Annotated in this window: 49 protein-coding genes and 1 tRNA gene (1 of these 50 only partly in view); 17 read left to right on the top strand and 33 right to left on the bottom strand. The window is 66.4% G+C overall.

All coding sequences use genetic code 11. The features are described 5' to 3' along the window. Positions 1-447 carry the 5' portion of a MarR family winged helix-turn-helix transcriptional regulator gene (locus AC1DX5_RS05940; protein ID WP_465170987.1) on the bottom strand. Its footprint begins 78 nt before the window's first position, so 447 of the gene's 525 nt are visible here — the first part of the coding sequence; its start codon is at positions 445-447; the stop codon falls past the left edge of the window. Between the two features lie 265 nt (positions 448-712). On the opposite strand from AC1DX5_RS05940, the gene AC1DX5_RS05935 reads away from it, so the two are divergent. From AC1DX5_RS05935 to AC1DX5_RS05925, 3 genes are read left to right on the top strand one after another with little or no spacing between them, the layout of a single operon-like run. Continuing rightward, positions 713-2,068, top strand: coding sequence for an MFS transporter (locus AC1DX5_RS05935; RefSeq protein WP_465175128.1), 1,356 nt, complete (start codon positions 713-715; stop codon positions 2,066-2,068). Next, entirely contained in the window at positions 2,061-2,891 is an 831-nt protein-coding gene (locus AC1DX5_RS05930; RefSeq protein WP_478014542.1) for an amidohydrolase family protein, read from the top strand. The genes AC1DX5_RS05935 and AC1DX5_RS05930 overlap by 8 nt, the downstream gene beginning before the upstream one ends. After that, complete coding sequence (locus AC1DX5_RS05925; RefSeq protein ID WP_465170984.1) at positions 2,888-3,334, top strand: nuclear transport factor 2 family protein; 447 nt, start codon at positions 2,888-2,890, stop codon at positions 3,332-3,334. The genes AC1DX5_RS05930 and AC1DX5_RS05925 overlap by 4 nt, the downstream gene beginning before the upstream one ends. A 72-nt stretch (positions 3,335-3,406) precedes the next feature. On the opposite strand, the gene AC1DX5_RS05920 is transcribed toward AC1DX5_RS05925, so the two are convergent. Together AC1DX5_RS05920 and AC1DX5_RS05915 are read right to left on the bottom strand one after the other, a co-directional pair. After that, positions 3,407-6,280, bottom strand: coding sequence for a TonB-dependent receptor plug domain-containing protein (locus AC1DX5_RS05920; RefSeq protein WP_478014541.1), 2,874 nt, complete (start codon positions 6,278-6,280; stop codon positions 3,407-3,409). Positions 6,281-6,512: 232 nt separating this feature from the next. Next, entirely contained in the window at positions 6,513-7,469 is a 957-nt protein-coding gene (locus tag AC1DX5_RS05915) for an ABC transporter substrate-binding protein (RefSeq protein WP_478014540.1), read from the bottom strand. Between the two features lie 117 nt (positions 7,470-7,586). Here AC1DX5_RS05915 and AC1DX5_RS05910 point away from each other — a divergent pair, with 117 nt between their 5' ends. Further along, a complete protein-coding gene (locus AC1DX5_RS05910; RefSeq protein ID WP_478014539.1) occupies positions 7,587-8,651 on the top strand; it encodes a hypothetical protein in 1,065 nt (354 codons plus the stop codon). 27 nt (positions 8,652-8,678) lie between these two features. Here AC1DX5_RS05910 and AC1DX5_RS05905 read toward each other — a convergent pair whose 3' ends face one another. After that, complete coding sequence (locus AC1DX5_RS05905) at positions 8,679-9,707, bottom strand: 5-methyltetrahydropteroyltriglutamate--homocysteine methyltransferase (protein WP_465170980.1); 1,029 nt, start codon at positions 9,705-9,707, stop codon at positions 8,679-8,681. 234 nt (positions 9,708-9,941) lie between these two features. On the opposite strand from AC1DX5_RS05905, the gene AC1DX5_RS05900 reads away from it, so the two are divergent. Beyond that, positions 9,942-12,881, top strand: coding sequence for a TonB-dependent receptor domain-containing protein (locus AC1DX5_RS05900; RefSeq protein ID WP_478014538.1), 2,940 nt, complete (start codon positions 9,942-9,944; stop codon positions 12,879-12,881). A 95-nt stretch (positions 12,882-12,976) separates the two neighbouring features. Here AC1DX5_RS05900 and AC1DX5_RS05895 read toward each other — a convergent pair whose 3' ends face one another. Genes AC1DX5_RS05895 through AC1DX5_RS05885 form a run of 3 tightly spaced genes read right to left on the bottom strand, consistent with a single transcriptional unit; the run spans position 12,977 to position 16,097 of the window. Further along, positions 12,977-13,612 carry a 2-dehydro-3-deoxy-6-phosphogalactonate aldolase gene (locus tag AC1DX5_RS05895; protein ID WP_478014537.1) on the bottom strand — a complete coding sequence of 212 codons (636 nt, stop codon included), beginning with the start codon at positions 13,610-13,612 and terminating at the stop codon, positions 12,977-12,979. Then, complete coding sequence (locus tag AC1DX5_RS05890; RefSeq protein ID WP_478014621.1) at positions 13,609-14,478, bottom strand: 2-dehydro-3-deoxygalactonokinase; 870 nt, start codon at positions 14,476-14,478, stop codon at positions 13,609-13,611. Before AC1DX5_RS05890 ends, AC1DX5_RS05895 begins: the two co-directional genes overlap by 4 nt. After that, the gene (locus AC1DX5_RS05885; protein ID WP_478014536.1) at positions 14,469-16,097 is read right to left on the bottom strand and encodes a sodium/sugar symporter; all 1,629 of its coding nucleotides are present in this window, start codon (positions 16,095-16,097) and stop codon (positions 14,469-14,471) included. Before AC1DX5_RS05885 ends, AC1DX5_RS05890 begins: the two co-directional genes overlap by 10 nt. 279 nt (positions 16,098-16,376) lie before the next feature. On the opposite strand from AC1DX5_RS05885, the gene AC1DX5_RS05880 reads away from it, so the two are divergent. Both AC1DX5_RS05880 and AC1DX5_RS05875 read left to right on the top strand, forming a co-directional pair. Further along, positions 16,377-16,811 (top strand): YciI family protein, encoded by a 435-nt coding sequence (locus tag AC1DX5_RS05880; protein ID WP_465175121.1) that lies wholly within the window; start codon positions 16,377-16,379, stop codon positions 16,809-16,811. A 66-nt stretch (positions 16,812-16,877) separates the two neighbouring features. Next, positions 16,878-18,155: an RNA polymerase sigma factor gene (locus AC1DX5_RS05875; protein ID WP_478014535.1), complete on the top strand. Its 1,278-nt coding sequence runs from the start codon at positions 16,878-16,880 to the stop codon at positions 18,153-18,155. Between the two features lie 54 nt (positions 18,156-18,209). Here the strand turns inward: AC1DX5_RS05875 and AC1DX5_RS05870 are convergent, their stop codons facing one another. From AC1DX5_RS05870 to AC1DX5_RS05845, 6 genes are all read right to left on the bottom strand, one after another. Continuing rightward, positions 18,210-19,331 (bottom strand): AI-2E family transporter, encoded by a 1,122-nt coding sequence (locus AC1DX5_RS05870; RefSeq protein WP_478014534.1) that lies wholly within the window; start codon positions 19,329-19,331, stop codon positions 18,210-18,212. After that, positions 19,328-21,892 carry a cation-translocating P-type ATPase gene (locus tag AC1DX5_RS05865; protein WP_478014533.1) on the bottom strand — a complete coding sequence of 855 codons (2,565 nt, stop codon included), beginning with the start codon at positions 21,890-21,892 and terminating at the stop codon, positions 19,328-19,330. Before AC1DX5_RS05865 ends, AC1DX5_RS05870 begins: the two co-directional genes overlap by 4 nt. A gap of 103 nt (positions 21,893-21,995) precedes the next feature. After that, positions 21,996-22,331 carry a TraR/DksA family transcriptional regulator gene (locus tag AC1DX5_RS05860; protein WP_478014532.1) on the bottom strand — a complete coding sequence of 112 codons (336 nt, stop codon included), beginning with the start codon at positions 22,329-22,331 and terminating at the stop codon, positions 21,996-21,998. Then, entirely contained in the window at positions 22,331-22,576 is a 246-nt protein-coding gene (locus AC1DX5_RS05855) for a hypothetical protein (RefSeq protein WP_478014531.1), read from the bottom strand. Before AC1DX5_RS05855 ends, AC1DX5_RS05860 begins: the two co-directional genes overlap by 1 nt. Positions 22,577-22,683: 107 nt before the next feature. After that, positions 22,684-24,231: an MBL fold metallo-hydrolase gene (locus AC1DX5_RS05850; RefSeq protein WP_478014530.1), complete on the bottom strand. Its 1,548-nt coding sequence runs from the start codon at positions 24,229-24,231 to the stop codon at positions 22,684-22,686. 225 nt (positions 24,232-24,456) lie between these two features. Next, positions 24,457-24,547: transfer RNA gene (locus tag AC1DX5_RS05845), tRNA-Ser, on the bottom strand. Between the two features lie 97 nt (positions 24,548-24,644). Between AC1DX5_RS05845 and AC1DX5_RS05840 the strand changes: the two genes are divergently transcribed. After that, positions 24,645-25,508, top strand: coding sequence for a peptidylprolyl isomerase (locus AC1DX5_RS05840; protein ID WP_478014529.1), 864 nt, complete (start codon positions 24,645-24,647; stop codon positions 25,506-25,508). A 130-nt stretch (positions 25,509-25,638) separates the two neighbouring features. Here AC1DX5_RS05840 and AC1DX5_RS05835 read toward each other — a convergent pair whose 3' ends face one another. Genes AC1DX5_RS05835 through AC1DX5_RS05820 form a run of 4 tightly spaced genes read right to left on the bottom strand, consistent with a single transcriptional unit; the run spans position 25,639 to position 29,157 of the window. Continuing rightward, on the bottom strand, positions 25,639-26,229 hold the full coding sequence (locus AC1DX5_RS05835) for an ABC-type transport auxiliary lipoprotein family protein (RefSeq protein WP_478014528.1): 591 nt from the start codon (positions 26,227-26,229) through the stop codon (positions 25,639-25,641). Beyond that, the gene (locus tag AC1DX5_RS05830) at positions 26,226-27,197 is read right to left on the bottom strand and encodes an MlaD family protein (protein WP_465170967.1); all 972 of its coding nucleotides are present in this window, start codon (positions 27,195-27,197) and stop codon (positions 26,226-26,228) included. The genes AC1DX5_RS05835 and AC1DX5_RS05830 overlap by 4 nt, the downstream gene beginning before the upstream one ends. After that, positions 27,197-28,054 carry an ABC transporter ATP-binding protein gene (locus AC1DX5_RS05825; RefSeq protein WP_465170966.1) on the bottom strand — a complete coding sequence of 286 codons (858 nt, stop codon included), beginning with the start codon at positions 28,052-28,054 and terminating at the stop codon, positions 27,197-27,199. The genes AC1DX5_RS05830 and AC1DX5_RS05825 overlap by 1 nt, the downstream gene beginning before the upstream one ends. Continuing rightward, positions 28,051-29,157 (bottom strand): ABC transporter permease, encoded by a 1,107-nt coding sequence (locus tag AC1DX5_RS05820; protein WP_465170965.1) that lies wholly within the window; start codon positions 29,155-29,157, stop codon positions 28,051-28,053. Before AC1DX5_RS05820 ends, AC1DX5_RS05825 begins: the two co-directional genes overlap by 4 nt. Before the next feature lie 62 nt (positions 29,158-29,219). Here AC1DX5_RS05820 and AC1DX5_RS05815 point away from each other — a divergent pair, with 62 nt between their 5' ends. Further along, complete coding sequence (locus tag AC1DX5_RS05815) at positions 29,220-29,906, top strand: HAD family hydrolase (protein ID WP_478014527.1); 687 nt, start codon at positions 29,220-29,222, stop codon at positions 29,904-29,906. Between the two features lie 4 nt (positions 29,907-29,910). Here the strand turns inward: AC1DX5_RS05815 and AC1DX5_RS05810 are convergent, their stop codons facing one another. From AC1DX5_RS05810 to AC1DX5_RS05800, 3 genes are all read right to left on the bottom strand, one after another. Further along, positions 29,911-31,176 (bottom strand): DUF445 domain-containing protein, encoded by a 1,266-nt coding sequence (locus AC1DX5_RS05810; protein ID WP_465170963.1) that lies wholly within the window; start codon positions 31,174-31,176, stop codon positions 29,911-29,913. Between the two features lie 90 nt (positions 31,177-31,266). Next, positions 31,267-34,437 carry an efflux RND transporter permease subunit gene (locus AC1DX5_RS05805; RefSeq protein WP_478014526.1) on the bottom strand — a complete coding sequence of 1,057 codons (3,171 nt, stop codon included), beginning with the start codon at positions 34,435-34,437 and terminating at the stop codon, positions 31,267-31,269. A 12-nt stretch (positions 34,438-34,449) separates the two neighbouring features. Next, a complete protein-coding gene (locus tag AC1DX5_RS05800; RefSeq protein ID WP_478014620.1) occupies positions 34,450-35,637 on the bottom strand; it encodes an efflux RND transporter periplasmic adaptor subunit in 1,188 nt (395 codons plus the stop codon). Positions 35,638-35,913: 276 nt separating this feature from the next. Here AC1DX5_RS05800 and AC1DX5_RS05795 point away from each other — a divergent pair, with 276 nt between their 5' ends. Beyond that, the gene (locus tag AC1DX5_RS05795; RefSeq protein WP_478014525.1) at positions 35,914-36,636 is read left to right on the top strand and encodes an SIMPL domain-containing protein; all 723 of its coding nucleotides are present in this window, start codon (positions 35,914-35,916) and stop codon (positions 36,634-36,636) included. Positions 36,637-36,690: 54 nt separating this feature from the next. Here the strand turns inward: AC1DX5_RS05795 and AC1DX5_RS05790 are convergent, their stop codons facing one another. From AC1DX5_RS05790 to AC1DX5_RS05780, 3 genes are all read right to left on the bottom strand, one after another. Further along, positions 36,691-36,942 carry a GlsB/YeaQ/YmgE family stress response membrane protein gene (locus AC1DX5_RS05790; RefSeq protein WP_478014619.1) on the bottom strand — a complete coding sequence of 84 codons (252 nt, stop codon included), beginning with the start codon at positions 36,940-36,942 and terminating at the stop codon, positions 36,691-36,693. A gap of 114 nt (positions 36,943-37,056) precedes the next feature. Then, the gene (sciP, locus tag AC1DX5_RS05785; RefSeq protein ID WP_465170960.1) at positions 37,057-37,356 is read right to left on the bottom strand and encodes a CtrA inhibitor SciP; all 300 of its coding nucleotides are present in this window, start codon (positions 37,354-37,356) and stop codon (positions 37,057-37,059) included. Positions 37,357-37,427: 71 nt separating this feature from the next. Then, entirely contained in the window at positions 37,428-37,682 is a 255-nt protein-coding gene (locus AC1DX5_RS05780; protein WP_465170959.1) for a hypothetical protein, read from the bottom strand. Positions 37,683-37,820: 138 nt separating this feature from the next. Between AC1DX5_RS05780 and mnmA the strand changes: the two genes are divergently transcribed. Beyond that, a complete protein-coding gene (gene mnmA, locus AC1DX5_RS05775) occupies positions 37,821-38,933 on the top strand; it encodes a tRNA 2-thiouridine(34) synthase MnmA (protein ID WP_478014618.1) in 1,113 nt (370 codons plus the stop codon). 27 nt (positions 38,934-38,960) lie between these two features. On the opposite strand, the gene AC1DX5_RS05770 is transcribed toward mnmA, so the two are convergent. Next, the gene (locus AC1DX5_RS05770; RefSeq protein WP_478014524.1) at positions 38,961-39,281 is read right to left on the bottom strand and encodes a hypothetical protein; all 321 of its coding nucleotides are present in this window, start codon (positions 39,279-39,281) and stop codon (positions 38,961-38,963) included. Between AC1DX5_RS05770 and AC1DX5_RS05765 the strand changes: the two genes are divergently transcribed. Both AC1DX5_RS05765 and AC1DX5_RS05760 read left to right on the top strand, forming a co-directional pair. Beyond that, on the top strand, positions 39,280-40,443 hold the full coding sequence (locus tag AC1DX5_RS05765) for a serine hydrolase domain-containing protein (RefSeq protein WP_478014523.1): 1,164 nt from the start codon (positions 39,280-39,282) through the stop codon (positions 40,441-40,443). The two genes, AC1DX5_RS05770 and AC1DX5_RS05765, sit on opposite strands and share 2 nt — an antisense overlap. Beyond that, positions 40,440-40,892, top strand: coding sequence for a hypothetical protein (locus tag AC1DX5_RS05760; protein ID WP_478014522.1), 453 nt, complete (start codon positions 40,440-40,442; stop codon positions 40,890-40,892). Before AC1DX5_RS05765 ends, AC1DX5_RS05760 begins: the two co-directional genes overlap by 4 nt. Positions 40,893-40,967: 75 nt before the next feature. Here the strand turns inward: AC1DX5_RS05760 and AC1DX5_RS05755 are convergent, their stop codons facing one another. Next, the gene (locus AC1DX5_RS05755) at positions 40,968-42,656 is read right to left on the bottom strand and encodes a GMC oxidoreductase (RefSeq protein ID WP_478014521.1); all 1,689 of its coding nucleotides are present in this window, start codon (positions 42,654-42,656) and stop codon (positions 40,968-40,970) included. A 33-nt stretch (positions 42,657-42,689) separates the two neighbouring features. Then, a complete protein-coding gene (locus AC1DX5_RS05750; protein ID WP_465170954.1) occupies positions 42,690-43,253 on the bottom strand; it encodes a gluconate 2-dehydrogenase subunit 3 family protein in 564 nt (187 codons plus the stop codon). A 131-nt stretch (positions 43,254-43,384) separates the two neighbouring features. Here AC1DX5_RS05750 and AC1DX5_RS05745 point away from each other — a divergent pair, with 131 nt between their 5' ends. Together AC1DX5_RS05745 and AC1DX5_RS05740 are read left to right on the top strand one after the other, a co-directional pair. Beyond that, on the top strand, positions 43,385-44,140 hold the full coding sequence (locus tag AC1DX5_RS05745) for a ThuA domain-containing protein (RefSeq protein WP_478014520.1): 756 nt from the start codon (positions 43,385-43,387) through the stop codon (positions 44,138-44,140). Positions 44,141-44,219: 79 nt separating this feature from the next. Continuing rightward, on the top strand, positions 44,220-44,627 hold the full coding sequence (locus AC1DX5_RS05740) for an endonuclease domain-containing protein (RefSeq protein WP_478014519.1): 408 nt from the start codon (positions 44,220-44,222) through the stop codon (positions 44,625-44,627). Positions 44,628-44,747: 120 nt separating this feature from the next. Here AC1DX5_RS05740 and AC1DX5_RS05735 read toward each other — a convergent pair whose 3' ends face one another. The 6 genes from AC1DX5_RS05735 to AC1DX5_RS05710 all read right to left on the bottom strand — a co-directional run bounded on the left by AC1DX5_RS05735 (position 44,748) and on the right by AC1DX5_RS05710 (position 54,185). Continuing rightward, positions 44,748-45,800: a sugar phosphate isomerase/epimerase family protein gene (locus AC1DX5_RS05735; RefSeq protein WP_478014518.1), complete on the bottom strand. Its 1,053-nt coding sequence runs from the start codon at positions 45,798-45,800 to the stop codon at positions 44,748-44,750. Next, on the bottom strand, positions 45,797-46,960 hold the full coding sequence (locus AC1DX5_RS05730; RefSeq protein WP_478014517.1) for a Gfo/Idh/MocA family protein: 1,164 nt from the start codon (positions 46,958-46,960) through the stop codon (positions 45,797-45,799). Before AC1DX5_RS05730 ends, AC1DX5_RS05735 begins: the two co-directional genes overlap by 4 nt. Continuing rightward, positions 46,957-47,862: a sugar phosphate isomerase/epimerase family protein gene (locus tag AC1DX5_RS05725; protein ID WP_478014516.1), complete on the bottom strand. Its 906-nt coding sequence runs from the start codon at positions 47,860-47,862 to the stop codon at positions 46,957-46,959. The genes AC1DX5_RS05730 and AC1DX5_RS05725 overlap by 4 nt, the downstream gene beginning before the upstream one ends. Before the next feature lie 300 nt (positions 47,863-48,162). Next, the gene (locus AC1DX5_RS05720; RefSeq protein ID WP_478014515.1) at positions 48,163-48,765 is read right to left on the bottom strand and encodes an outer membrane protein; all 603 of its coding nucleotides are present in this window, start codon (positions 48,763-48,765) and stop codon (positions 48,163-48,165) included. A 636-nt stretch (positions 48,766-49,401) separates the two neighbouring features. Continuing rightward, on the bottom strand, positions 49,402-50,193 hold the full coding sequence (locus AC1DX5_RS05715) for a response regulator (protein ID WP_465170947.1): 792 nt from the start codon (positions 50,191-50,193) through the stop codon (positions 49,402-49,404). Continuing rightward, positions 50,190-54,185 (bottom strand): GAF domain-containing protein, encoded by a 3,996-nt coding sequence (locus AC1DX5_RS05710; protein ID WP_478014514.1) that lies wholly within the window; start codon positions 54,183-54,185, stop codon positions 50,190-50,192. Before AC1DX5_RS05710 ends, AC1DX5_RS05715 begins: the two co-directional genes overlap by 4 nt. 161 nt (positions 54,186-54,346) lie before the next feature. Here AC1DX5_RS05710 and AC1DX5_RS05705 point away from each other — a divergent pair, with 161 nt between their 5' ends. Further along, entirely contained in the window at positions 54,347-55,027 is a 681-nt protein-coding gene (locus AC1DX5_RS05705) for a LysR family substrate-binding domain-containing protein (RefSeq protein ID WP_465170945.1), read from the top strand. 223 nt (positions 55,028-55,250) lie between these two features. After that, positions 55,251-55,538, top strand: a complete 288-nt coding sequence (locus tag AC1DX5_RS05700) for a hypothetical protein (RefSeq protein WP_478014513.1) — start codon at positions 55,251-55,253, stop codon at positions 55,536-55,538. On the opposite strand, the gene AC1DX5_RS05695 is transcribed toward AC1DX5_RS05700, so the two are convergent. Then, a complete protein-coding gene (locus AC1DX5_RS05695) occupies positions 55,535-55,909 on the bottom strand; it encodes a hypothetical protein (protein ID WP_478014512.1) in 375 nt (124 codons plus the stop codon). The genes AC1DX5_RS05700 and AC1DX5_RS05695 overlap by 4 nt on opposite strands. Position 55,910: the final 1 nt, after the last annotated feature.

Raw genomic sequence — 55,910 nt, 5'->3', positions numbered from 1 at the left:
GGAACTGAGCGAGTCGAGCAGGATGAGGAGATGGCCGCGCAACGCGGCCTGCTGGTCGGCGCTGAGTGGTTTCAGCAGCTCGCGCTCGAGATCGCGCGTGTCCTTCTGGAGCTGCTTGAGCGCGGACGCACCGGTCTCCGTCAGGCTCAGCTCGAGCAGGCGCTTGTTGGCGTCACTGACCCGCCGGTCGATCAGGCCCTTGGTTTCGAGCAGGGCGATCTGCTTGATCATCGTCTGAGGCTTGACGTCGTACAGCCGGGCCAGCTCGGCCGAGGACATGTTGGGCCGCGTCGACAGGGTGGTCAGGATCCGGAACTGGACCGCGGTGACCCCGAGCGGGTTCAGGACCGATTCGAGTTGCACATAGGCCTTGTACTGAACCTGCTTGACCAGATGCAGGATCGAGTGCGTGCTTCGATCGGCGTTTGCGCGAGCGGCTTTCCCCATCCGCCCTTAGTGTCCGATCCTTGCCGGGCTGTCCAGCGACCCCGGGAAGCGGACTGCCATGGCCGCGCCCCGCCGCGCATTTCGACATGACAATTTTTTTATCCGAAACCGATCTGGACGGCTTCACATTACTAAGCCAAGCTGACATTCACCATCGGGCTTTCGTTTGTATATATCGAATGCCGTATGATATGATGATCGACAATCCGATGCCGATTCAATCGGCCGGACCATGACTGCGACAGTCAGGGGAGGGAAACAGGCTATGGTGACCGAGGCGCGGGCAATCGACGTTGACAGCTTTCTCGATGGGCTGAAATTCAGCCGCTTCCATCTCATCATCCTCATTCTGTGCACGTTCCTGGCCGCGATCGACGGTTATGAGATCTATGTCGTCGGCTGGGTCCTGCCGGACCTGGCCAGGGATTTCGGCGTGCCGACCACCGCCATCACGTCGGCGATGATCGCACAGCAAGTGGGCATGCTCGCTGGCGCCTTCCTCATCCCGCCGCTCGCCGACCGCGTCGGGCGGCCGCGGCTGCTGCTGTTCTGCTATACCGGCATGATGCTGAGCGCGCTCGCGATCCTGTTTACCACATCGCTGACACCTTTCACCATCTGCCGTTTCGTCGCCGGCTTTTGCGGCACCGCGATGATACCGATCCTCGTCACCCTGGCGTCCGAGACGGCGCCGAAGCGGCTGCGCGCGACGATGAGCGCGATCACGGTCAGCGGCACGATGATCGGGGCGCTGCTCGGCGCGCTGATGCAGGGCTTTGTGCTCGAGCCGTTCGGCTGGCGCGGCGCCTTCTGGATCGCGGTCGCATTGCCGGCGATCATGCTGCCCTTCATCTATTTCTTCCTGCCCGAATCGCTGCGCTCGCTCGCCGCGCGCAACCCGGACGATCCGGCGATCCAGACGCTCGCGCACCGGATGCAGCCGGCGCTCGAGGCGCCGGTGACGCTGGTCGCCGCGCCCCGGCCGGAACGGCCCGCGCTCGCCATCCTGTTCACTGATATCCTCGGACCCGGCCAGCGGCTGAAGACGTTCCTGATGTGGGCGATCACCATTTCCAGCTTCGTGTTCATCACCGCCGGCGTGTGGAAGACGACGATCTTCAAGGATGTGATCGGCCTGCCCTGGCAGCAGGTGGCGCTGATCAACGGGACCAACACGGTCGCCGGGTTCATCGGCATGCTCAGCATCGGCTTTTTCATCGACCGGTTCGGCTTCAAGCTGGTGATGACCTCTACCTTTCTGCTCGCTGCTCTGGGCGCGGTGATGGTCGGCCTGCTTGCGCCCGGTTTCGGCATGTTCGTCGCGGTCGCGCTGATGGCGGTGTTCCAGCATGGCGGCCAGGCGAGCATCGCCGCGCTCGCCGCCTCGCTCTATCCGCCGAGCAGCCGCGCGACCGGTGTGGGCTGGGCCTATGGCGCGGGGCGTGTCGCGTCGATCTTCGCGCCGCTGTTCGGTACCTTCGTGCTGACCGAAGGCTTCGGCCCGATCGGTATCTTCGCCATGCTCGGCGTTCCGCTGGCCTGCGGTGGCATCTTCACCTTCTGGCTGATGAGCCTGAAGGGCGCGCCGCAACCGGTGCGCACGGGGCATGGCCATGGGTGACGAGCGGGCGTCGCCCGTACCGCCGCCGGCGGTCGACGCTCACGCCCATATCTTCACGCGCGCGATGCCGTTCGCCCCGGACGCACATTCGCGTCCCGACTATGACTATTCCGTCGAAACCTATCTCGCCGATCTCGACCGTCACGGTATCGCCAGGGGCGTGATCGCGGCGGCGAGCCTGTTCGAGGACGGCAACGCCTACACGCTCGCGGCACTCACGGCGTATCCGAGGTTGCGCGCGACCGTCCTTCTGCCGCCGGACACGGGCCTTGCGACGCTGCGCGACCTGGCGGCGCGCGGCGTGGTGGGGGTCAGGTTGCAGTGGCGCCGGCTGGCGGATCTGCCCGATCTCGCGGTCGAGCCATGGCGCGGCTTCCTGCACCGGCTGGCCGAATGCGGAATGCATGTCGAACTGCTTGCCGGCGGCGCAGTGCTTCCGGCGCTGCTGCCGCGCTTCGACGCGAGCGGCGTGTCACTGGTGATCGATCATTTCGGGGTTCCCCCGCGCGAGCCGGCGGAGCGGCGCGCGGGCACTGAGGCGCTGCTCCGGGCGATCGATACCGGCCGCGCCTGGGTCAAGATCTCGGCCGGATTCCGCATGCCGTTCGAGATCGCCGCCGAGGTTGCCGCGCGCCTGCTCGACGCAGCCGGGCCCGGGCGGCTGCTCTGGGGCAGCGACGCGCCCTTCGTGAACCATGAGGCAAAGACCAGCTTTGCCGACTCGCTCGACCTGTATCGCCACCTCGTCCCCGATGCGGTGACGCGGGCGGCGATCGACCGGACGGCGCTGGCATTGTTTTTCAATCAGGAGAGCCACGCATGAATCGCACGGAACGCGCCATGGCCACCGCCGAGCTCGAAATGGGGCTCGCCGATTTCTGGCACGACGTCGACACCAATTGGGGCCGCAGCGCCGGCGACTATTATGCGCCCGACGCGGTCTATAGTTCGGGCCGGCTTCACCTCGAAGGGCGCGAGGCGATCCAGAATTTCTACAGCTGGCGCGAGGCGCGGGGCGCGCGCGTCGCGGTCCATGCGTTCAGCAACTTCCGCGCCGATTTCGACGGGGCGGGCGGCGCCACGGCGCATTGGTACATGCTGCTATGGGCGGCCGATGGCGAAGCGCCCCAGGAAAGCACGTCGCCCGCCCGGATCAGCCGGGCGACCGAAAGCTTTCGCTGGGACGAGACGGCGCAACGCTGGCTCTGCACCCGGCGCGAACTGGTCAACCTGTTCCGCGGTGGGGCGCAGCTCAATTTCACCTGAACGGGCCTGTCGGCCGGAGACAAAAAAGGGCGCCCGTGACGGGGCGCCCTTTGTTGTTGAAGGTACGGCGGATCAGAAGCGCACGCGCGCGCCGAGCGTGAAATTGCGTCCGACCTTGTCGTAATATTGCCCGTTCACCGGTCCGTTCAGAATGATGTAGGGCGTCGCTGGCGGATCCTTGTCGAGCAGGTTGTTGACCGCCCAGAACAGTTCGAACCGCTTGTTGTCGCCGACGAACACCTTGCCGAACAGGTTGAAATAAACGACCGCCGGTACGTGATTGTCGTTGATCGTGTTGGTCGGCAACGTGTTGTAGGTGTTATCCTGCGTGCCTTTGCTGATGAAGATCGTCTGCAGGGTGAGTTCCCAGGCATTGTTGCCGATCGTGTTCGACAGGTTGCCGCGGAAGCGCGGGATGGACCCGAGGTTCGCCCAGCCATTCTCCCCCGCGCGATCGACCGGTGCCGCGCCCGTGCCCGAATCCACAAAGGCGTGGAGGATATAGGTGCCGCTGGCGGCCGTGCTGAACCGGCCGCCGTCGCCGAGGAAGCCGGCCGAGGTGGCGTAGTTGAGCGTCATGTCGATGCCCTCCTGCTCGAAGGCGCCCACATTGAGCGATCCCGCGACCAGGCCGGTCTGGATGCGATCGTTCGGCGCGGGCGTGCTGGTGTCCGGCCCATAGGAGAACAGGCCGCAGAAATATTGTTCGCCCGCGCTGCACAGGCCGGCGATGTTGGCGGTCGACAGGTTGGTGATCGCGTCCTTGATCGTGATATGGTAATAATCGACGGACAGGCCGAGGCCGCGTAGCCCGCCCTGTCCGCGATACGCGAACCCTGCGGTTAAGGTGTTCGCGAATTCAGGTCCGACGTCCGGATTGCCCAGGCTGGTATTCTGCGGGATCACCGCGTTCTTGGTCACGCCATCGACCACCAGGGTGACGTTGTTGCTCACGTTGCTGCCGGGGCTGTACAGCTCGTTGATCGCCGGCGCGCGGATGTCGCGCGACCGCGCGACGCGGATGTTGAATCCCTGAACCGGCTCCCAGACTCCGCCGACCTTCCACGCATTCTGCCCGCCGACGGTGTTGTAATTGGCGTAACGAAAGGCGCCGTTGAGGCTCAGGCTGTGCAGGAACGGCGTGTCCCGTGCCAGTGGCACGGTGGTCTCGACATAGGCTTCCTTGACGTCGAACGCGCCGCCATAAGGCACCGCATTGCCCGCTGTCAGAAAGCCGTTCGAGGCGCCGACCGCGTCGGCGGTCAGCTTTTCCGTCTCGCGGCGATACTCGCCGCCGATCGCGACCGAGACGGGACCAGCCCAGGTCGAGAAGGGTTCGCCGACCAGGTTCGCGGCGAAGGTCAGCTGGTCGTACTTCACCTTGGCCAGGCCTTCGCCCCAGATATAGTCGCGGGCGGCCGCGGTGGAGTTGCCTTCGCCGAACAGGTTGAGCGGCTGGCATCCGGCAGCGGCCGGATTGTTCTGCAGCACGCCGCGGCACACGATGTTGCCGGTCGCCGGATCGCGCACGGCGTCGATCGCGAAGTTGAGGTTGGCCGTCACCGGGTTGTTGGTCGTCGCCGAGGCATAATTATTCACGCCGTAGGACGCGTGGGCATCCCATTTCCAGGACCCGCCGAGCTTGCCCTCGAGGCCGACCACGCCGTGCGGCGTCTCGTTGATGATGTCATAATGGTTGATGCCGATATCGTTGCCGATCCGGCTGATGTTGAAGCTCTGGGTCGCAGCCGGCAGCAGCGCGAGCACCGCGGCCGGGATAAAGGGGTTGTCGCGGCGGATCGTCTGGCTCGCCAGGCGGATCGCGACGCCGTCGAGAAAGCCACGCGAGCGCGAATAGCCGCCCTCGACATAGCCCGTCACCGAATCCGAGAAATCATAATAGATGCTGCCATAGGCAGTGAAGCGTTCGACGTCGGGAACCAGCGCGGTGCCGGTGATGATCGACCCGCCTTCGCCGCCGATCATCGTCGAACCACCGAAGATCGCGCCCTTCTGGAACGGTCGGATGGAGCCGTTCGGATTGAAGGTCATGTTGGTCAGGCCGGGGATCGTGCTGATGATGACGCTGCCGGCACCGAGAGAATTGTGGACGTTATCGGCCAGAATGAACGCCGGCAGGCCGTTGGCGGCCCGCTGTCCGTTGCTGACGATCATTTGCTCCTTGCGGCCCCAATCGCGCGTATAGATGTCGCCGACGCCGTTATTGGTCGAGTAATCGGCGCTGAGCACGACATTGCCCCGGTCGTCGCCAAAGCTGGTGCCCGCGATGAAGCCCACGCGCTGGGTACTATAGTCGCCCAGCTGGGAAATGCCGCCCTGGCCGGTGATCTCGATTCCGTGATATTTCTTCTTCATGATGATGTTGACGACGCCCGACACGGCGTCGGAGCCGTAAAGCGCGGAGGCGCCGCCGGTGACGACATCGACGCGCTCGATCATGAGTGTCGGGAAGAGATTGAGGTCGGTGGTGGTCGGCACGCCGAGGTTGCTGGCGGGCGCGAAGGGTACCACGCGGGACTGGTTGACCAGCACCAGGGTCCGCTGGCCGCCCAGCGCGCGCAGGTCGGCGGTCGCCTGGGCCGGGCTGGACGTGTTGGTGGCGTTGGCGCCCGGCGAGCGCGTCGCCTTGAAGGCGGGGTTCTGGTTGAGCACTTCCATGACGGTGGTCACCGCCTGCTTCTGGATCACGTCGGCCCCGATGACCTGAGTCGGGGTCGGCGCCTGAAGCCCGTTCTGCGCGGTGCGCGACGCGGTGACGATGATGTCCTGCGCCGCCGTTTCCTGCGGCTCCGCGGCGGGCGCCGGCTGGGCGGGCACATCCTGTGCGAAGGCCGTGCCACCCACGAACGTAGCGCCCGTCAACGCGGTGGTAACCATCATGTGATGCAGCCACGACACTGAACGGCGATTCTTCAAACGCGCCATATCGGCTTCCCCTCTCCCTGAAGCGGGACCGGCTGTTGCCGTTTCCCGAATTCCATCTTTCGACCTTTCCGGCGGGGCCGCGCACCCGAATCCGGGTTCGGCGGCCGCTCCGGCTTGTTCCGGTCCATTCCGGATTAACGAACGTTAGTTGTTTATGACAGATACAAATCCCGGCACAACCCACAAAATCCAACAAGCCACCGTGAGGCCGGTGGCAGATCGCGTGACGGCGTCATTGTTGCCGCGCCTCTTCCAGCACGCTCGCATCGACCAGCCGGGAAAGCGTTTCACGCGAGCGCGGCGCACGACCATCCTGCGCGGCCAGCCATTGCTCTTCGGCGACGAGCACATCGATCAGGTCAGGCGGCAGCGCGGCGGTAAAGGCGAGCAAGGGCCATGCGCGTGCCACCTCTTCGGCCGAAAAGCCTGCGCTCGACGCGACCAGTGTCCTTGCCGGCGCGCCATCAACGCGCATCGCGGCAGCGGCGTCGAGGGTCGCGCGCACGAAACGCACGATCCTGCGCCGCATCACCGGGTCGGCGAGCTTGTCGGCGGTCGTATTGAGGTTGAACAATTCGCGGTACACGCCGTCGCCGACGAATTCGATGCGGTCGGCCTCCAGCGCGCGCGCCGCATTGCCGGCATGCGGCTCCCAGATGGCGACGGCGTCGACCTCGTGCCGCGCGAGCGCCGCGGCCATGTCCTCGAGCGGGGAGATTCGGACCGGCTCGATATCGGCGAAGCCCAGCCCTGCCGTCGCCAGCATCCTCGCCAGGAAATAGCCGGCGGAGGTGGTCGCGAGCGTCGCGATCCGCTTTCCCCTGAGATCGGCCAGACTGGCGATGCTGGCCGATCGGCGCGCGACGATGCGGTATCGTCCTTCGGTGACGGTCAGGATAATGCGGATCTCGGGATGCTCGACTGAATAGCGTAGCGCCTGGGTTTCCGCATGAGTCGCCACATCGGCCGTTCCGCCGATCAGGTCCGCAATCCCGCCATTGGTGACGATCGCGCCCGGCGGATAATGGTCGCGGGCCGCGAGCAGCACCGGGGCGATTTCGACCGTCGCCGTGCTGCCACGGACTGCCAGAGGCGTCGTCAGGGGCCGGCCGGCGTCATGCGCGCATCCCGGAAGAAGCACGGCAAGCATGGCCGACAGCGGCGCAATGCGTCCTGGCCAGCGCAACATGATCCTCCCTCTCCTTATCAGCCAGGTTGATATCACTTGCTGGCCATGACAGCCAGCCTAATATAAGCATGGGTGATAAATGTGGCGCGTCGGGCTTGCCTTGAGGGAGGAGGAATCTTGCAGGAAATGGATGCGGGCTCGGGCATCGCGGACCGGAGGCGGTTGCGCGAGATTCTTGGCGTCGAGCTGGCGCGCTTCACCGATGTCGTGCCGGACATGATGGCGCACGAGCTGCTTCGCGACGATCGCGGTTTCATCGCGCGCTATCAGTTGAGCGAGGCGTTGCTGAGCCGGCTGCGCTCCGACATGCGTGGCTGGGCGACGCCCGACGTGCTGCGCACGCTCGATCCCGACCGGCCGCTCGCCAGAAACCGGATGCAGGCGATCGCCGGCGCGCTGGCCGCGCTGTCGTGCCAGGCCTTTCCGGCGTTCAGTCACTATGCCTATGTGCCGATGGGCCATGTCGCGGCGGGATTGACGGAGGCGCCGCTGATCATCGCGGTGCACGGGTCGAGCCGCAATCCGAAGGATCTGCGCGACGCCTATGCGACGTTCGCCGAACGGCTCGGCTGCTTCGTGCTGGCGCCGCTCTTCCCGCTCGATCTCACCGTGTCGGTCCCGGACGAGGAATATAAGCAGCTGATCGGGGACAAGATCCGTTACGATCAGGTGATCTGGTCGATGGTCGAGGAATTCGCCGCGGTGACCGGGACGCGCTTCTCCCGGGTGCTGCTGTTCGGCTTTTCGGGCGGCGCGCAATTCGCGCAACGGCTGCTCTATGTCGATCCCGGCCGGCTCGATGCGGTCTCGCTCGGCGCGCCGAGTTATGTGACGCTGCCCGATCCCGGCATGGGCTGGTGGACCGGCATCGGGGATGTCGAGCAGCGCTTCGGCAAGCCGGTCGATCTCGACGCCGTGCGGCGCGTGCCCGTCCAGCTGTCGTGCGGCAGCGAGGACAGGCTCGATTTCGAGATCTACCGTCCGGACGAAATGGGCCTGGATGCGGATGGCTATGCGCGATACGGGCGCAACCGCCGGGACCGCCTGTTCATGCTGCACGATGCCTATGCGCAGGCCGGAATCGCCAGCGAGATCGCGCTGGTGGAAGGCGCGGGCCACGCCTTTGGTCCCCTGCTCGAGGCTTCTAAGCCCTTTTTCGAACGAGTCCTCCAGACTGGTTGAAGGCGGAGGACTCGTCCGAAAGGGTGGTCAGAGCGTCTCGCGCACCAGGGTCGCGCCCTCGACCATCGCGCGCATCTTCGCGAAGGCGATGTCGCGCGGGACATATTTGAAACCGCAATCCGGGGCGACGATGATTTTGTCGACCGGCACCTCGGTCATCGCGCGACGGATTCGCTCAGCGACCTTTTCCGGCGTCTCGACCGTCGGATCGTTCAGGTCGATCACGCCGACCATGATGTGTTTGTCCCTGAGCGGCCGCAGCTCGGCCGGATCGAGGTTCGGCTGGGCCGTCTCGACCGATACCTGGTCCAGCCGCGTGCCCGCCAGTTCGCCGAGATAATCATATCCCTTGGGCCGGTCGCCATGGATGATCGCGGCATAGCCGAAGCACAGATGCAGCGCGGTAACGCCTTCGATCCCCTGCAAGGCGCGATCGATCGCCTGCGGCCCATATTGGCGCGCCTTTTCCGCGCGGGCCTGCAGATAGGGCTCGTCGATCTGCACGATGTCCGCGCCCGCGGCAAAGAGATCGCGGATCTCCTCATTGACCGCCGCCGCATAATCGAGCGCCATTTCCTCCTCGCTGGCGTAGAAGTCGTTCTGCGCCTGCTGAGTCATGGTGAACGGGCCCGGCACGGTGATCTTGATCGGGCGATCGGTATGCCGACGCAGGAACTCGACGTCGCGCACTTGCACCGCATGCTTGCGGCGGATCTTGCCCGTCACGCGCGGCACCGGATTGGGATGGCCGCTGCGGTCGAGCGCGGTGCCGGGATTGTCGAGATCGACGCCTTCCAGCGCGGTCGCAAAGCGATTGGAATAGCTCTCGCGCCGCATCTCGCCGTCAGTGATGATGTCGAGCCCGGCGCGTTCCTGCATGTGGATCGCCATGATCGTGGCGTCGTCCTGCGCCTCTTCCAGGAATTCGGGCGCTGGCCGCCAGAGCTCCAACGCGCGTACCCGGGGCGGGAATCGCCCGGCGAGCCGCGCGCGATCGATCAGCCATTCAGGCATCGCGTAGGATCCCACCAAAGTGGTGGGCAGCAACCTGGCCATCTCTCTCTCCCTCTCATCTCGGCATTATTATCAGCCCGGCGAATAATAGAGTGTCAGCCAGGCGAATAATAGCGCTGAAATGCCGCCACCGGCGCTTCAATTGCCTTTTGGGTGATGCAGGGTCGGCATCGAATACCGCGCCGGCATCAATCCCGAGTCCATAAAGAATTGGACTATTCGTCAATGACGAACAGAATATGTCCACTACAAAAATAACCTGGAGGGGGAGTGATAGTGAAGCACGAATTGCCGCGGGAAACCACGGTGCGGAGCGCGAACGCGTGGCCGGAAAGCCTGTCGCGGCGCACGCGCATGGTGATCAGGCCATTCCACGCCAGCGCCCTGTTCGCCGTTATGGCGGGCGTGCCGATGCTGTTGATGCCAGTCTCGGCGCAGGCGCAGGACGCGCCCCGCACTCCCCCCGCCGCCGATGCCGCCGCCCCGCAGGATCCGGCACCCGCCGACGAGGCGGAAACCCCCGAGGTTACCGTCACCGGCACAAGGATCAGCGGTTTCACCGCGCCGACGCCGCTGACCACGCTGGGCGCGGCCGAGCTCGAATCCAAGGCGGTCAGCACCGTTGCCGATCTGCTCGACGACGTTCCCCAGCTGCGCATCAACCAGAATATCGGCAAGTCGAGCGAGCCGGTCGGTGGCTCCAACGCCGATCTGCGCGGCCTGGGCACGCAGCGCACGCTGGTGCTGATCGACGGGCGCCGCGTCGCCTTCACCGATCCGGCCGGCACGATCGACACCAACATCGTGCCCGTGGCGCTGATCAACAGCGTCGAGATCGTCACCGGGGGCGCCTCGGCCGCCTATGGGTCGGATGCCGTCGCTGGCGTGGTCAACTTCGTGCTCGACAAGAAATTGAAGGGGCTGAAGCTCGACCTTTCTTACGGCCAGACGATCTATGACGATCATCACCGCCCCACGATCAGCGGCGCCTATGGCACCAGCCTGCTCGACGACCGACTGCAGCTAACCGTCGCGGGCGACTATCTGCATAATGACGGCCAGACGGCGCAGGGCGCGCGCCCCTGGGGCCGCAACGAAACCGCGCTGCTCACCAACCCGGCTTACACGACCACCAACGGCCAGCCGCGCCTGCTCATCGTCGACAATTCGCGCTTCACCCAGATGACGGCGGGCGGCGTGGCGACGCGCGCCAACGGCCTCGCCCTCGCGCAGCGCCTAGGCTTCGCCGCCGGCACCGGCGTCCAGTTCGACCGCAACGGCAACCCCGTCCCGTTCAATTACGGCACCAATATCGGCGGCACCTTCATGACCGGCGGTGACGGCGCGTCGGTCGAGGACGATGGCAACATCATGCCCGAGATCGAGCGCTATACCGCGTATGGCGCGGTGCGGTTCGCGCTGACCGACAATATCACCCTGTTCGCGGACGGGCTCTATTCGCGGGTCAATGTCGAGTCGGATCTGACGCCGAACCCCGACAATGGCGGCCTCACCATCCGCAACGACAACGCCTTTCTGGCAAGCTCGGTGCGCACGGCCATGGGCCAGGCCGGGCTGACCAGTTTCACCATCGGCCGGATGAATTACGAGGACGGCAATTCGCTGTTCGTCAACGCGACTCAGGTCCGCCGCTTCACCTTCGGCGCCGAAGGGAAATTCGGCGAAGGCTGGAGCTGGGATGTGTCGGGTCAGATCGGGCGGAACAGCTATCAGTCGACCAGCTATAACAACCGCATCAACAGCCGCTGGACCAATGGCCTGGACAGCGTGATCAACCCCGCGACCGGCCAGCCGACCTGCCGCGCGCTGCTCACCAACCCCAATCCGACCGATGCGCAGGACCCGTATCGCGACATTCGCGATTGCGTGCCGATCAATCCGTTCGGCGCCGGCGCGGTCAGCGAACGGGCGCTCGATTATTACCGGGGCACGTCCTGGACGCGGTCGCGCCAGGAACAGGATGTGTTCGCGGCCAATCTCTCGGGCAGCCCCTTCGCCACCTGGGCGGGTGATGTGAAGGTCGCGGTCGGCGCCGAATATCGTCGTGAAAAAACGGTGCAGACCGCTGACCCGGATTCGGCCGCGCGGCGCTGGCGCTCGGTCAACTCGCAACCCTTTACCGGCGCGTTCAACGTCAAGGAAGGCTATGCCGAGATTGTGGTGCCGCTGGCCAAGGGTGTCCGCTTCGCGGACAGCCTCGATCTCAACGGCGCGATCCGCTACACCGATTATTCGCTCAGCGGCGGCGTCACCACCTGGAAGGTCGGGCTCAACTATTCGCCGATTCCCGACATCCGCTTCCGCGGGACGATCTCGCGCGACATCCGCGCGCCGAACAATTACGAGCTGTTCTCGCGCGGCAACCAGGTGATCAACGCGATCATCGATCCCCGCACCAACACCTCGCGCCAGACGGTGCAGATCACCAGCGGCAATCCCGCGCTGACGCCGGAACGGGCCGATACCTTCACCGGCGGCGTCATCTTCCAGCCTGGCTGGTTGCAGGGATTCAAGGCCTCGGTCGATTATTATTCGATCTCGATCAAACAGGCGATCTCGACCGTGGCGCCGCAGAGCATCGTCGATTTCTGCCAAGCCGGACGGACTGAATTCTGCAGCGGCGTCATCCGCGACCCGAACACGCAGATCATCACTCAGGTGAACGTGATTCCGTTCAATGCCGATTCGCTAAAGACCAGGGGCGTCGACGTCGAGCTGCAATATCGTTTCGGCCTGCTGGGCGGTGAACTCGGCCTGCGCGGCTTGGCCAATTATGTGGCGGAGCTGTCGACCACGTCGAACGGCGTGACCAACGATTATGTCGGCCTGGCCGGCATTTCGCCGCCGCCCCAGGGCCTGCCGGAATGGCGCGCCAATCTCGACGCCAATTATTCGGTCGGCGGCTTCAAGTTCGGGATCGGCTATCGCTATATCGACGGGGGCAAGTTCGACACGCGCTTCAACACCACGACGCTCGACCTGGCGGACAACAATGTCTCGGGCCGCAGCTATGTCGATCTCTCGGCATCGTACAAGGTCACCTCGGCCGTGGAAGTCTATGGCCGCGTCGAGAATCTGTTCAACGTCTATCCCCCCATCACGCCCAACGGCATCACCCAGCCGACGGTCGCCAACGGGACCTTTTTCGACCGGCGCGGAACCTTCATGGCGGTCGGGGCCCGCCTGAAGCTCTGACCGGCCGGCGGGAGGGGGCGCCGCCCCTTCCCGCCGTGCTCGCTGCCATCGGCCATGGCTCGATCGGCCGGCGGGCCGTTGCAACTATCGCGAGATCATCCCCCGGCGGACAGAGCCTGCACGAAAGCGCGCGCATTGGCGCCGACATCGGCGGCGCTCATGCCGGGTTTGTACAGCGCCGAGCCGAGCCCGAAGCCGGCGGCGCCGGCTGCGGTCCATGGGGCCATGGTGTCGGGCGCGATGCCGCCGACCGGCAGCAGCCGCGCCTCTTTCGGCAATACGGCGCGCATCGCCTTCACCACGGCGGGGCTGGCCGCCTCGGCCGGGAACAGTTTCAGCGCGGTCGCCCCCGCTTCGAGCGCGGCAAAGGCTTCGCTCGGCGTGGCGATGCCGGGCAGCGAGACCAATTTCGCCGCCGCGCTCGCCGCGATCACGCGAAGATTGGCGTTGGGCGAGATGATCATCGTGCCGCCCGCCGCGCTCACTGCCGCGACCTGATCCTCGCGCAGCACCGTGCCCGCCCCGATGACTGCCCGGCCCGCGAAGCGCTTCGCAAGCCGCGCGACGCTGTCGAGCGGATCGGGCGAATTCATCGGCACTTCGATCAGGGTGAAGCCCGCCTCGACCAGCGCCTCACCGATCGCCTCGACCTCGTCCGGCCTCACGCCGCGCAGGATCGCGATTAGCGGGCAGGTCGCAAAGGTAGCGTCGAAGGCGGCGATATGGCTCATGCTCTTGCTCCGATAGCGATGATTCCGGCACTGAACGCGGCCTGGCTGTCGACCAGGCGCGCGGTGCGGCCATGCGCCTCGATCGCCGCGGCATAAAGGCCGCCCAGCGCCGGGTCTGCCAGAATGTGGACGATCTCATGCCCCGGCGCCTCGAGCCGCGCCGCGACATCGCTGCCGATCAGCAGCCCGCTGGCAAAGCTCGCCGCATCCCTGTCGTCGCGTTCGCCGAGCAGCTTCGCCGCGCGGATGCCGAAGAGCGAGGCGGCGAGGTCGCGCTTGCGCCCCTCTTCGACGCCGTCGCGAAAGGCCGAACCTAAGGTGACGTCTCCGCCGATCTGCGTGGCGAGCAGCCCATGCGCCCGCAGCAAGGCGAACAACTCGCCGGTCATCGCGGTGGTGAAACCGGCGATGCCGCCGCCGGTCATCTCGACCCATTTGCAATGCGTGCCGGGCTGCACCAGCAGCGCGTCGCCCGGGACCAGCCCGGCCTCGACCGCGCCGATCAGCTGCACCTCCTCGCCGCGCATCACATCGGCGGGGCCGGTGGTCGACACGCCCGGCACGATCGCGGTGCGCCTATCGATCCACAACAGGTTGGCGGCAAGCTCGGCGGTCCCGGCCGGCGCGGGAACATAAGGCGCCATCCGCCAGCCGATGTTCGACCCGACCATCCCCGCCATCAGCAGCGGCAGGTCGCCGAAAGAACCGCGAATCGATTCGGCCTCGACCTCGAAATCCTGGACCGCCGTCACGCCGTTGCCGTCACGTTCGCTGCGCGCGACGCGGCCGCCCTCGATCAGGAAGACGCGTCGGTTGGTCGTCCCCCAATCGACGGCAAGGAATCGGTCTGCAAAGCTCACCACCAGGTCGCGTAGAGCGCGATCAGGATCAGGACAACGCCCACGCCGCCGATATTGAACGCGGTCGTCGTACGGAAGCTCACGCCCTCCATCGTCACCCGGTTCGCATCGCCCCGGCCCTTCACCAGCAGCGAGATTGCCATGGCGAGGAACAGGCTGACCAGAAATACGAACATCATGCGGTTCATGAACGGGAAGAGCCAGGCATTGAGCGCCTCGGGCAGCCAGGGCGAGGGGATGCCCATCTTGAGGACATAGGAGAGCAGGACCGAGGTGATCGCCGCGACGATCGCGCCCGCCTCGGTCGCCGGCTTCCAGAACAGGCCGAGCAGGAAGATGACGGTGATGCCCGGTGTGAAGAAGCCGGAGAATTCCTGGATGAACTGGAACGCCTGGTCCGAATTGCCGAGCAGTGGCCGCGCCGCGATCAGCGCGATCACCACGGCGAGCGCGGCAACGATGCGGCCGACCAGCACGAGATGCTTTTCCTGGCCTTCCACCTGGCCGTCCTCGCCCCGCGTTCTGATGCCGCGCGCCTTCGCGTAGAGATCGAGCGTGAAGATCGTCGCGATCGAATTGATCTTGGATGCGGTCGACGCGATAATCGCCGCGACCAGCGCCGCGAAGACCAGGCCGAGCAGGCCCGAGGGTAGCAGCTTCATCATCGTCGGATAGGCTTCGTCGGGCTTTACCAGATCGGGCGCGAGCACGACGGCGGCGATGCCCGGCAGCACGATGATCGCCGGCATCAGCAACTTCAGCCAGGCCGCGAACATCACGCCCTTCTGCGCTTCGGCGATGTTCTTCGCGGCCAGCGCGCGCTGGATGATGTACTGGTTGAAGCCCCAATAGCTGAGGTTCGCGATCCACATCCCGCCGACCAGCACCGCGATGCCGGGCAGATCCTTGTAAAAGGGATGGTCCGGGCTGAGGATCATGTCGAAATGCCCGGGCACGCGCTCGGTGAGCGTGGTGAAGCCGGCGATCACGCCGTGTCCGCCGCCGACCTGGTTCAAGGTCAGATAGGAAATCACCAGGCCGCCGAACACCAGCAAGGTGACCTGGACGATGTCGGTCAGCGCCACCGCCTTGAGGCCGCCATAGAGCTGATAGAGCAAGGCGAAGGCGCCCAGCGCGATCAGTGCCGTGTCCTGGTCGACCCCAGCGACCTTGTTCACCGCGATCGAGCCGAGCCAGATGATCGACGTCAGGTTCACGAAGACGTAGAGCGCCAGCCAGAATAGCGCCATCAGTACCGGCAGCACGCGGCCGTACCGCTGCTCCAGGAACTGCGGCATGGTGTAGATGTGGTTCTTCAGGAAGATCGGCAAGAAATATTTGCCGACGATCAGCAGGGTCAGCGCCGCCATCCACTCATAGGACGCAATCGCCAGCCCAAGCGCATAGCCCGAGCCCGACATGCCGACGATCTGTTCCGCGGAAATGTTCGCCGCGATCAGCGACGCGCCGATCGCCCACCAGGGAAGCGACTTGGAGGCGAGGAAATAATCGGACGAGTCCTTTGCATGGCCGGCCTTTTCGCGGCTCACCCATTGCGCAAGGCCGAAAATGCCGATGGCATAGGCAATGACAACGATGACATCGATCTGCGACAGGCTCGTCATGCTGCTCCCCCTCGGTGCCTGCGGGCGCGAGGCTCCAGCAGCGTTGTCGCCTGTCTATCCAGATTTTTCGGCCTGATCCAGCCGATCCACCCTCCCTATTGGCCGAGGTTCCATGGTGCGCGGGTCGCCAATCGGCCTTGGTGCGCCAGTCTTCTGATCCTCCAGCCAAGCGGGGCCCGCCGCCGAAAAAATTTTGCCGAACCGTGTCGATTTCCGACAAGCTCGTTCGTCGTCCCGATGAGACGCCAACAGGGGCCGGCTCAAGCAAGGAGACTGACGATGCGCGTGATGGTGTTTGCAATGGCCAATGAGGGGGTCGATCCGGGCCTGGAGCCCACGCCCGAAATGCTCGAGGCGTTCGCGGCGATGGACCGGTTTACCGAGGAACTGGTCCAGGCCGGCGTCATGGTGGCCGGTGCTGGGCTCAAGCCCACCGCCGAGGGTAGGCGAATCGTTTGCGAGGGCGCCGGCCGCACCGTCATCGACGGGCCGTTCGCCGAGGGACGCGAGATCGTCGCCGGCTTCTCGATCTGGGAGGTCAAGGACATGGACGAGGCCGTGGCCTGGGCGAAGCGCGCGCCCAATGTCATGCCCGGGCGAAGCGAGATGCAGATCCGGCCGTTCTACGAGGCGGCGGATCTGGCCGATTTCATCACGCCCGAGGAATTGGCGACGCCGCGCGTAGGCGAGCGCGGGAAACTCGGCGTCGCCTGATAGCGCCGGCGGGGGCCGGCGACGGAGCCGGCTTGCCTCTCCAGCGGGCCTGACCGAAAAGGCAGCGTGACCGCAGGCGAGACCCACCAGGCGATTGAAGCGACGTTTCGCATCGAACGGGCCAGGCTCATCGCGGGCCTGGCCCGCATGGTGCGCGATATCGACCGGGCCGAGGAACTGGCGCAGGACGCGCTGGTCACGGCCCTGGCCGAATGGCCCAGGAGCGGCGTCCCGGCCAATCCGGGCGCCTGGCTGATGACCGCTGCCAAACGACGCGCCATCGACCTGTTTCGGCGCGACAGGATGCGCACGCGCAAGCACGAGGAGATCGCGCGGACGCTGGACGAGACCTCGGACCATGCCGCCGAGGCGATCGACGCCGCGATGGACGATGATCTGGGCGACGAACTGCTGGGCCTGATCTTCACGGCCTGCCACCCCATGCTGTCGCCGGACGCCCGCGCGGCGCTCACCCTGCGGGTGGTCGGCGGTCTTACCACCGACGAGATCGCCCGCGCCTTCCTGTCGAGCGAGGCAGCGATCGCGCAACGAATCGTCCGCGCAAAAAAGGCGATCGCAAGGGCCGGATTGACCTTCGAGGTGCCGCGGGGCGCGGAACGGGCGGCGCGGCTGCCCTCGGTGCTCGAGGTCATCTACCTCATCTTCAATGAAGGCTATGCGGCCACGGCGGGCGACGATCTCGTCCGGCCGGGCCTGTGCCTCGAGGCGCAGCGCCTCGGTCGCATCCTGGCCGGGCTGATGCCCGGGGACGCCCCCGAAAATGCCGAAGTGCTCGGCCTCCTGGCGCTGATGGAGATCCAGGCGTCGCGCCTCGGCGCGCGCACCGGGCCGGACGGCGCGTTCGTTCCGCTCACCGAGCAGGATCGCGCGCGCTGGGACCATTTGCTGATCCACCGTGGCCTCGACGCGCTAGCCCGCGCCGAAGCGGCGGGTGGCGACGGACCCTATGTACTGCAAGCCGCGCTCGCTGCCTGCCATGCGCGCGCGCGTCGGGCCGCCGATACCGACTGGCGGCGCATCGCCGCGCTCTATGACCGGCTGCGCGTCGTAGTGCCCTCGCCCGTGGTCGATCTCAATCGCGCGATCGCCCACAGCATGGCCTTCGGGCCCGAAGCAGGCCTCAGACTGGTGGACGAGATCGCTGATGCCGACGCGCTGCGCCATTATGCGCCCCTGCCGGCGGCAAGGGGCGACTTTCTGTTTCGCGCCGGCCGGCTGGCCGAGGCGCAGTCGGAATTCCAGGCTGCCGCCACGCTTACCCGCAATGCGCGGGAACGGGCCTTTCTCCTCGCCCGGGCGGATGCCTGTGGCGGCGAGCAGTGATCCCGCTTTCCGGGCGCAAGCCCTGGTTGGTCAGGCCTCGGCATTTGCGAGGCCTCAGCGCGAGCTTGGGACGTCATCCGACACGTCATGGCCTTCCGTCTCGATCGCGGGTGCCAGACCCTGTTCATTGCCGAAGAGGTCCCACACCGCCATGAACAGGGCGGCGATGACCGGACCGATCACGAACCCATTGAATCCCATCAGTTCGAACCCGCCCAGCGTCGCAACCAGGACGACATAATCAGGCATCCGCGCGTCACGCCCGACCAGGATCGGGCGGACGACATTGTCGACGCTGCTGATGATGAAGAAACCGCACAGAAAAAGAACGCTGCCCTGCCAGATCGCGCCCGTGGCCAACAGATAGACGGTCACGGGTACCCAGATCAGACCTGTCCCGATGGCCGGGAAGAGCGAAAACACCCCCATCGCGACGCCCCAGAGCAGTGCGCCGGGTATTCCGAGCAACCAGAAGGTGAGGCCGCCGACCGTGCCCTGCAACAGGGCGACGATCAGGCTGCCCTTGATCGTCGCGCGGATCACCATGACGAATTTCGCGACCAGGATCGCGCGTTGTTCGGCGCGCAGCGGGATGCTCCGCTCGATCCGCGCCGCCAGATCGTGCCCATCCCGCAGAAAGAAGAATGTCAGGTACAGCATCACGCCGAGAGCGAGAAAGAAGCCGAACGCCCCTTGGCCAATGTTCAGGATTTGGCCGGCAACCGACTGGAAGCTGCTTGCGAAACCCTGGCCCAATTTGGTGCGCAGACCACCGACGTCGCCCAGGCCGATGTCGGTGAGCCAGCCCCTGGCCCAGTCCGGCAAATGGCTCTGCGTCTCGACGAACAGGCGTCCGAAATCGATCTCGCCATTGCGGACGCGGGCATAGAATGCGGCGGCTTCGCTCAGCAGGGCCGCGCCGAGCAACATCGCCGGCACCACCACGACGCAGACGATGACGAGCAAGGTCGCCACCGCCGCGCCGTTGCGACGCCGCGGCATCGCGCTGAGCAGCCGCGTGTTGAACGGCTCGAACAGAACGGCCGCGATCACGGCCCAGAGGATCGCGCCAGAGAAGGGCGCGGCCAGCCACAGAAAGGCGAGCGTGGCGAGCGCGACCAGCGACAGGAGGAACAGGTGCGACCGGTTCATGCTGAACGACATATCGTCGCTCACGAGCCGCTGCCAGCGCGCATCGGGATCGGCGCAATGCGCTCCGTGAGGCGCCGGACGAGGGGCTTGCAGCCTTCAAGCAGCAACAAAAGGACAACGCCAAGGCCGAGGGCCAGCACCATGTCGCTCCATGCGATCGATCCGAACTTCAGCAAGGCCTGCGCTGAAGGCAGGAACAGGATCAGGGCGGTCACGCCAGTGATGGTAAGGGCGATATAGCGCAGCGCCGCATTGTGCCGGACGAGCGCTTGCCGGAGCGACGCGCCGAACGATCGATTGACCAGGATCAGCGCGACGATCTGGGCGACCAGCGCGAAAAAGGTCAGCGCACGCAGCTCGGTCTCGGGCATGCCGGACCAGCTCTCGACCAGGAAGACCGTCGCCAGCATCGCGAAGGCGAGACCGCCCTGGAACACGCTCCATATGATCATCGGCAGGGAGAACAGGGCTTCCGACGGATCGCGCGGGTGACGGCGCATGATGTCGTCCTCCTCGCGCTCGGCTTCGAACACCAGGGCGCAGACCGGGTCGATCACCATTTCGAGCAGCGCGATGTGCACGGGTCCGAACAGGATCGGCAGGCCGAAGAACAAGGGTAGCAACGCCAGGCCGGCGATGGGCACGTGCACCGCGAAGATGAACGCCATCGCCTTGCGGATATTGTCGTAGATTCGCCGGCCAAGCCGGACCGACTGCACGATCGACCCGAAATCGTCCTCGAGCAGGACCATGGCCGCGGCCTCGCGCGCGACATCGGTACCGCGCTTGCCCATGGCGATGCCGATGTGCGCCGCCTTGAGCGACGGCGCGTCGTTGACGCCGTCGCCGGTCATCGCGACGATTTCGCCATCCGCCTTGAATGCCTGGACGATGCGCAGCTTCTGCTCGGGCATGATCCGGGCGAAGACCGTGACGGTTTTCAGGCGCCCTGCAAGCGTGACGTCGTCGAGCCTGGCCAGGTCAACGCCGGTCAGCACGTCGCCGTCGGCGATCCCCGCCTGGGTGGCGATCGACCGCGCGGTCGCCGCATAGTCGCCGGTGATCATGACGACGCGGATGCCCGCGTTGCGACACTCGGCGACCGCGCCGGGCACGCTGGCGCGGATCGGATCGGCCAGCCCGACCAGCCCGACCAGTGTATAGTCATAATCAAGCTGCGTCTTGGCCCAGGCCCGATCGCGTGGTGTGGCGGTCGCGACACCGAGCACGCGGATGCCACGCATCGCCATTGCCTCAACCGCGACGGTCATCGCCGCATGGTCTTGCACAGGCAGACGACACAGGCTGGCGATTGCCTCAGGTGCGCCCTTGGCGGAAAGGGTCAACGCATCGCCATCGTCCCAGATATTGGACATCGCCAGAAGCTCGGGGCGAAGCGCATAGGCATGCGTCAGCGCGCCGCTGGACAAAGCCGTACCCAGGACCGTGCCCTGGGCATCGTGCAGCGCGATCTCCATAGGATCGGTCGGCTCGGCCGCGCTGGCCAGCGCGGCCGTCCGGATCAGGCCATGATAGGCTGCGGGAACGCGCAGGTCCGGCCCAACCGCGAGCGTGTCGCCCGACGGCAGCCAGAGCTCGGCGACCGACATGCGATTCTCGGTAAGGGTGCCGGTCTTGTCGGTGCACAGCACGGTTGCGGAACCGAGTGTCTCGATCGCCGCCGCGCGACGGGTGAGCACGCCGACCTTGCCGATTCGCCACGCGCCCATCGCAAGGAACACTGTCAGGACAACGGGGAATTCCTCAGGTAACATCGACATGCCGATCGCGATGCCCGCCAGCACCGCGTCGATCCAGCCGCCGCGCAGCAGGCCGAACAGCAAGACCACAAGCAGCGCAACCGCGCCCCCGCCGATCCCGCACCAGGTGACGATCCGCGTGGTTTCCCGGCGCAGGCGCGGCGCTTCGGTATCGAGCGTCGCGAGCGACTGGCCGATCCGGCCGATTTCGCTGCGCGGCCCTGTCGCCAGCACGCGGGCGATGCCGGTGCCGCGCGTGACGAGCGAGCCCGAATAGACAAAGGGCTGGCCCTCGCCGCCGGGGCGGAACGTCGCGGTGGGAGCGCCCGCGTTCGCGATCGTCTTGCCGACCGGTAGCGATTCACCCGTGAGCAGCGACTCGTCGGTCTGAAGATCCGCTGCCTCGACCAGCATCGCGTCGGCCGCGATCCGGTCGCCCTGTTCGAGCACGAGCAGATCGTCGCGTACCACGTCGCGCCCGGCAATGCGCAGGCGCACGCCATCGCGGAGGACCAGCGCGCGCGGCGCCGACAGGTCGCGCAGTGCCTCGAGCACATGCTCGGTGCGGGTTTCCTGGATGACCGTGACAGCGACGGAGAAGGACGCGAAGCCAAGCAGGATCAATGCTTCGGCCAGGTCCCCAAGCAGGAGATAGGCGACCCCGCCCGCCAGCAGTAGCGCCAGCATGGGCTCGTGTAGGACCTCGATCGCGATGCGCGCGATGGACCGTTGCCCGGCACGCGGCAGCTCATTAGGTCCATCCGCTGCCAGGCGCGCGCGCGCCGTCTCGGCGGTCAGGCCGGCCGATCGGCTCCCGTCAATCATGAATCCTCCCGCTTGGGACCGCATTCAGCTTTATCGGCGCGGTGCGCAATTGAAGACATGCGGGCACGGGCAAGCTTCTCCAGCGCGCCCAGGCCCTTCTTCACTACTTGGCGATATGCCCCGCGCCCGCACAGCCGATACACAGTGCAGTCGCTGGCAGCGCGTTCAGCCGGTCGGCCCCGATGGCGTTGCCGCAACGGGTGCAGATTCCATAGCTGCCCGCGTCAAGCCGCGCGATTGCCTTTCTGGTCAGTTCGATTTCTGCGAGCGCAGCGCTTTCCAGCGTGTCCAGCGCCTGGTCACCCTCCCGCTCGACTGCCTGTTCGGCAAAGTCGTCGTCGAGCGGTCGGCCCAGTTCGCCTTCGATACGCCCAACCTCCGTCACCAACTCGGCGAGTCGCCCCGTTAGGCGGGCACGAGTCTCAATCTTGTCCGGCATCAGGCCACCTTCCCATCAGTAGTCATCGCCGCAATCCCATCGACCAGGCCGAGCCGTTGCTTCTTCACCGTCCTGAAACAGGTCTCCGGTGACGAGCACCTGCGCCGAATCGCCACTAGGAGAGCCTGGTAGCTGTTGACGAACTGGCGGTGGATCAACCGCGCCTCGCCACTTTTCGCGATTTGACTCAAACACCGATGCGCACGCGCTCGCTTGAGCAGATAGGGAATTTCAAGTGCGTCCATGAATCACCTCCGCAAGAGGACGGTGCCATCCATGCGATACGGAGTCGCTACGGGATTCTCCGGACCATGGGCGTGGCGTGATGAGCCCGATGGCCGTCGACAAATGCTCATGGCTGATGTCGCCGGGCCGATCCTTCCGCGCGGGCATGCTTATAGCGCTCAAGCACCGCGCGCATATCCGCAACGGCATGCTCACGAGCCCTTATATCCTCGATTTGCGCGAGCTCCCGTTTCAGTTTCGTGGCGAAATCGGCATAGCTGTTCTGCCAGTCCGGCCCGATCACGTCCTGAAGTTTCGGATCGGCGGTCCTGATTCGCGCGGCGGGCGTCGCGGGCGCGAGATGGTAGGCCTCCCCGATCTCCGGCACGAGGATCGAGGGCGCGATCCGTCTGCTTTGGGCGAGCTGGCGCAGCGCTTCGATCGACGAGGCTTCTCCATGGCCGAGGAAGAGGCTGCCACCAACCGGACGGCGAGCTCCCATCCAGGCGAGCAGGCCGTCCTGGTCGGCATGCGCGGAATAGGTGTCGATGTGGCGGATCTGAGCGCGCACGACGATATCCTCGCCCCAGATACGCACGCGTTCCGCCCCTTCGAGGATTACGCGGCCCAACGTCCCCTCGGCCTGGAAGCCGACAAACAATATCGTCGCTTCGCGCTTGGACAGATTGTGCTTGAGGTGATGCCGGATGCGCCCCGCCTCACACATGCCGGATGCAGCCAGGATGGTCGCTCCCGAGACACTGTTCAACCGGATCGACTCCGCAGTGGCGTCAACGAAATGGAACGCCGTGTTCCGGAAGATATTCTCGCCGTTCATGTCCTCGAGCGTATCTGCATATTTCGCGAAGACGGCCGTCGCCCTGTTGGCGAGGGGCGAATCCACGAAGATCGGCAGGGACCGGATACGTTTCGCGTCGATGAGCGCCGCCATATCGAGCAGCAGTTCCTGCGTCCGTTCAAGCGCGAACACCGGGATGATGAGGTTTCCGCCGCGCGCCAGCGCCTGCTTGATTTCGTTTTCCAGGATGGTGCGGCGCTCGAAGATCGTCACGTCATCCCTCTTGCGGTCACCATAGGTGGACTCGCAGATGACATGATCGAAGCCTGCGGGGCTTTCAGGGTCGGGATGGAAGGCCTTGTGCTCGGGTCCGATATCGCCCGAGCAGAGGATATGGGTGCCATCGACCAGCAACTCGACCGAGGCTGATCCCAATATGTGTCCGGCGTTCCACAGGCGCGCCTTGAAACCGGGAACGGGTTCGAACCACTCCTTGAGGGCGACCGCTCGGGCCTGCCTCCAGGCAGTCATCGCGTCCTGCTCAGTGTAGATTGGTTTGATATCAGGCAGGTCCGCGCGGTCCTTGCGTCGGTTGCGCCGGGCAGCGTCGCCCTCCTGGATGCGGCCCGCATCGGCAAGCATGAACTCGAGCAGCGCCGCGGTCGGCTCGGTGCACCAAATGTCGCCGGTGAAGCCTTCGGCAACCATCCGAGGCAGCAAACCGCTATGGTCGATATGCGCGTGGGTGAGGATGACCGCATCGACGTGGCGCGCGTCGAACGCGAATGCGCTGTGATTCAGTGTCTCCAGCGTACGCGAGCCCTGGAAGAGGCCGCAATCCACGAGAATGCGCTTCCCCCGATGCGTGAATTCCATGCAGGAACCCGTGACTGTGCGCGCCGCTCCGTGAAAAGCGAGAGTGATTTTCTCCGTCATGTCGGCGTGCTGCTGCTCTGGTCCATCAAACGCTGCTACGCCGGCCCACCGACGCCGAAACTTGGTAAGTCTACGTATCCCCGACTTTCACTCGGGCCAGCCCACTTGCCGACTAAGTACCCGGACTGAACGATTTTTGAAATAATACAATAAAATCAAGGTTTTTGGCGGAGCGGGAGGGATTCGAACCCTCGATACGCTTTTGACGTATACTCACTTTCCAGGCGAGCGCCTTCGACCACTCGGCCACCGCTCCGCATTCCCCGGAACGCAGCCCCCTAGAGGGTGACGGGCAGGCGCGCAAGCCGCTGGGACGATTGCGCGGGCGCGGGGCTTCATGCCAGGATGGCGTCATGTTGATCCCCTTCTTTGCGCTGCTCGCCGGCGACCAGGCCGCGCCCCCGCCCGCGGTGTTGCCGCTTCCCTCCGATGCGATCCCCGCCGACTGGCGACCGATCCCCGATGACGAGCTGATGATCGTCACCCTGGCCGGCGACCGTATCGTCGTGATCCGGCTCGCCCCACGCTTCGCCCCCGAGCATGTCGCCAATGTTCGCAAGCTCGCCCAAGCGCATTGGTGGGACGAGACCAGCGTCTACCGCGTTCAGGAAAACTGGGTGACCCAATGGGGCGACGCCACCGAGAAGAAGCCACTACCCGCCGACGTAGTAGAGCCGGTGGTGACGGAATTCGATATTCCGGGGTTCGGCGCGGCGCAGCGCCTCAGCCGCAGCGATGCCTATTCGACTGCATCCGGCGTTACCTCCGATGGCTGGCCGATCGCCACCGACGGCAAGGCAGCCTGGGTGCCGCATTGCTACGGCACGGTGGGCGTGGCGCGCGATGCCCTGCCCAAGACCGGCAGCGGGGCTGAATTGTTTACTCCGATCAGCGGTGCCGCGCGCCGGCTCGACCGCAACTACACCATTGTCGGGCGCATCATCGAAGGCATGAAATATATGGCAGCGATGCCGCGCAGCGACGCGGCGATGGGCGTCTATGCGACCGAGCCGGAACGCACCACGATCATTTCGGTCAGGCTCGCCAGTGAGATGCCGGTCGCCGAACGCCCGAAGTTCGAATATCGTGCGACCGATAACACACGCTTCGCCGCCTATATCAAGCTGCGCGAGAATCCGGCCCCGCCGATGGTCGGCTTCGGCGGCATCGATATCTGCGATCTGCCGCTGGCGACCCGCCGCGTCGGCGCGAAATGAAGCGGGCTCGATTCAACGTTCCCGGGCTGTCGCCAGGATCATGCCCGACTGGGCCTCGCCTTGCGCGGGTCGAGTAGGGCTCCGTCGCAATCTGATATCAGGCGCCAGTTGCTCGAACAGATGCCGTCCGTCAGCGGCCGACCCAGTCGGCGACCTCCGCCGCGACCTGGTTGGCCGCCTGGTTGATCGCGACGCCCGCAGGGCCCGGCTCGATCGCCGAGACCGGCACGCGCGCCTCGAACCGGCGCTTCTCCACGACATTGCCGTCCTTGCGCGTCAGCGCGGCGTCATAGGTCACCACTGCCTGGAACGATGCGGCGTCAAGCCCGAAGGCGCGGAGCTCGCCGGACAAGCGCGCGCCGGGATCGATCATCGACTGGGCGCCGAGCACCACGCGCCCGGTCTTGGCGCTCACCGTGTCCGACAGCAGCCGCGCGAACAGTCGTGCGGGCGGCTCGGCCCATTGCGCGTTGACGACATAGGCAAGGTCGGTCGCGCTGGTCTGGACCGGCACGCGCTGGGTGGCGAGCGCCTGCGAGACGGCGGGCACCAGGATGACGATGGTTCCCCCCATAGCGGAGGACTGGGTCTGCCCGGCGGGAATCGACGCTGCAGAGGTGATGGTCAGCAGCGAGGGCGGCGGCTTGGCGCCGAAGCTGATGCAGCCGGCGAGTGGCGCCGTCGCCAGCAGCGCGAACATGAGGGTGCGGATGCGCATCATTTCGTCTTGCCCTTGTAGTCCGGGAGTTTCGGTCCACCGACCAGCGAGCCGGCGCCGCCCTGGTCGATCTTCTCGGCGACCGAGGTGAGCGCGGCCGACATCACGCGCAGGTCGCGGACGAGCTGCCCGACCTCCGGCATGGTCTGTTTGGAGAAGGACTGGATGCCGGGCCGCGCCTCGTTGATCGCCGAATCGAGCGATTCCATGCTGTGCTGCGCGGAGGCGACGGCCTTGTTGAGATTCTGCATCGCCGGGTGGACGTCATTGGCCATCACGCCATTGGTCGTGTCGGCAAGCTGGCCGATCTGTTGCGCGGCGTCGCCGGCCTTCTGGATCGCCGCGCGGGTCTCGGCGATCGTCGCCGCGATTTCCGGCCCGCGATCGGCCAGGGCGCCGGTCAATCGGTTGGTATTGGCCAGGATGCCGCTGATCGAGGCCTGGTTCTTGTCCGACAGCATCTCGGTCAGCCGCTCGGTCAGGGTCGACAGCCGCTCGAGCAACTTCGGTGCCGAGTTGAGCAACGCGCCGAGCCCGCCCTGTTTGGGCGGGATGACCGGCACGCCGAACGGGCAGTCATTTTCGGGATGGACCTCTGGGCAGGCGATCGGCGGCGCGCCCTTGACCGCGCCGTCGAGCTGGATCTCGCTGACGCCGGTAAAGCCGACGCCCTGGATCGTCGCGGTGGTGCCCTGCAGCACGGGCGTTTCGTCGTTCACGCTGATGCGCACCCGGACGAACTGGGGATCGGGCTTCCACAGTGCGATCTCCTTCACCTGGCCCGAGGGCACGCCCGAAAAGGCGACTGACGATCCCTTGTTCAACCCGTCGACCGACTGTTTGAAGAAGATATCATATTCCTTCTCGGAGCTCCCGCTCAGCCGCGCGATCCACACGGTGAAGATGGCCAGCACCAGGAGCAGGATCAGCACGACGGCGCCCACCAGGACATGGTTCGATCGGGTTTCCATCAGTCCTCAGCCCCTGTGTGTTCCGTCGCCCTTTGCGCTGCCTGCTCCGCATGCAGCTTGTGCTCAAGCGTTGCGGTCGCCGCCCGGCCGCGCGGGCCCCTGAAATATTCCTGGATCCATGGGTGATCCAGCGCGAGAAGTTCGTCGATCGTGCCCACCGCGATCACCTTCTGGTCGGCCAGCACCGCGACACGGTCGCAGATCGCGTAGAGCGTATCCAGATCGTGCGTGATCAGGAAGACCGTCAGCCCCATGGTCTTCTGCAGCGAGGCGATCAGCTCGTCGAACGCCGCCGCGCCGATCGGATCGAGTCCGGCGGTCGGCTCGTCGAGGAACAACAATTCGGGGTCGAGCGCCAGCGCGCGGGCCAGCCCCGCGCGCTTGCGCATGCCGCCCGACAGCTCGGCGGGGAATTTCGGCCCGGCATCGGCGGGCAGGCCAGTCATCACCACCTTGTACGCGGCGATCTCGTCGAGCAGCGCCTGGTCGAGACCGGGATAGAATTCGCGCAGGGGAACCTGGGTATTCTCGGCGACGGTCAGGGTCGAGAACAGCGCGCCGCCCTGGAACAGCACGCCCCAGCGCTTGCGGATATTGACCGCTTCATTCTCGTCGAGGTTGACGGTGTTTTCGCCGAACACGGTGATCTCGCCTTCATCGGGCACCTGCAGCCCGATGATCGATCGCATCAGCACCGATTTGCCGGTACCGGAGCCGCCGACCACGCCGAAAATCTCGCCGCGCTTCACCTCCAGCTCGAGCCCGTCATGAACCACCTGCTCGCCGAAGCTGTTCTTCAGTCCGTGCACGGAGATGACGGTCTCGCCGCTCTTGTTGCCGCTTTTGTTGGGGCTCATGTCCAGCCGATCCAGGTGAAGAACACGGCGAAAAACGCGTCGAGCACGATCACCAGGAAAATCGCCTGAACCACGGCGGCCGTGGTGCGCATGCCGACCTGTTCGGCATCGGCCTCGACCTGCATGCCCTGGAAGCAGCCGGCGATGGCGATGATCGCGCCGAACACCGGTGCCTTGACCAGCCCGACCCACAGGTCAGTGATCGGCACGACCTCGCGGATGCGCTGGACGAAAGTGATCGGTGGGATGCCGAGCGAGATCCAGCAGAACAGGCCGCCACCGATGATCGAGATGAGCGAGGCATAGAAGCCGAGCAGCGGCATCATCACCACGGCGGCGATGACGCGGGGCAGCACCAGCGCCTCCATCGGCGAGACACCGATCGTGCGCATCGCGTCGATCTCTTCGGTCAGCTTCATCGTGCCGAGCTGCGCGGCGAACGCTGAGCCCGACCGGCCGGCGACCATGATCGCGGTCATCAGCACGCCGAGCTCGCGCAGGGTGATTCGGCCGATCAGGTTGATCGTGAACACCTCGGCGCCGAACTGGCGGAGCTGGACGGCGCCTTGCTGGCCGATGACGATACCGATCAGGAAACTCATCAGCCCGATGATGCCGAGCGCGGTGACGCCGACCACTTCGAAGCGCTGGACCGTCGCGTTGAAGCGGAAGCGACGATAGCGAATGACGTTGCCGAACGCGATCACCGTCGCGCCGAGAAAGCCGAGCAGACCGTAGAGCGTCTTCAGCCCGATGACGATGGCGTCGCCGACCTCGCCGACGACGCGGATCAGGCCCGATTCGACCGCCGGCCGCATCGCGACATGCTGGTCCGCCGCCTCGACCTGCTGGAGGAGATGCGTGCCGTCGGGATTCAGCCCCTCGATTCGGGCGCTGTGCTGGGCCGCGAAGCGATGGATCAGCCAGGCGCCGATCGTGTCGATCCGGTCGATCCCGCTCAGGTCGATCACGTCGACCGGGCCGCCATAACCGCGCAAGCGCTCCGGCAGGTCGCCGATCTGCGCCAGCGACAGATTGCCGGTGAAACGCAGCACATCGCCGTTACCGGCGCTGTCGTGCGAGAAGGCGGCCATCTCGTTCATATCGCACACCATTGGTGCAATCGCGCTGGATCGGCAAGCCGCGCCGTGCATAGGATGAAGCGATGCAGACGCCTTTCCCGCACAAGCTTGCCATTTACGACATGGACAAGACCATCACGCACGCGCCGACCTGGACGAACTTCCTCATCCACACGGCGCAGCGCCAGGCGCCCTGGCGGCTGGCCCTGCTGCCACTCGCCGGCATCGCGGCGGCCGCCTATGCCGTGAAGGCGATCGATCGCGCCCGGCTGAAGCAGATCACGCAGCGCCTGCTGCTTGGTCACGCGATGCGCGACAGCCAGGCCCGACGCGCGGCCGCGCGTTTCGCTGATTCGGTCATCGCCTCGGGCGTCTTTGCCGGCGCCCGCGCCCAGATCGCGGCGGACAGGGCCGCGGGTTACCGGCTGGTGATGGCGACCGCGTCCTACCGCTTCTACGCGAGCGCGATCGCCGATCGGCTCGGTTTCGACGACGTGATCGGTACCGAGGTGGAGCGTGTCGAGGACCGGCTGCGCGCCCGGATCGCGGGGGAGAATTGCTACGGTCCGGCCAAGCTCCGCATGATCCAGGCCTGGATGGCGGTGAACGGCATGGAGCGGGCCGATGTGGCGATCCGCTTCTACTCTGATCACGTGTCGGACGCGCCAGTGCTCGACTGGGCCGACGAAGCGTTCGCGGTCAACGCGCATGGGCCGCTCAGGGCCCTCGCTCGGGAAAAGGGCTGGCCGATCGTCGACTGGGAGCGATAGCGGATCAAAGCAGCATATCCACGCTGTGGATGATCAGGCCGACCAGCCCACCGACCAGCGTGCCGTTGACCCGGATATATTGCAGGTCCTTGCCGACCGCATTCTCCAGCCGCGTGGTAATGGTGCGGGCATCCCAGCCGCGCACTGTCTCCGAGACGAGGCGGACGATGCCGTCGCCATAATCGGCGGCCATACCGACCGCGGTGCGGCGGACGAAACGGTTGATCGTCGCGCGCAGCATCTCGTCGTGTTGCAGCGTGTCGCCCAGCTGGCGCAGCGCTTCGCCGAGCTGGCCGGTGAGTGCTGCGTCAGGGTCGCGGGCGATACGCAGCATGCCGGCGCGCGCGCTCTCCCACAGGCCGTCGAGCCAGCGCTGCATGGCGGGGTTCTCGATGATCTCGGCCTTCAGCGCCTCGACCCGCAAGCGCATCTTCTCGTCATGCTGCAGGTCATGGGCGAGCGCGACGAGGCCCTCCTCGGCCTTGGCTCGCAAGGGATGCTCCGAATCCTCGGCCATATCGTGGAGGAGGTTGTCGAGGCCATCGATGATCTTGTTGGCAAGCGTTTCGTCCAGCCCGGTCCAGCGCATCACCGATCCGGCGCGCTCATGCACCATCGCGCGGATCATGTGTTCGTTCGCCGCCAGCACCTTGGCCGCCCAGCGGATGATGCCGTCGAGCAGGGGGGCGTGACGCCCCTCGGCGATCGCGGCGGTCAGCGCTTGGCCGAGCAGGGGCGCGACGTCGAGCGCGCGCAGGCGCTGGCCGATCGTGGTCTTGACCATGCCGCCAAGCCGCTGCGGGTCGAAGGCCTCGAGCATGTTGGCGACGAGGCGCGAGGCGCCCTTGCGTAACCGGCCCTGCGTGCCGGCAGGGCTAGCCAGCCAGCGGCCGGCGGCGCCGGCGACATCGAGTTGGCGCATGCGCCGCGCGACGACGCCGGGCACGAGAAAATTGTCGCGCAGAAACGCCGCCAGCGTTTCGCCGATGCGATCCTTGTTGCGCGGGATGATCGCGGTGTGCGGGATCGGCAGGCCGAGCGGATGACGGAACAGCGCGGTGACGGCGAACCAGTCGGCCAGGCCGCCGACCATCGCCGCCTCGGCAAACGCCCGGACGAAGCCGATGACGGGATGGACCGGGCCGATCGCGCGCGCGCCCAGGAAGATCGCCGCCATCAGCACGAGCAGTCCGGTCGCGATCCAGCGCATCCGGCGTAGGCCCGCAGGGGTCGGTTCCCCGTTACGAGGTGCGCGGGCGAGCAGCTTCATGCCCGAAACAATCCCCGAAACCCGGGATTGTTCAAGTGGAGAGTCGATTTGGCGTCCGGCCCGGACGAATGATGGAGCCGGACCGACGCCTCATTCGGCTGGCTGGGGTTCGTCGTCACCGGGCCGGTGCACGATGGTCGTCGGCTTCGGCCCGATCCGGTGCGGCCCCGGATCATGGTCGATGACCGGCCGGCCGTCGTCGCCCGGGCGATAGGTGAGCAAGCGACGGCCAAGCTTCGGCCCGATCCAGCGTTCGATGCCGACGGCCAGGCTGAAGCTCGCCGGAACGATCAGCAGGGTCAGCACGGTCGAGAGGGTGAGCCCCCCGATCACAACGATGCCCATCGGCGCACGCCACGATCCGTCGCCGCTCAGCGACAGGGCGGTCGGCACCATGCCGGCGACCATCGCGACCGTGGTCATGACGATCGGCTGGGCACGCTTGTGGCCGGAATCGATGATCGCGGTGACGGTCTCGACGCCCTTGTTGATCTCCTCCAGCGCGAAGTCGATCAGCAGGATCGAGTTCTTGGCGACAATGCCGAGCAGCATCAGGATACCGATATAGACCGGCATCGACACAGGATTGCCCGTCACCAGCAGGCCGAGCAAACCGCCCAGCGGTGCCACCAGCAGCGAGAGCATGTTGACGAAGGGCGGGAGCAGGCGGCGGTACAGCAGCACCAGCACGGCGAAGACGAGGAAGATGCCCGCCACCACTGCGACGATGAAGTTGTTGACCATCTCCGCCTGCCATTTGGCCTGGCCGAGCGTCAATTCGCTGATGCCGACCGGCAGGTTCTTCATCGCCGGCAGGGCGTGGATCTGCTTCATCGCTTCGCTGGAGACGATCTGCTTGCCGTTCTTGTCGTTGCCGCGGTCGGCGCCGATCGTGATCTGACGCTGCTGCGCGACCCGATCGATCTTGGTCGGGCCGGCACCGAAGCCGATCTGGGCGACCAGGCTTAGCGGGACGGAGCCGCCGGTCGCGGTCTGCACCGGCAGGTTCTGGATCGTGGACAGCCGTTGACGCGCGTTCTGATCGAGCGCGACGCGGATCGGAATCTGGCGATCCGACAGCGAGAATTTCGCGCTGTTCTGGTCGATGTCGCCCAAGGTCGCGATGCGGATCGCCGAGGAGAGTGCCTGAGTCGTGACGCCGAGATTGGCCGCCAGGTCCATGCGTGGCTGGATGACGATCTCGGGCCGCTTCAGGTCACCGGTGATGCGCGGCGCGACGAGCGAGGGCAGCTTGCCCATCTGCTCGACGATCTTCACCGCCGTCGCGGTCAGCTGCACGGGATCGTCGCCGCCCAACGTGATGGTCAGGTCGCGGCCACTGCCGCCCCAGCCATTGTTCGATCGGAACGAGACCCGAGCATCGGGGATCTGCGCGAGCGTCGGAGCGAGCGAGCGCTCGAACTCCGTGCTCTTCATCGACTTCTTTTCCTTGTAGATCGCGGTGACCCGGCCGTTGCCGACAAAGGCGCGCGAATAGACCGATTCGACATCGGGCTGCTTCTGCAGGAAGTCGGCGACGCGCCGGACGACGACCTTGGTCTCATCGAGCGTGGTGCCGGGCACCATCTCGACGTTGACCGTGCTGGCGTCCTGGTCCTGGTCGGGCTGGAAGGTCATCGGCAAGGTGCCGAACAGCACGATGGTCAGCGCGAACGACGCCACGCCGCCGACGATCGCCGACCAGCGATGCCTGAGCGTCCATTTCAGCGTGGACATGTACATGTCCATCAGGCGGCCTTCGCCATGCTTGGCTTCGCCATGCGCCTTCAGGAAATAGGCGGCGATCATCGGCGTCACGAGACGCGCGACGGCAAGGCTCATCAGCACCGAAACCACGACGGTCAGGCCGAAATTCTTGAAGAACTGACCCGAGACACCCGGCATCAGACCGACCGGCAGGAACACCGCGACGATCGACATGGTGGTGGCAAGCACCGCCAGGCCGATCTCGTCGGCGGCGTCGATCGACGCCTGATAGGCGGTCTTGCCCATGCGCATGTGCCTGACGATGTTCTCGATCTCCACGATCGCGTCGTCGACCAGCACACCGGCCACCAGGCTCAGCGCGAGCAGGGTCATCTGGTTCAGGTTGAAGCCGAGAAGATCCATGAACCAGAAGGTCGGGATCGCCGACAGCGGGATGGCCAGCGCGGAGATGATCGTCGAGCGCCAGTCACGCAGGAACAGAAAGACGACGAGCACGGCGAGCACCGCGCCCTCGACCATCGCTTCCATCGCCGAGTGATATTGCTGCTCGGCATATTTCACTTCGTTGAAGATCAGCTGGAAATGGACCTTCGGGTTGCGCTTCTCGAGCGCGGCCAGCTTCTCCTTGGCGCCCTGGTAGACCGAGACGTCCGACGCCCCCTTGGAGCGCTGGAAGTCGAAGCTCAGCACCTGGCGGCCGTTCATCTCCGAGGCGGAACGCTGCTCGGCATAGAGATCGCGGACCTGCGCGATGTCGGACAGCTTGACGGTGCGGCCGCCGCCGACGGCGATCTGGGTCTGGCCGAGCTCATAGGCGTTCTTGGCGTTGCCGAGCACGCGGACCGATTGTTCGGAGCCCGCGATCTCGGCGCGGCCGCCCGCGGCGTTGAGGTTCACCTGGCGCAGCTGCTGGTTGACCTGGCTTGCGGTCAGGCCCTGCGACTGGAGCTTGGCGGGATCGAGGATGATGCGGATTTCGCGATCGACGCCGCCATTGCGGCTGACCGTCGCCATGCCGGGAACCGCGAGCAGTTCCTTCGCGACATTATTGTCGATGTACCAGCTCAGCTGCTCGATCGTCATGTCGGTGCCGACCGCGGCATAGCTGGCGAGATCGTCGCCGGAGGTATTGGCCCGCGACACCTGCGGCTCGAGGATGCCGTCGGGCAGGTCGGAACGGATCTGCTGCACCGCACTGCGCACATCCTCGACCGCGCGGTCGATCGGCGTGCCGATGTTGAGCTGGACGACCGTCGTGGAGCTGCCCTCGGTCACGGTCGAGTTGATCTCGTCGATGCCCTGCAGGCTGCGGGCCGCGGATTCGACCTTCTGGGTGACTTGGTTCTCCAGTTCGGTCGGCGCCGCGCCCGGCTGACTGATCTGGATGATCACCACCGGGAAATCGATGTCCGGGTTGTTGTTCACCTCCATCGTGCTGAAGCTGACGATGCCGGCGACCGTCAGCATGAAGAACAGCACGATCGACGGAACCGGGTTCCGGATCGACCAGGCGGAGATGTTGCGAAAGCTCATGAGGTAAGACCCTTAGCCTTGCGTTTTCTGGAGGACGGGCTTGATCTTCTGTCCGGCGTTCAGGAAGGCACCGGCCGAGAGCACGACGCGCTCATTGCCGGCCAGGCCTTCGGCAATCGCGACGCCGCTGTCGGAGACCTCACCGAGCTTCACTGCGCGCCGGACGACCTTGTTGTCGTTGCCGACGACGTACACGAAATTGCCCTTGGTGTCGCTCTGGATCGCGGAGTTGGGCAGCTGCGGCAAGTCAGTGGAGCCGCGGCGGATCGTCGCCGAGGCGAAGCCGCCGGGCTTGAGCGCCGGATTGTAGCTGAGCGCAATACGGGCGATGCCCTGGCGGGTGTTCGGGTCGATGACTGGCGAAACCTGCCAGACCTGACCCGAAAAGGCGGTGTCACCGCCCACGGGCACGACCTCAGCGCTCACGCCGAGGGGGAGGCCGACCAGGTCGGCTTCGCTCAGCTGCGCGCGCATTTCCATCTCGCCGCCCTTGGCCATGCGGAACAGCGTGCCGGAGCCGGAGCTGATCACCATGCCGGGCTCGACGGCGCGGGTCAGCACCAGGCCGGCGGCTGGCGCGCGGATGTCGAGGCGGCCGGTCCGGGCATTCTGCTCGGCCAGCTGCGCCTGAGCGACGCGCACGCGCGCCACCGCTGCGTCGCGGGTGGCGGCCTTGCGCTCGAGATCGGCCTTGGAGATGAAGCCGCGATTGACCAGCGCCTGGGCGCGGTCGAGCTCTGACTGGGCGATGGCCGCGTCGGACCGCGCGACATTGACCTGCGCGGCAAGCGAGGCCCCGGTCTGGACCTGCACGGCGCGGTCGACCGTCGCGAGCACCTGGCCCGCGCCGACCCACTGGCCCGGCTCGACCAGCACGCGCGTGACCATGCCGCCTTCGCCGGCGACACCGACCGGCATTTCGCGCCGCGCGGCGAGCGATCCCGTCGCGGAGATGATTCGCGCCGAGGCCTGGCGGCCGGGAATGGCGACCGAGACGGTCGGCAGCTGCTCGGTCTTGCCGCCCGCGGCGGCGGCGGCCGCGCCGTCCTTCTTGCCGCTCGACATGGCGAAATAGACCCCGATGACGATGAGAACCGCCAGGATTGCCGCGCCGATGATCCACCAACGGCGCTTCGACCGACCCTCGCCCGGCAGCGCCAGGGGATCGTCTGAACCGAAGGTCGGCTGCCCGTAATTCATGTGCGTCACTTTCCCCGTCCCGCCCGATCGGCGTCGTGTTATCGTTCTACTGTATTATAGAAATAAGTCACCGACCTCAAGGGGTCGTTTGCGCCGCAGCGGCCATGGCCGTTTCGGGCCGTTTTCGCAAGTGCGGCGCCTCGTCATCGCGAAGAAATCGTTGCATATCACCGATCTGGGTCCAGCGTCGGATCGACCGTTCAGCTCAGGTTGGCAGACGTGGCGCAGGAAAGATGTGCGGGCCAGATCGGCCCGGTCGATTCGGGAGTATTATTGATGCGTTACCTTGCGACCGCCGTGGCGCTCGCCGCCTTGCCGCTCAGCCTGTCGCCCGCCGCGGCTCAGGTGACCCCCACCATCGTCGCCGATGGCGCGATCCTGGACGTCACTGCCCAGGGCGAAACGACCCGCGTGCCCGACGTCGCGACGATCCGCGCCGGCGTGGTGACCCAGGGCGCGACCGCCGCCGCGGCCCTTGCCGAAAATGCCAGCCGCATGGCGGCGGTGCTCGACGCGTTGAAGCGCGCCGGCGTGGCCCCGCGCGACAACCGGACGGCGAGCGTGTCGCTCAGCCCGCAATATCGCTACACTGATGGCCAGCCCCCGGTCGTCACCGGCTATCAGGCAAGCAACAGCGTCTCGATCCGTTTTCGCGACATCGCCAAAGCGGGCGCGATCCTCGATGCGCTGGTGACGCAGGGCGCCAACCAGATCGACGGCCCGACGCTCTCGATCGACCAGCCCGAGGCGGCGCTGGACGAGGCGCGGGCGGATGCGGTGAAGCGCGCCCGCGCGCGCGCCGAGCTCTATGCGCGCGCCGCCGGTCTCTCGGTGTCGCGGATCCTGTCGATTGCGGAAGCCGGCCAGAATGACGGCAGCACGCCGCAGCCGATCATGTTCAGCAATCGCGCGGCGGCGGGCATGGACGCCTCGACTCGGGTCGTGCCGGGCGAGACGGAGGTGACCGTCTCGGTCAATGTCCGGTTCCTGCTGAAATGAACGAAACGGGCCGCCCGGTTGCCCGGGCGGCCCGCCTTGATGCTGGTCTGGCGCTTAGCGGACGGAGCCGCGGCGAACCAGATTGACGATCGCGAGCAGGATGATCGCGCCGATCAGCGAATAGACGAAGGTCGTGATGGTGATGACCTGGTTGATCCCGCCTCCGAACAGGAAGGACGCGATCACTGAACCGATGATGCCGACCACGACGTTCAGAATGATACCCTGCTGCCCGTCGGTACGCATGACCATGCTGGCGAGCCAGCCGACGACGCCACCCACCACGAGCCAAACAATAAGACCCACCATGTTTCCCTCCGTTGCTCCCGGCTAGTCCGGGTTCCGACGGGAAAGACTCATGACTGCTTGGATTTGTTCCGCGAGCGTTTCGCTCGATTCAGCGACGCGGCCCGTCCAGCGTCAATAATTCTGTTGGCGCTCGTACAGCGACCGATAATGCTGGATGCGTGTCACCCGCAGCCCGGGCATGCCCGAACGGTCGATCGCCCGCTGCCAGCCCGCGAATTCCTCCACGGTCAGGCCGTAACGGTCACACACTTCGTCGACCGACAACAGCCCGCCATTCACGGCGGCCACGACCTCGGCCTTGCGGCGGACGACCCAGCGGGTCGTCTCGGGCGGGGGCAGCGTGTCGAGGGTCAGCGGTTCGCCGAGCGGGCCGATGACTTTGGCGGGGCGAATCTTCTGGTTTTCGATCATCTATCAACCTCGATCGGGGCAGCGGCCCCATCTTTTCTGCACCATCACTACCCGGCGGACTTGAACGCCGGCTAAAGCGGCTCAGTAAATAACGGGTTCATTCCTTCATGTTCCCGAGTCATCATGTCGGCGACCGCCGGATTGAACGCGCCATGGTCCGGGGCGAACCAGTGGCGCCGGCTCGGCGCCGGCACGAGATGGGCCTGGTGTCGCGCCGTCGGGCTCGCGGCCTGGCGCGCGGCGATCCCCACCATCAGCACCGCCAGATCGGGCGGGAGGACGGTGACGCTGGCGTCAGCCTCGAACCGGGAAAAACTCAGATCCATAGCGCCCTTTCCGGGGTCGGAGACTCGATCGACGCCCGGTTTAGGGAAAGGGTCTGAAATTCTGGTAAAGCCGATTCAACGCCCGAACAGGCCGGCGGCTTTGCATCGCGGGCCATGCGCGCCTATCTGCGGCCCATGATGACCGAGGGCAATTTTCAGCTGGGGCCGGACCTGACCGGCAGGCGCATCGTCGTCGCGATGTCGGGCGGCGTGGACAGCTCTGTGGTGGCGGCGCTCGCCGCGCGCAGCGGCGCCGAGACGATCGGCGTGACGCTCCAGCTCTACGACCATGGCGAGGCGGTGGGCCGCGCCGGCAGCTGCTGCGCCGGCCGCGACATCCGCGACGCACGCGCCGTGTGCGACCGGCTGGGCATCGCGCATTATGTGTTCGACCATGAATCGAGCTTCCGCGACCAGGTGATCGACGGATTCGCCGACGAATATCTGCGCGGCCGCACGCCGATCCCCTGCGTCCGCTGCAACATGGGGCCGAAATTCACCGACCTGTTCCAGGTCGCGCGCGACCTCGGCGCGGATTGCCTGGCGACCGGCCATTATGTCCGCCGGGTCGAGGGAGCGGCAGGGGCCGAGCTGCACCGCGCGGTCGATCCGGCGCGGGACCAGAGCTATTTCCTGTTCGCGACGACGCAGGACCAGCTCGACTATCTGCGCTTTCCGCTGGGCGGCCTGCCCAAGACCCGGGTGCGCGAGCTCGCGGCGGAGCTGGGGCTGGGCGTCGCGGCCAAGCCGGACAGCCAGGACATCTGCTTCGTGCCCGATGGCGACTATGCCTCGCTGGTCAAGAAGCTCCGGCCCGAGGCCGATACCAGCGGCGAGATCGTCGACGAGGGCGGACGGACGCTGGGCAAGCATCGCGGGCTGATTCACTTCACCGTGGGCCAGCGGCGCGGGCTGGAGATCGGCGGGACGCCCGAACCGCTCTATGTCGTGCGGCTCGAGCCGGAGAGCCGCCGGGTGGTGGTCGGGCCGAAGGCGGCGCTGGCGGTCGAGGCGGCGCGGCTGTCGGAGATCAACTGGATCGGCGGCGACCATCAGGGCCCGCTCACCGCCAAGGTGCGCTCGCTTGCCAAGCCGGTACCGGCGCGGCTGATCGGCGACCGGGTAGTGTTCGACGCGCCCGAATATGGCGTCGCGCCGGGCCAGGCGGCGGTGCTCTATGCCGGCGAGCGGGTGCTCGGCGGCGGGTGGATCGAGGAAACGGAGCGGGCCGTCGCGCGCGAAGCTGCCTGAAATCCTACTCCCGTGCAGGATAGGGAGTTAGCGGACTTTCAGCGGCGTGCCTTTGAACGGTTCGGGCTGGCAGCCGAGCACCGGATCGTAGGTCGCCGAGCGGCTGGCGATCAGGGGGACATAGGCGGTGACCGTTTTCGTCGCCGGATCGTCGGCCAGGCGGATCGCTTCCATGCCGGGTTCGAAATCGGCGCGGCAGCTCTTCAGGTCGCGGTTGCCGATATAGCGGCAGGCGCAGGCGACGCGGGCGGCATAGCCGGTGCCGAGCTCGAGCTGGGGCGTGAACGAACGGGCGTAGAGGAAAGCCGTAGCGAGCAGCGCCAGCAGCAGCACTCCCAGACCTGCCATGATGCGCCTTGCCTTCATGGGCGTGCACCCTATCGTGGCGGCGATGCTGCGCAAGGCCGCCCTTCTCGCGCTGGTGCCGGTGCTCCTGGCGAGCGCCGATGGTGCGCCGCAGGCGCGACCGACCTACACCGCTACGTCCTGCCCCGGCGCCGACCTGGCGAAGTCGATGGCGCCGATCCGTTTGTTGTTTTCCGACCACCCCGAAACCCGCGCCGTGCTGGTGACCACGGACGGATGCCCGGCGCTCAAGGCCTATGCGCCGGGTTATTCGGACCGCAACCGCTTCATCAGCTGGTCGATGGCGAAGACGGTGACCGGCATGCTGGTCGGCGCGCTGGTGACCGACGGGCGGCTGAAGCTCGATGCGCCAGCCCCGATCGCCGAATGGCATGGGGCCGGCGATCCGCGCGCGGCGATCACCTTGCGCCAGCTACTGCAGATGTCGTCGGGGCTGCAGCATGTCGAGGTGGGCGACCCGATCGAGAGATCGGATACCAACCAGACGCTGTTCGTGAGCCATACCGCCGCCATGGCCATGGCGGCGATCGACCATCCGCTCGAGACCAGGCCCGGCACCACATTCCGCTATAGCTCGCTGACCAGCATCATCCTTGCCGAGATCGTGTCGCGGGCGCTGACCGCCAGCCATGATCCGCGGGTGCGGGCAAAGGCTTATACCGACTTTGCCGAGGCCCGGCTGTTTCGGCCCGCGGGCATCACCAGCGCGGTGCTCGAATATGACGGCGCCGGCACGCAGATCGGCGGGTCGATCCTGCACATGACGCTCGACGACTGGGGCCGGATCGGCGGGCTGCTGCTCGACGGCAAGGCGGCCGACGGGCGGCAGGTGGTCGATCCGGCCTGGCTGGCCTTCATGAAGACGCCCTCGCCGACCAATGCCGAATATGGCGCGCAGACCTGGCTCAACCGGCCGGGCGGGGCCGAAGGCAAGGCGACCCTGTTCCCCGGCAAGGGCCCGGCGAGCGCCATCGCCGCCGACGGGCATCTCGGCCAGCTGGTGATCGCCAGCCCGGACAGCGGGCCGGGCCGCGGGATCGTGGTGGTGCGGCTGGGCAATACGCCGGACAAGCGCAATGCGGCGCTGATGCAGACGCTCGGCGATGTCGTCGCCGGATTCGACCGGCCGGGAGGGACACGATGATCGGGACGATGCTGGTTGCCGTCATGCTGCAGGCGGCGGCGCCGTCGAGCGAGGCCGAGCTGCTCGGCCGGCGGCTGGCCGATGCGGGGACGCTCGCGGCGCTGGTGCCGCTGCTAACGGCCAAGGAGACCGAGGAGCTGGTCGCGGAGCACAAGGAGCTGAGCGACGCCGAAAAGGCCGAGCTGCGCGCCACGGCCAAGGCGGTCGCCGCCGCGGAAACCGGGCGGCTGCTCGATGCCGAGGGCCATGCCTATGCCGCGGCGCTGTCGGTCGAGGACCTGCGGGCGCTGGTCGCCGCGGTCGAAACCAGCGCGGCCGTCCGTCAGCGCACCGCGATGCCCGGCGTGATTGCCGCGACGATGACGTCGATCGGCAAGCTCGACTTCAAGGGCGACGTGCTCAAGCTGTTCTGCGCGAACACCGGCAAGGCCTGCGCCCCGGCCGGGTAGTCGTTGCGGCGCACATACCTCCTTCAATGCTTCCCCGGCCTTCGCCGGGGAAGCAGAAAGAATAGCCGAAGCGATCTAGGCCTTGCCGGCGCGCAGTAACTCGACCGCATGGTGCGCGCCGCGCGCCGACATCGCCATATAGGTCAGCGACGGGTTCTGGCAGCCGGACGAGGCCATGCACGACCCATCGGTGACGAACAGGTTAGGCACGTCATGTGCCTGGTTATAGCCGTTGAGCACCGAGGTCTTCGGGTCCTTGCCCATGCGGGCGGTGCCCATTTCATGGATGCCGAGGCCCAGCCCGCCATAATGTCTGGTCTGGGTGATGTCGGTGCAGCCGGCGAGTTCCAGCATCGCCTTTGCATCGGCACTGGCCTGGTCGATCATCTTCCGGTCCTGCGGCCCGAGCGACACGTCGATATGAAGGATCGGGATGCCCCATTTGTCGGTCCGGGTCGGGTGAAGCGTGACGCGGTTCTCCGGCCGCGGCAGCATCTCGCCAAAGCCATTGAGGTTCAGCGTCCATGGCCCGGGCTTGCGCAGTTTCGTCTTGAGTGCGGCGCCCGTGCCGGATTCGCCGATGCCGCGCTGCCAGCTCGAGCGCAGCCCGCGTCCCTGGAAGCCGAAGCCGCGGGTATAGCCGTCGCCGGGCTCGGTCACGTTGCGATAGCGCGGGACGTAGAAGCCGTTCGGGCGGCGGCCGTGATGATAGATATCGTCGAAACCGGGATAGGTGCCGGCCGCGCCCATGCCACTGATATGATCGGTCACGTTGCGCCCGACCATGTCGGAGCGGTTGGCGAGGCCGGTCGGAAAGGCCTCCGAGGTCGAATTCAGCAGAATCTGCGCGGTGCCGAAGGTCGAGGCGCACAGGAAGATCAGCTTCGCCTCATGGACGGTGCCGACCTTCGTGTTCTGGTCGATCACGCGCACGCCCGATGCCTTGCCGGTCTTGGGGTCGTAGACGATGCTGTGCGCGATCGCGTCCGTGACGATGGTCAGGTTGCCGGTGTTCTTCGCCGCCGGCAGGGTTGCGCTGAGGCTGGAGAAATAGGCGCCATAGGAGCAGCCACGCTCGCACAGCGACCGGTATTGGCAGGCGCCGCGGCCGAGTGCTTCATGCTCGGGCGTCGGCGCGGTGAGATGCGCGCAGCGCCCGGTGATCAGCTTCCGGGTGGGAAAGGCCGCTTCCATCTTGCGGCCGAATTCCGCCTCGACCGGGGTCAGCGCCATGGGAGGGAGATATTTGCCGTCCGGCAGTTGCGACAGCCCCTCCAGCGACCCGGAGATGCCGGCAAAGGTCTCCACATGGTCGTACCATTTGGCCATGTCGGGATAGCGGATCGGCCAGTCGGTGCCATAGCCGTCCTTCGCATTGGATTCGAAATCCATCTCGCTCAGGCGGTAGGATTGCCGTGCCCACATCAGCGATCGGCCGCCGAGGTGATAGCCGCGGATCCAGTAAAAGGGCTTGTCCTCGGGCGTGGTATAGGGGTGGTCGCTGTCCTTCGCCCAGAAATGCTTGTTGGCGGTGGAGAAGGCATAGCATTTGCTCTGCACCTCATAATCGGCCTCGATTTCGGACTCCGAGACCTGGCCGTAATTGTCGAGCTCCCAGGGCGAGAGCGAGTCGGTGTAGTCGCTGCCATGCTCGATATGCCGGCCACGCTCGATCACCAGCGTCTTGAGGCCGCGTTCGGTCAGTTCCTTGGCGGCCCAGCCGCCGCTCATGCCCGATCCGATGACGATCGCGTCGAAGCTCATTGCCGTCCCCCGATGATCCCCGAAATCGTCATGTCACACCGCCCAGGCGCGGGTGTCGGGACCCATCTTCACCGCTGGCTCCCACGCGCCCGGCACCAGTTCGTAGCGAAGTTCCTGAGTCGCGCCGGGCTCCGACAGATAATAGCCGGTCAGCGCGAGGCTCTTGAACCGGCGCCAGTCCCAGTCGTTTTTCGCGAAAGCGGCGGCGTCGAGCGCGGCAAGGCGGGTATCGCGCTCGGTTGCCGTGAGCGCGGCGAAACCCTTGCCGGTTTCCGTGCGGGCGGCATTGTCGATATTGGCCAGCACCGAGCGGAAGCGTTCGGCCGTCTTCGGCGCTGCCCAGTTGGTCATCATCGCATCGATGAAGGCAGGCACGCCGGCCTCGAGCGCGCCGGGCGTATCGGTGCGCGGGATCAGGGCGGCGCAGACCGAATCGAGCACAGCGCGTTCTCCGGCAGTGAAGAAGGCCCTGGTGGGAGCGGTCGCAAAGGCGATGTCGGGCAGGCCGGCGATGGTGCCGCCGACGAGCAGGATCGCGCTGCGCAGGAGCGCACGGCGATCGAGTGCTGTGCTGTCGAGCCCGGGGCCGTCGACCATTCCACCATCCTCTGCATCTGGGCGCTTGTGCGCCTCCAGCTTGCAGGCCAGACTGCCGGGCGGAGCGGACCTTGTCCAGCCTTTAGCGTTAGCGGTACCAAGCTGGAGAGCGCGGGCCGTGGGGAGGATCGATGATGAGACATGTGCTTCGCCTGCTGGCGATCCTCCTGGGCGCGCTGACCCTGGTCGGTGGCGGTGCTGCCTGGGCAAAGGAAGCGCCGCGCGTCCTGATCTTCACTTACTCGACCGGCTATCGCCATGCCTCGATCGAACCGGGCGTGGCGGCGCTGCAGGCGATGGGCAAGAAGATGGGCGTGACGATGGTCGCGAGTGCCGATCCCGACGTTTTCAGCGCCGAGGGGCTGAAGGGCGTGGAGGCGATCATCCTGATCAGCAACACCAGCAGGAAGAGCGATCCGACCTCGGAATGGCTGACCGGCAGCAAGCGCGACGCGCTCCAGGCCTTTGTCCATCGCGGCGGCGGGATCGTGGGCATCCATGCCGCGGCGGATTCGCACTATAACTGGCCGTGGTACGGCCGGATGATCGGCGGCTATTTCCAGCGCCACCCCAAGGGTACGCCCGAGGGGACGGTGACCGTGGTGGATTCGAAGCATCCAGTGACCAGGGGCCTCGCGCCGATCAGCCGGCATGTCGACGAATGGTATTATTACGACGATTACGACCCGCGGCTGCATCTGCTGGCGACGGTCGACCCGGGATCGATCGGCGAGGCGGACGTAAACCCCAATCCGGTGGCCTGGGTGCATGAGTTCGAGGGCGGACGGGTGTTCTACACCGCGATGGGGCACGGCGCCGAGGCGTATCAGGACCCGTGGTTCCTGCGGGAACTGGAGAATGGGCTGAACTGGGTTTTGCGGCGGTAGCGGTGCCTTTCTCCCCTCCCTGAAAGGGAGGGGGCGGGGGTGGGTAGGCGAGCGAAGCTCGCCGTTCTACGCTAGCAAAATGCGACGCATTCCGAGAGTCATGGTCGACCGGGCAAGGTCGTTGCGGCGCGAGGCGACAGAGGCCGAGCGGATACTCTGGCGACTGTTGTCGCGCTACCGCCCCGCCTTCACCCGGCAATTGGTGATCGACCGTTACATCGTCGATCTGGCGTGCCGCGCCGCGAAGCTGGCGGTCGAGTTCGACGGCGGGCAGCATCATGAACGAGCGGCCTATGATGCGGAGCGGACGGCGGTGCTCGAAGGGCAGGGGTGGAAAGTCATTCGCCTGTGGAACAGCGATGTGATGGCCAATCCGGAGGGCGCCGCTGCGTATATCCTGTCGGAGGCCGCCGAGTGCCTCGGCGGTACCCACCCCCAGCCCCTCCCTTCCAGGGAGGGGAGAGAGAGGCGGCCGCGTTTTGGCTAGGGGCTGGGGGATCTGGCTCGGTCTGTCATCAGCTTCGGAACGCGGCGCATGGGGTTAGCGTAGAGTGGCGAGCTTTGCTCGCCTACCCACCCCCTAACCCCTCCCTTTCAGGGAGGGGAATCAGGTTCGCTCCAGACCCAGGATCCGTCGATTCCTCGCCGCATCCGGCGCGGCCCCGGCAAAGTCGTCGAACGCGCGGTCGGCTTTGCGGATCATGTGCGCCTCGACGAAGGGCGCGCCTTCGGCGGCGCCCTGTTCGGGGTGCTTGAAGCAGCATTCCCATTCGACCACCGCCCAGCCGGCATAGTCATATTTGGTGAAGGCCGAGAAGATCGCGCCGAAATCGATCTGGCCATCGCCGAGCGAGCGGAAGCGGCCGGGGCGGTCGGCCCAGTCGGCATAGCCGCCATAGACGCCGGCGCGGCCATTGGGGCGGAACTCGGCGTCCTTCACATGGAACATGCGGATTCGGTCGTGATACCGATCGATGAAGTCGACATAGTCGAGCTGCTGCAGCAGGAAATGGCTGGGATCGTAGAGGATGTTGGCGCGGGGATGCTCGCCGACCGCGGTCAGGAAGCGCTCCCAGCTGATCCCGTCATGCAGATCCTCGCCCGGATGAATCTCGAAGCACGCATCGACGCCATTCTCCTCGAACACATCGAGCAGGGGGAGCCAGCGCGTCGCCAGTTCCCTGAAGCCTTCCTCGACCAGCCCGGCAGGGCGTTGCGGCCAAGGATACATGGTGTGCCAGAGCAGCGCGCCGGAGAAGGTGGCGTGCGCGTTCAGCCCGAGGCGGCGGCTGGCGCGGGCGGCCATGCGGACCTGCTCCTTGGCCCATTCAGTGCGCTCGGCCGGCTTGCCATGCACTTCGGCGGGGGCGAAGGCGTCGAACAATTCGTCATAGGCGGGGTGCACCGCGACGAGCTGGCCCTGGAGATGAGTCGACAGCTCGGTGATCGCGACCCCGGCTTCCGCGCACACCCCGGCGACCTCGTCGCAATAATCCTGGCTTTCGGATGCCTGTTTCAGGTCGAACAGCCGCGAATCCCAGGTGGGGATCTGCACCCCGACATAACCGAGATCGGCCGCCCATCTGGCGATCGACCCAAGCGTATTATACGGCGCCTCGTCGCCCGCGAACTGGGCGAGGAAAATGGCGGGACCCTTCATGCATCGTCTCCAAGATCGGTCCCAAGATGGGTCCAAGCCCCGCCGCCCGCGCTGCTGTCATACGCGGCCTGGATGAAGCGCATGCCGGCGACGCCATCGGCGAGGCTGGCATAGCAGGGCGAGGCGGGCGCGTTGCCGCGCACTGCGTCGGCAAAATCGCGATAGATATTGGCGAAGGCCTCGAGATAACCCTCGGGATGGCCCGAGGGCACGCGCGTCACGCGCATCGCCGCCTCGCCGAGATAGGTCCGGTCGACGCCGGGCGTCCAGATCTCCTCCGGCCCGCCGCGCCGCGCGACGCGCAGATGGTTGGGATGCTCCTGATGCCAGTGGATCCCGGCCTTTTCGCACCAGACCGATATCTCCAGCCCGTTCGAATCGCCGGTGCAGATCTGGCTGGCGACCAGCGTGCCGCGCCCCCCGCCCGAGAGGTGGAACATCGCCGCGCCATCGTCGTCGAGCAGCCGGCCCGGCACCGCGGCTCGCAGTTCCGCCGAGAGGCGGGTCATGCGCTCGCCGGTGAAATATTCGACCAGGTTGAAGGCATGCGTGCCGATATCGCCGAACGCGCCGGCCAGGCCCGAGCGCGCCGGATCGATCCGCCATTCCGCTTGCTTGCCGACCGCGTCGCCGGCCCCGGCCAGCCACCCTTGCGTGTAACGCACCGCGACGCGCCGCACCGCGCCGAGATCGCCCGCCGCGACGAGCGCGCGGGCCTGGCGCACCATCGGATAACCGAGATAGGTGTGGGTGACGCCGACCAGTCCGCCGGTGCGGGTGGCCGCTGCCTGGAAAGCGAGCGCGGCGTCGAGCGTGTCGGTCAGCGGCTTGTCGGTGAGCACCGGAAAGCCCGCCTCCAGCGCGGCGATGGCGACGGGCGCATGGACATGGTTGGGGGTGACGATCGCGATGAACTCGGCGCGCTCGTCCTCGGGCAGCGCCTTCTCGCCGTCGAGCAGCGCCTGATAGCTGGCATAACTCCTGTCGGGCGCGATGCCCGCCCCGACGCCCGAGCGCTTCGCGCGTTCGGCGTCGCTGCTCAATGCGCCCGACACCAGTCGGCAATTGCCGGCGATGTCGGCCGCAGTGCGGTGGACCGGGCCGATAAAGGCGCCCTCGCCCCCGCCGACCATAGCGTATCTGACGGGACCGGCCGTCATGCGGCGAGGGTCTTCAGATAGGCCATGCTCTCGGCGATCGCGGCGAGCGGGGGCTGGACCCATGGCGGTTCCTGCTCGATGAACCAGCTCCTGATCGGCGCGGCCTTGGCGGCGGCGAAGACCGATGGCCAGTCGATGCTGCCCTTGCCGATCGGCACGGTGGTCAGGTCGTCGGCGATCCGCCCCGGCTTGCGTTCCTTCGTCGCGATGTCCTTGACGTGGAGCAGCTCGATCCGCGCGCCATGCTCCTTCAGCACATGCGCCGGATCATGCCCGGCCGCGGCGGCCCAGCCGAGATCGAGCTCGAACGCGACGAGCGCGGGATCGGTGTGCTCGAGCAATTCGTGGAACGCGACCTTGCCGTCATAAGCGAGGAATTCGGCCGGATGGTTGTGATAGGCGAAGCGCATGCCGAGCGCTTTCGCGCGCGCGCCGATCTCGTTCATCCGCGCGGCGTTGCGGCGCCAGTCGTCGAGCGTCATCGCCTCGGCGACGGCCTGGATCCAGGGGCGCTTCGGATCGAGCGGTTTCGCCGAGGCGGGGGAAGAGGCCACGAAAAATTTTACGCCGACCTCGCGCGCGGCGGCGAGCTTGGTTTCGAATTCGTCCATCAGATCGCGCATCGAATAATGGCAGGAGACGCAATCGAGCCCGGCGGCGGCCACGCCCTTGCGAAAATCGGCCGGCGACAGACCGACCCAGCCGGCGGCCTCGACCCGGTCATAACCGATCGCCTTGACCGATTTCAGCGTGCCGGCGAAATCCTTCGCCAGATCGTCCTTCACTGCCCAGAGCTGGAGCCCCGGCGGAAGCCCTAGCGGCATGGCATGGGCATCGGCCGGCAGAAACGCGGTGGCAATGGCAGCGCCTGTGGCACCGAGAAAAGTACGGCGATCGAGCATCGGACCCCTCCATCGGGAGTCGCGGGCTGGCGCCGCTTCCTTCGCACCTTGTTGTGCGCTCCCATCCTATATGATTGACCGGGAGGCGCGGCGATGCAAGCCGCAACAACAGCCGCCGGTCGCGCCATGCGACCGCGCGGCCAGATCAGAGCGCGCCGCTCCACACCCCGATCATGATGACGAGGGGAAAGCTGGCGAGGATGACGGGCATGATCTGCTTCACGGGATGTCTCCTGCGCGCGGGGCAGCGCCGGACGACCGGCGCTGCCCTTTTGCGGTGAGTGGAAAGGCGGGGGTCGTTCAGAAACGATAGCCCGCGCCGAGCAGGACCTGGTGACGCGAAACATCGTCGCCATAGTCGCTGTAGCGATATTCGGCCTTGGCATAGAGATGGTCGCCGAGCATCTGCTCGACGCCGGCACCGATGCGGTAGCCATCTTCATTGGTGCTCACCGTGGAGACGGTGTTGCCGGTGGTGCCGCCAAGCGTGGTGCGCAGGCGGAACTGGCTGTTGGCATAGCCCGCCTTGACATAGAGCAAGGTGCTCGGCGCGACCTTGGCGCCCAGGCGCATCGACACGTCGATGTCGCGGCCGGTGGTCAGGTGAAAATTGGTGGTGCCGATCGACGCGTCGGCGCTGCCCGAAACCTGCCAGCCGATGCCGGCCTCGGCGCCGATCGTGAAGCGGGAGCCGATCGGCAGATCATAGCCGATCGCGCCGCCGATCCGCAGGCCGTCGACACTGTCCTGATCGGACGGAACGCCGACATCGGCGTGAGTCGACTCATAGCCGAAGGTTGCTTCGACGCGGGGACCGGTGAAGCTGTGCGCCTCATCCTGCGCGCAGGCAGGAGTAGCCGCGAGCGCGGCGGCGAGAGCAAGAACGAAGAGAGTGGTACGCATTACTAGTCTTTCCTTGAATATTCCCCGGTCCTTTGCCGGGTGACGTCGGCGGCCTGGATTGGCCGCGCTGAGGGCCGCTAACGGGAACGGTTGCGCAATGAACCTGCCGCGCGACCGGTGCGACGAATCGTCGTCGAGCATGGCCGGTGGCCCGACGAATGATACCGAAACGGGCTTATCGCCCCTTGTTGCCGGGGCGCGCGGCTGCCGTCGGCGAGAAAAAGGGAAGGAACCGGGCCCCAACGCAAATCGACCACCCGAACCCATGGTCCGGATGGCCGATGCCGGCGCCGCCAGTGAGGGGCAAAGGCGAACGCTGCGTACCGTCATCGCCGGGGGGGCTTGGTTAGACGGTACGGCAGCCTGTCTGACGCATTCGCCTTTCATTGTCCGCAACGTTGCGACGGGGGTGCGACCAACCTGTTGCGGTGCGGCATGGCGCCGTAGAGCGGGCAAGAAGAGGATTCACGCGAAGACGCGAAGGGGCTTTGGGGCGGGCAGCTCGCCCGATCGCCGGAGAAATGGGTCAACCCGCGGCCGTGGGAGCCGTACGGTTCACCTCTCGCGCACCTTCTTCGCGTCTTCGCGTGAATCTCCTCGCGGCCTGTCGAAGCCGGCCGCCTGATGGCGATCCGGCTACGCCTTCAACCGGTGCCGCACTTCGCCCCAGTGGCGCGGGCCGACGCGGACGACGGCGCCCGATTTCAGCTCGAGCACCATGTGCCGCCCGATCGCGCTGATCCGCAGCACCGAGCCCGGCCGGACAAAGGCGGAGCGGTGGACCCGGATCATGTGCGCCGGATCCAGCCCCTGTTCGAGCGCGCCCATGGTGATGCGGATCATGTGGCTGCGTTCCGGCGTATGGAGCAGCGCATAGTCCTTGGCCGCCTCGATCCACTCGATCGACTCCACCGGCACGCGAATCTCGCCGCGCGAGGTGGGGATCCAGAATTCCTCCTGATAGGCGCCGCGTGGCGCGGGCGCGGAATCGTCCGCCTCGTCGTCATTGTCGGCGACGCCGGCGACCGGCGTTTCGGCCGGGGCAGTCGCGGCCAGCCGCCGCAACACCGAGCGGATGCGCGCCAGCAGCTCGCGCGGCTCGAACGGCTTCATGATATAATCGTCGGCGCCCAGCTCCAGCCCGACGACGCGGTCGATCACGTCGCGGCGCGCGGTGAGCATGACGATGCCGATGGTCGGGTTCAGCGCGCGCAGCCGGCGCGCGATGCTGAAGCCGTCCTCGTCGGGCATGGTCACGTCGAGCACAACGAGCGTCGGCATGCCGCGCCCGAGGATGATATCGAGATCGGCGCCGCCGCCGGCCTCGTCCACGTCCATGCCCTGCTCGCGCAGATAGGCGGCGACCGGCTCGCGCAGGTCTTCCTCGTCGTCGACGACAACAATGTGCGGATTGGCTGGGGTGGTCATGCGAGATCCATCTGCTTGAGGAACCGGTGCACCGCATCGGGCATGAAGGGCTTTTCGAGGACGGGACGCTTGACCTCCTCGAGGAACCGGGCGGCCGCGACGCCCAATGTATCGCCGGTGGCGAAGGCGACGCGGTCGAGCAGGTCGGGCCGCTCGGCCGCAATCCAGGCATGGAGCTGCGGCCCGTCGATGCCGGGCATGCGCAGGTCGCTGATCACGAGATCATAATATCCCGTGGCGAGCTTTTCCTGCGCCGCGCGGCCGCCGACGGCGATGTCGCAGGCAAAGCCCTCGATCGACAGGAAGTCGGCGAGCGATTCGGCGATTTCGAGCTCGTCGTCGACGACCAGGGCCTTGCGTGCCGGGGCCTCGACTTCGGGCGCGGGCTCCTCCGCGACGGCCGGCTGGGCGCGCTCGGCGTCGATCGGCAGGGTCAGGCGGAAACAGGCGCCGCGCGCGGCGGGCACCAGCTCGAGCCGGCCGCCATGCGCCTCGGCCAGGCCTTGCGAGAAGGACAGGCCGACGCCGGTGCCCTGGCCCTGCGGCTTGGTGGTGAAGAAGGGCTCGAAGATGCGGCGGCGCGCCTCTTCCGGAATACCCGGGCCATTGTCGGCGACGTCGAGGATGACGGTGCCCGGCTCGTGGCCGATCCTGGTGCGCACGGTCAGCGCGCGGTCGGGCACGCCGGCCTCGACCAGAGCCTGTTGCGCATTGACGATCAGGTTGATGATGATCTGGTGGAGCTGGTCCGAATCCGCCGAGATGTTGGGCAAAGCGGGGGCAAGATCGCGGGTAGCGGCGATGCCGTCGTTGCGCAGGCCATATTCGGCAAGGTCATAGGCGGCATTGGCCACCGCGTTGAGATCGACCGGCTCGCGCTCGGGCCGTTTCTGGCGCGCCATGGCGAGGAAGGTCTGGACGATGCGGGCGCAGCGATCGGCGGCGCGGCGAATCTTCTGCGCGCGCTCGGCGAGTTCGCCGCCGCGCGACTGGCGCTCCATCATCACCGCCTGGGCGACGACGATCGACAGCGGGTTGTTGAGTTCGTGACTGACCCCGGCGAGCAGCGAGCCGAGCGCCGACAGTTTCTCGGTCTGGTAGAGTGCCTCGCGCGAGCGGGCCAGGTCCGCCTCGGCGCGCTTGCGCTCGGTCAGGTCGAGGGTGAAGCCGCCGGTGCGCGCGACCCCGGCGCCAGTGATCGGGAAGACCATCGACAGGACATGGGCGATGTCGCCCATGCCGGTGAGCGCGATCTCGGCGCTGGCGACCTGGCCGTCCTGGGCAAGTTGCTCCAGCCGGTTCAACTCGGCGGTGATATCCGCCGGGAAGATCTCGTCGGTATGCGCGCCGTACAGCTCCTCCGGGCTGCGGCCGAGCGCCTTGGCGAATTCGGGATTGACCCGGATATAGCGCCCCTCGCCATTCTTCAGGTGCATTGCGACCGGCGCGTTTTCGAGAAAGGCGGAGAGCTGCGCCTCGCTTTCGGCGAGCCGTTCTTCCGAATGGGCGCGTTCCAGCACGGCGAGCGTGCGGTCTGCGAGATCGCGGACCAGGTCGACTTCGCTGTCGGTCCAGATCCGGGGCCTGTCCTGCTGCACCGAGAGCACCGCCACGATCACGCCCGCCCGCATCATCGGCAGGGTCAGCACCGCCGCGATCTGCAGCGAGTCGAACAGCGGCCGGTTCTGCTCGTCGAACCGCGGGTCGGTCGCGACGTCGTTCACCCGGACCGGCAGGCCGCTCATATGCGCCGCGGCCAGCTTCGTGCCGAGCGCGGCGGAAGGGTAGCGCTGGTTGACGATGCTGGGCAGGCCGGTGGTCCATTCCTGGAGCACGCACAGCGAGGCGCCGTCGTCTTCGGCCTCGGCGAAATTGGTGCGCATCGCGCCGAGATGCTCGCCCAGCGCCGCGAGCGTCTCCGCCAGGATGTCGCGCGCGTTGGTATGCTGGCGGATCCGGTCGTTCCAGGACAGCAGGAACGCCTGGTTGCGCTCGCGTTCCTGCAGCGCGGCCTGGGCATGGGCGCGTTCGAGCGCGACCCAGGTGCGCTCCGCGATGTCGCAGATCAGCTGGATCTCGCCGTCATGCCAGCGCCGTGCTTCCTTGTGCTGCACCGACAGGGCGGATCGCATGCGGCCGCCCTGCACCAGCGGCGCGCTGACAAAGGCCCGGATATCGGCGCCGAGATAGCGCGCGACCGCGGCCGGCTCGAGCCGCGGGTCGTTCGCGACATCCTCGTAGCGGATGATCTCGCCGGCGGTCCATTCGCGGTCGACCGCGGCGCCGACGCTCTGCAGCAGGAAGCTGTTGCCGCGGATGCTGGAGACGGCGTGTCGCCACTCCCCCGTCACGGTGAACATCTTTCCCGTCGGGTCGCATTCGGCATAGGTGGTGCGGGTGGCGCCGAGATGCCCGCCCAGCCATTCGAGCGTGGTCGCGATGATCGCGTCGGGCGAGGCCTCGCCGCGAATCCTGTCGCTCCAGTCGATCAGAAAGGCCTGGTGGCGTTCGCGTTCGAGCAGCTCGGCTTCGGCGCGGGCGCGTTCGAGCATCACCCAGACGCGCTCGGCGACGTCGCGCAACAGCTGGATCTCACTGTCGCGCCAGTGGCGCGGGGCGTTGTTCTGTACCGAGAGGGCGGAGCGGACCTTGCCGTTCTCGACCAGCGGAATGCTGACGAAGGCCTGGATTTCGGTGGCGAGATAGGCGGGCACGCGCCCTTGCTCGATGCGCGGATCGGTGACGATATCGTCATAGCGCACGATCGCGCCCGCGATCCATTCCTGCTCCACCATGTCGCCCACATCGTCGAGCGAGAAGCTGCCGCCGGCGATGCTGATCACGTCGGCGCGCCATTCGCCCTGGATATGGAAGACGCGGCCGCTGTCGTCGCTTTCGGAAAAGGTCGCGCGGGTGACGCCGAGATGACGGCCGAGTGCCTCCAGGGTGGTCTGCATGATCGCGTCGGGCGAGGCCTGGCCGCGCACCCTGTCGCTCCAGGCGAGCAGAAAGGCCTGGTTGCGCTCACGCTCCTGCAGCGCCGTCTCGGCGCGCGCGCGGGACAGGGTTGCCCAGACCCGCTCGGCCAGCTCCTCGCACAATTCGATCTCGTCGCGAGTCCAGATGCGGACCGCGGTGTCGAGCACCGCCAGCATGGCGACGGGCCGGCCTTCCTTCACGATCGGTACGTTGATGCTGGACCGCACGCCCATCAGGTCGGCGGCGCGCTGCACCGGGTCCTCCGCCGAGCGGCCGAGCAGGTGATTGTCCTCGACGACCCGGCTCTCGTTCCAGTCATAACGCTCGGCAAGGCTGGCAAAGGCCTTGTTCAGCCCGAACCGGTCGGCGGCGCCGCGCTGGGGCACGCCGCCCATCGCGTGGAACACGTCGAGCGTGTCCGCGTCGCCACCCTCGGTCTCGCCATAGAGCATGTGCGGGATGCCGAGATGCTCGGCCAGGATGCGCGACAGGCCGGTCAGGATCGCGTCGGCATTGCTCAGGTCGCGCGACTGGTCGTGAAAAGTGCGCAGCACCGCCTGGCGCCGGTCGTGCGCCTGCTTGTCGCTGAAATCGATCTGCACCCCGCACCAGCGCACGACGGTGCCGCTCGAGTCGCGGATCGGGACGGCCTTGCTGAGGAAGGGACGGTAGGAACCGTCGGGGCAGAGCATGCGCAGCACCACGGTCGAGGTCTCGCCCGCATCCCAGGACTGTTTCCAGGTCTTCAGCGCGAGCGGCAGATCGTCGGGATGGCAGATCCCGCTCGGGTCGCCCTGCTCAGCGCTGGTCCCGCCGAACATCTCGTACCACTGGCTGTTGGCCCAGCGCAGCACGCCATTCTCGTCGCCGACCCAGCACAGGCCGGGCAGATTCTCCGCGAGCATGCGGAACTGCTCTTCGCTTTCGCGCAGCTCGGCGACGGCGCGCAGCTGCGACAGCGTGTCGGCCGGATAGCGGTCGCGAATGGCGTCGGTGCCGGGTCTGTCCTGCATGCTGCTCTGCCCCTCTTGTCCGACATGATAGCGCCATTCCGGTGCTTTGCAGAAGAGCGGGCCTGCAGCCCGGTCGCGGGCAATGTCGGATTCGTCGCAGCTTCGTCGCATTCGTCGCAAGCCGCAGCCGTTAAGCTGCTGGATCGCGCAGGATTAATGCCATGGAAAGTGTATCCGCCGGCTCCGGCATCAATGCACCAAAGGGCGGAGAATCCCTTCGAAATCTCGCCGTGGGGTGTTTTGCGTCGATCTGCCGCGACCGGCTGGCCGACGAGCTGCTGGTTTTTTCGCGCAGCCGGCCGGACGTCGACATCGGCGTGCACGAAATGCAGCGCGGCGCGCTGCTGCCGGCGCTCCGGAACGGCAACCTGTCGCTCGCGGTGCTGCCGGGCAAGCCAGAGCCCTACACGCATTCGATCGGCCTGTGGCACGACCGGGTGCTGGTGGCGATGCCGCCCGGCCACCGGCTGGCCGCTTCGGCGACGGTCAGGCCGGCCGATCTGCGCGACGAGATCTTCCTGACCTCGCAGCAGCAGTTCGGCGGCGACATGCACCGGTTCCTGGCCCAGCGAATCCTGCCGATCGGGCCAGCGCTGAACACGACGATCATCGATCTCGGTCCGCCCCGGATCCTCGCCCGCGTCGCCCAGGGCGAGGGTATCGCGCTGATCAGCGGCAGCCATGAGGAATTGCTGGGCGACGGGCTGGTGGTGCGGCCGGTCGATGCGGTCGGCGCGCTGTTCCCGGTGCGGGCCTATTGGATCCAGGAGGACCCGGCCGAGCCGCTGGCCGGCCTGATCGCCAGCCTGAAGGCGCGCGCCGGGCCGTTCATTGCGCGCTAGCGCCGGATGGTGGTGGGCCCGTCGGGATTCGAACCCGAGACCTACAGATTAAAAGTCCGCTTGCGGGCCTTATGATTCAACGCGTGTTCCGACAGATTCTCGATTTGTGCGCCTTCCGCCTATCAATGGCTTGGCTTGATTGTCGGAATGCTTCCTCGCGACCCTTGAGCGGGCAACAGCGATCGTGCGAGAGTGCATCTGCACGTCGCGCAGGGGAAGATAGATGAGCGATCAGCCGACCGTCGACCAGCTCTGGGAACAGGATCGGGCGCTGCTCGCTGAGCATGGGCCCAGCCACATTGCGGACATATGCCAGACGATCGAGGTCCGCCGCTCCGAGGGCAGGATCGCCGATGCCGAAGAGCTCGAGGAGCAATGCCGGCGCATGCGCGTCATCCTGCTGACCGATGCCGAGCTATGGACCGCTTACCAGAAGACGGACGGCGAACCCGGCGACGCAGAGGCCGATCGACTGGCGCTCGAACTGGAATATCGCGGTCTCGACACCTAGGCAGCGGCGCTTTTTGCGTCGCCCTGGCGCTCCCATTCGACAAGCCACGGCCCATCGCGGACGAGGGAGACCGGGTCGGCCATGTCCTCTCCCTCGAACAGCGCGATCGCGTCGCCCGCCAGGATCTTTGTCTCGGACGTAGGCGGACCGCCTTCGTCCTGCAGGGCGCGCAGCTCGTACCGCACACCGTCCAGCACGCCGAACATGATCGTCACGTCGTCCCCGGCGATCGAATAGGCACCCTCCGAACTGTCGTCCTCCTGGCACAGCACCATGCCGTCGAGCAGCTGAATGCGGGGCGTCGTGGCGCGGTCGAACGCGATGCCTTCGTCGATGATGAACCAGGTGCCCGCGAGCGGATCGATACTCATT

The organism is Sphingomonas sp. P2_B6, assembly GCF_056404755.1.
The sequence above is the reverse complement of the archived record's forward strand: the minus strand, read 5'-3'. Positions and strand labels throughout refer to the sequence as shown.

What these genes read in the sequence shown, in the direction of transcription:
- AC1DX5_RS05710 (WP_478014514.1), bottom strand. Translation starts at nt 54,185, where the DNA reads ATGCAGGACAGACCCGGCACCGACGCCATTCGCGACCGCTATCCGGCC.
- AC1DX5_RS05800 (WP_478014620.1), bottom strand. Translation starts at nt 35,637, where the DNA reads ATGAATTACGGGCAGCCGACCTTCGGTTCAGACGATCCCCTGGCGCTG.
- AC1DX5_RS05850 (WP_478014530.1), bottom strand. Translation starts at nt 24,231, where the DNA reads ATGGAATTCACGCATCGGGGGAAGCGCATTCTCGTGGATTGCGGCCTC.
- AC1DX5_RS05780 (WP_465170959.1), bottom strand. Translation starts at nt 37,682, where the DNA reads ATGGATCTGAGTTTTTCCCGGTTCGAGGCTGACGCCAGCGTCACCGTC.
- AC1DX5_RS05885 (WP_478014536.1), bottom strand. Translation starts at nt 16,097, where the DNA reads ATGACGAGCCTGTCGCAGATCGATGTCATCGTTGTCATTGCCTATGCC.
- AC1DX5_RS05895 (WP_478014537.1), bottom strand. Translation starts at nt 13,612, where the DNA reads ATGAGCCATATCGCCGCCTTCGACGCTACCTTTGCGACCTGCCCGCTA.
- AC1DX5_RS05920 (WP_478014541.1), bottom strand. Translation starts at nt 6,280, where the DNA reads ATGGCGCGTTTGAAGAATCGCCGTTCAGTGTCGTGGCTGCATCACATG.
- AC1DX5_RS05925 (WP_465170984.1), top strand. Translation starts at nt 2,888, where the DNA reads ATGAATCGCACGGAACGCGCCATGGCCACCGCCGAGCTCGAAATGGGG.
- AC1DX5_RS05750 (WP_465170954.1), bottom strand. Translation starts at nt 43,253, where the DNA reads ATGGTCGACGGCCCCGGGCTCGACAGCACAGCACTCGATCGCCGTGCG.
- AC1DX5_RS05905 (WP_465170980.1), bottom strand. Translation starts at nt 9,707, where the DNA reads ATGGCCAGGTTGCTGCCCACCACTTTGGTGGGATCCTACGCGATGCCT.
- AC1DX5_RS05855 (WP_478014531.1), bottom strand. Translation starts at nt 22,576, where the DNA reads ATGGACGCACTTGAAATTCCCTATCTGCTCAAGCGAGCGCGTGCGCAT.
- AC1DX5_RS05935 (WP_465175128.1), top strand. Translation starts at nt 713, where the DNA reads ATGGTGACCGAGGCGCGGGCAATCGACGTTGACAGCTTTCTCGATGGG.
- AC1DX5_RS05760 (WP_478014522.1), top strand. Translation starts at nt 40,440, where the DNA reads ATGATCGGGACGATGCTGGTTGCCGTCATGCTGCAGGCGGCGGCGCCG.
- AC1DX5_RS05865 (WP_478014533.1), bottom strand. Translation starts at nt 21,892, where the DNA reads ATGATTGACGGGAGCCGATCGGCCGGCCTGACCGCCGAGACGGCGCGC.
- AC1DX5_RS05930 (WP_478014542.1), top strand. Translation starts at nt 2,061, where the DNA reads ATGGGTGACGAGCGGGCGTCGCCCGTACCGCCGCCGGCGGTCGACGCT.
- AC1DX5_RS05725 (WP_478014516.1), bottom strand. Translation starts at nt 47,862, where the DNA reads ATGCTCGATCGCCGTACTTTTCTCGGTGCCACAGGCGCTGCCATTGCC.
- AC1DX5_RS05740 (WP_478014519.1), top strand. Translation starts at nt 44,220, where the DNA reads ATGCGACGCATTCCGAGAGTCATGGTCGACCGGGCAAGGTCGTTGCGG.
- AC1DX5_RS05765 (WP_478014523.1), top strand. Translation starts at nt 39,280, where the DNA reads ATGATGCGCCTTGCCTTCATGGGCGTGCACCCTATCGTGGCGGCGATG.
- AC1DX5_RS05730 (WP_478014517.1), bottom strand. Translation starts at nt 46,960, where the DNA reads ATGACGGCCGGTCCCGTCAGATACGCTATGGTCGGCGGGGGCGAGGGC.
- AC1DX5_RS05720 (WP_478014515.1), bottom strand. Translation starts at nt 48,765, where the DNA reads ATGCGTACCACTCTCTTCGTTCTTGCTCTCGCCGCCGCGCTCGCGGCT.
- sciP (WP_465170960.1), bottom strand. Translation starts at nt 37,356, where the DNA reads ATGATCGAAAACCAGAAGATTCGCCCCGCCAAAGTCATCGGCCCGCTC.
- AC1DX5_RS05915 (WP_478014540.1), bottom strand. Translation starts at nt 7,469, where the DNA reads ATGTTGCGCTGGCCAGGACGCATTGCGCCGCTGTCGGCCATGCTTGCC.
- AC1DX5_RS05715 (WP_465170947.1), bottom strand. Translation starts at nt 50,193, where the DNA reads ATGACCACCCCAGCCAATCCGCACATTGTTGTCGTCGACGACGAGGAA.
- AC1DX5_RS05830 (WP_465170967.1), bottom strand. Translation starts at nt 27,197, where the DNA reads ATGGAAACCCGATCGAACCATGTCCTGGTGGGCGCCGTCGTGCTGATC.
- AC1DX5_RS05815 (WP_478014527.1), top strand. Translation starts at nt 29,220, where the DNA reads ATGCAGACGCCTTTCCCGCACAAGCTTGCCATTTACGACATGGACAAG.
- AC1DX5_RS05755 (WP_478014521.1), bottom strand. Translation starts at nt 42,656, where the DNA reads ATGAGCTTCGACGCGATCGTCATCGGATCGGGCATGAGCGGCGGCTGG.
- AC1DX5_RS05810 (WP_465170963.1), bottom strand. Translation starts at nt 31,176, where the DNA reads ATGAAGCTGCTCGCCCGCGCACCTCGTAACGGGGAACCGACCCCTGCG.
- mnmA (WP_478014618.1), top strand. Translation starts at nt 37,821, where the DNA reads ATGACCGAGGGCAATTTTCAGCTGGGGCCGGACCTGACCGGCAGGCGC.
- AC1DX5_RS05840 (WP_478014529.1), top strand. Translation starts at nt 24,645, where the DNA reads ATGTTGATCCCCTTCTTTGCGCTGCTCGCCGGCGACCAGGCCGCGCCC.
- AC1DX5_RS05735 (WP_478014518.1), bottom strand. Translation starts at nt 45,800, where the DNA reads ATGAAGGGTCCCGCCATTTTCCTCGCCCAGTTCGCGGGCGACGAGGCG.
- AC1DX5_RS05770 (WP_478014524.1), bottom strand. Translation starts at nt 39,281, where the DNA reads ATGGCAGGTCTGGGAGTGCTGCTGCTGGCGCTGCTCGCTACGGCTTTC.
- AC1DX5_RS05745 (WP_478014520.1), top strand. Translation starts at nt 43,385, where the DNA reads ATGATGAGACATGTGCTTCGCCTGCTGGCGATCCTCCTGGGCGCGCTG.
- AC1DX5_RS05880 (WP_465175121.1), top strand. Translation starts at nt 16,377, where the DNA reads ATGCGCGTGATGGTGTTTGCAATGGCCAATGAGGGGGTCGATCCGGGC.
- AC1DX5_RS05805 (WP_478014526.1), bottom strand. Translation starts at nt 34,437, where the DNA reads ATGAGCTTTCGCAACATCTCCGCCTGGTCGATCCGGAACCCGGTTCCG.
- AC1DX5_RS05825 (WP_465170966.1), bottom strand. Translation starts at nt 28,054, where the DNA reads ATGAGCCCCAACAAAAGCGGCAACAAGAGCGGCGAGACCGTCATCTCC.
- AC1DX5_RS05835 (WP_478014528.1), bottom strand. Translation starts at nt 26,229, where the DNA reads ATGATGCGCATCCGCACCCTCATGTTCGCGCTGCTGGCGACGGCGCCA.
- AC1DX5_RS05820 (WP_465170965.1), bottom strand. Translation starts at nt 29,157, where the DNA reads ATGAACGAGATGGCCGCCTTCTCGCACGACAGCGCCGGTAACGGCGAT.
- AC1DX5_RS05705 (WP_465170945.1), top strand. Translation starts at nt 54,347, where the DNA reads ATGGAAAGTGTATCCGCCGGCTCCGGCATCAATGCACCAAAGGGCGGA.
- AC1DX5_RS05695 (WP_478014512.1), bottom strand. Translation starts at nt 55,909, where the DNA reads ATGAGTATCGATCCGCTCGCGGGCACCTGGTTCATCATCGACGAAGGC.
- AC1DX5_RS05700 (WP_478014513.1), top strand. Translation starts at nt 55,251, where the DNA reads ATGAGCGATCAGCCGACCGTCGACCAGCTCTGGGAACAGGATCGGGCG.
- AC1DX5_RS05860 (WP_478014532.1), bottom strand. Translation starts at nt 22,331, where the DNA reads ATGCCGGACAAGATTGAGACTCGTGCCCGCCTAACGGGGCGACTCGCC.
- AC1DX5_RS05795 (WP_478014525.1), top strand. Translation starts at nt 35,914, where the DNA reads ATGCGTTACCTTGCGACCGCCGTGGCGCTCGCCGCCTTGCCGCTCAGC.